Origin of the sequence: Nocardioides terrae (genome assembly GCF_900112345.1) — a bacterium.
In the GTDB taxonomy this organism is placed as follows: domain Bacteria; phylum Actinomycetota; class Actinomycetes; order Propionibacteriales; family Nocardioidaceae; genus Nocardioides; species Nocardioides terrae.
Genome location: NZ_FOLB01000001.1, coordinates 114,410 through 170,451 on the forward strand (window position 1 = coordinate 114,410; position 56,042 = coordinate 170,451).

Annotated in this window: 57 protein-coding genes and 1 pseudogene (2 of these 58 running past the window's edge); 16 read left to right on the top strand and 42 right to left on the bottom strand. The window is 71.9% G+C overall.

What is annotated here, in order from left to right; all coding sequences use genetic code 11:
• On the bottom strand, nt 1-51 hold the beginning of the coding sequence (locus BM236_RS00535) for an EamA family transporter (protein ID WP_091119012.1). It extends 867 nt beyond the left edge of the window; only the first 51 of its 918 coding nucleotides appear in the window; its start codon is at nt 49-51; its stop codon lies off the left edge, out of view.
• A gap of 72 nt (nt 52-123) precedes the next feature.
• Here BM236_RS00535 and BM236_RS00540 point away from each other — a divergent pair, with 72 nt between their 5' ends.
• The gene (locus BM236_RS00540) at nt 124-1,014 is read left to right on the top strand and encodes a LysR family transcriptional regulator (protein ID WP_091119014.1); all 891 of its coding nucleotides are present in this window, start codon (nt 124-126) and stop codon (nt 1,012-1,014) included.
• A 10-nt stretch (nt 1,015-1,024) separates the two neighbouring features.
• Here BM236_RS00540 and BM236_RS00545 read toward each other — a convergent pair whose 3' ends face one another.
• From BM236_RS00545 to BM236_RS00555, 3 genes are read right to left on the bottom strand one after another with little or no spacing between them, the layout of a single operon-like run.
• Nucleotides 1,025-1,972, bottom strand: a complete 948-nt coding sequence (locus BM236_RS00545) for a co-chaperone YbbN (protein ID WP_091119016.1) — start codon at nt 1,970-1,972, stop codon at nt 1,025-1,027.
• Nucleotides 1,969-2,958, bottom strand: coding sequence for a methylmalonyl Co-A mutase-associated GTPase MeaB (gene meaB / locus BM236_RS00550; RefSeq protein WP_091119019.1), 990 nt, complete (start codon nt 2,956-2,958; stop codon nt 1,969-1,971). Before meaB ends, BM236_RS00545 begins: the two co-directional genes overlap by 4 nt.
• Before the next feature lie 6 nt (nt 2,959-2,964).
• The gene (locus tag BM236_RS00555; protein WP_091119020.1) at nt 2,965-4,155 is read right to left on the bottom strand and encodes an acetyl-CoA C-acetyltransferase; all 1,191 of its coding nucleotides are present in this window, start codon (nt 4,153-4,155) and stop codon (nt 2,965-2,967) included.
• 142 nt (nt 4,156-4,297) lie between these two features.
• On the opposite strand from BM236_RS00555, the gene mce reads away from it, so the two are divergent.
• From mce to BM236_RS00575, 4 genes are all read left to right on the top strand, one after another.
• Nucleotides 4,298-4,747 (top strand): methylmalonyl-CoA epimerase, encoded by a 450-nt coding sequence (mce, locus tag BM236_RS00560; RefSeq protein WP_091119886.1) that lies wholly within the window; start codon nt 4,298-4,300, stop codon nt 4,745-4,747.
• A 153-nt stretch (nt 4,748-4,900) separates the two neighbouring features.
• The gene (ccrA, locus tag BM236_RS00565; protein ID WP_091119023.1) at nt 4,901-6,241 is read left to right on the top strand and encodes a crotonyl-CoA carboxylase/reductase; all 1,341 of its coding nucleotides are present in this window, start codon (nt 4,901-4,903) and stop codon (nt 6,239-6,241) included.
• 186 nt (nt 6,242-6,427) lie between these two features.
• On the top strand, nt 6,428-7,771 hold the full coding sequence (locus BM236_RS18800) for a coiled-coil domain-containing protein (protein ID WP_175507484.1): 1,344 nt from the start codon (nt 6,428-6,430) through the stop codon (nt 7,769-7,771).
• Complete coding sequence (locus tag BM236_RS00575) at nt 7,768-8,928, top strand: AI-2E family transporter (protein ID WP_091119024.1); 1,161 nt, start codon at nt 7,768-7,770, stop codon at nt 8,926-8,928. The genes BM236_RS18800 and BM236_RS00575 overlap by 4 nt, the downstream gene beginning before the upstream one ends.
• 7 nt (nt 8,929-8,935) lie before the next feature.
• Here BM236_RS00575 and BM236_RS00580 read toward each other — a convergent pair whose 3' ends face one another.
• Nucleotides 8,936-9,925 (bottom strand): EamA family transporter, encoded by a 990-nt coding sequence (locus BM236_RS00580; RefSeq protein WP_091119027.1) that lies wholly within the window; start codon nt 9,923-9,925, stop codon nt 8,936-8,938.
• Between the two features lie 38 nt (nt 9,926-9,963).
• On the opposite strand from BM236_RS00580, the gene BM236_RS00585 reads away from it, so the two are divergent.
• A complete protein-coding gene (locus BM236_RS00585) occupies nt 9,964-10,506 on the top strand; it encodes a CGNR zinc finger domain-containing protein (RefSeq protein WP_091119029.1) in 543 nt (180 codons plus the stop codon).
• Here the strand turns inward: BM236_RS00585 and BM236_RS00590 are convergent.
• The 10 genes from BM236_RS00590 to BM236_RS19275 form a co-directional block, all read right to left on the bottom strand.
• Nucleotides 10,487-11,611, bottom strand: coding sequence for a hypothetical protein (locus tag BM236_RS00590; protein WP_091119032.1), 1,125 nt, complete (start codon nt 11,609-11,611; stop codon nt 10,487-10,489). The two genes, BM236_RS00585 and BM236_RS00590, sit on opposite strands and share 20 nt — an antisense overlap.
• Entirely contained in the window at nt 11,604-12,113 is a 510-nt protein-coding gene (locus tag BM236_RS00595) for a SigE family RNA polymerase sigma factor (protein ID WP_175507485.1), read from the bottom strand. Before BM236_RS00595 ends, BM236_RS00590 begins: the two co-directional genes overlap by 8 nt.
• Nucleotides 12,114-12,180: 67 nt before the next feature.
• The gene (locus BM236_RS00600) at nt 12,181-12,975 is read right to left on the bottom strand and encodes an alpha/beta fold hydrolase (RefSeq protein WP_091119036.1); all 795 of its coding nucleotides are present in this window, start codon (nt 12,973-12,975) and stop codon (nt 12,181-12,183) included.
• Nucleotides 12,972-13,577 carry a TMEM175 family protein gene (locus BM236_RS00605; protein ID WP_091119038.1) on the bottom strand — a complete coding sequence of 202 codons (606 nt, stop codon included), beginning with the start codon at nt 13,575-13,577 and terminating at the stop codon, nt 12,972-12,974. Before BM236_RS00605 ends, BM236_RS00600 begins: the two co-directional genes overlap by 4 nt.
• Before the next feature lie 42 nt (nt 13,578-13,619).
• On the bottom strand, nt 13,620-14,429 hold the full coding sequence (locus tag BM236_RS00610; protein WP_091119039.1) for a hypothetical protein: 810 nt from the start codon (nt 14,427-14,429) through the stop codon (nt 13,620-13,622).
• A gap of 50 nt (nt 14,430-14,479) precedes the next feature.
• Entirely contained in the window at nt 14,480-15,982 is a 1,503-nt protein-coding gene (locus BM236_RS00615) for an MFS transporter (protein ID WP_091119041.1), read from the bottom strand.
• Nucleotides 15,983-16,032: 50 nt separating this feature from the next.
• The gene (locus BM236_RS00620; protein WP_091119044.1) at nt 16,033-17,259 is read right to left on the bottom strand and encodes an HNH endonuclease signature motif containing protein; all 1,227 of its coding nucleotides are present in this window, start codon (nt 17,257-17,259) and stop codon (nt 16,033-16,035) included.
• 242 nt (nt 17,260-17,501) lie between these two features.
• Nucleotides 17,502-18,671: a 3-hydroxyacyl-CoA dehydrogenase NAD-binding domain-containing protein gene (locus BM236_RS00625; RefSeq protein ID WP_091119046.1), complete on the bottom strand. Its 1,170-nt coding sequence runs from the start codon at nt 18,669-18,671 to the stop codon at nt 17,502-17,504.
• A gap of 66 nt (nt 18,672-18,737) precedes the next feature.
• Nucleotides 18,738-19,664 carry an alpha/beta fold hydrolase gene (locus tag BM236_RS00630; RefSeq protein ID WP_245750096.1) on the bottom strand — a complete coding sequence of 309 codons (927 nt, stop codon included), beginning with the start codon at nt 19,662-19,664 and terminating at the stop codon, nt 18,738-18,740.
• Complete coding sequence (locus tag BM236_RS19275) at nt 19,546-19,926, bottom strand: winged helix-turn-helix domain-containing protein (protein WP_245750047.1); 381 nt, start codon at nt 19,924-19,926, stop codon at nt 19,546-19,548. Before BM236_RS19275 ends, BM236_RS00630 begins: the two co-directional genes overlap by 119 nt.
• 115 nt (nt 19,927-20,041) lie before the next feature.
• Here BM236_RS19275 and BM236_RS00635 point away from each other — a divergent pair, with 115 nt between their 5' ends.
• Together BM236_RS00635 and nucS are read left to right on the top strand one after the other, a co-directional pair.
• Nucleotides 20,042-20,869, top strand: coding sequence for a methyltransferase domain-containing protein (locus BM236_RS00635; RefSeq protein WP_175507486.1), 828 nt, complete (start codon nt 20,042-20,044; stop codon nt 20,867-20,869).
• 17 nt (nt 20,870-20,886) lie between these two features.
• Nucleotides 20,887-21,570: an endonuclease NucS gene (nucS, locus tag BM236_RS00640; protein ID WP_175507487.1), complete on the top strand. Its 684-nt coding sequence runs from the start codon at nt 20,887-20,889 to the stop codon at nt 21,568-21,570.
• Nucleotides 21,571-21,582: 12 nt separating this feature from the next.
• Here nucS and BM236_RS00645 read toward each other — a convergent pair whose 3' ends face one another.
• A complete protein-coding gene (locus tag BM236_RS00645; RefSeq protein ID WP_245750048.1) occupies nt 21,583-22,263 on the bottom strand; it encodes a response regulator in 681 nt (226 codons plus the stop codon).
• Between the two features lie 8 nt (nt 22,264-22,271).
• Complete coding sequence (locus BM236_RS00650; protein ID WP_091119054.1) at nt 22,272-23,858, bottom strand: ATP-binding protein; 1,587 nt, start codon at nt 23,856-23,858, stop codon at nt 22,272-22,274.
• Nucleotides 23,859-24,009: 151 nt separating this feature from the next.
• On the opposite strand from BM236_RS00650, the gene BM236_RS00655 reads away from it, so the two are divergent.
• From BM236_RS00655 to BM236_RS00665, 3 genes are read left to right on the top strand one after another with little or no spacing between them, the layout of a single operon-like run.
• Nucleotides 24,010-25,011 carry a Bug family tripartite tricarboxylate transporter substrate binding protein gene (locus BM236_RS00655; protein WP_091119056.1) on the top strand — a complete coding sequence of 334 codons (1,002 nt, stop codon included), beginning with the start codon at nt 24,010-24,012 and terminating at the stop codon, nt 25,009-25,011.
• Nucleotides 25,008-25,580, top strand: coding sequence for a tripartite tricarboxylate transporter TctB family protein (locus BM236_RS00660; protein WP_245750049.1), 573 nt, complete (start codon nt 25,008-25,010; stop codon nt 25,578-25,580). Before BM236_RS00655 ends, BM236_RS00660 begins: the two co-directional genes overlap by 4 nt.
• Entirely contained in the window at nt 25,573-27,114 is a 1,542-nt protein-coding gene (locus BM236_RS00665) for a tripartite tricarboxylate transporter permease (protein ID WP_091119059.1), read from the top strand. The genes BM236_RS00660 and BM236_RS00665 overlap by 8 nt, the downstream gene beginning before the upstream one ends.
• Before the next feature lie 10 nt (nt 27,115-27,124).
• Here the strand turns inward: BM236_RS00665 and BM236_RS00670 are convergent, their stop codons facing one another.
• From BM236_RS00670 to BM236_RS00680, 3 genes and pseudogenes are all read right to left on the bottom strand, one after another.
• Complete coding sequence (locus BM236_RS00670) at nt 27,125-27,535, bottom strand: DUF6069 family protein (protein WP_091119061.1); 411 nt, start codon at nt 27,533-27,535, stop codon at nt 27,125-27,127.
• A 96-nt stretch (nt 27,536-27,631) separates the two neighbouring features.
• Nucleotides 27,632-29,674 (bottom strand): annotated as a pseudogene (locus BM236_RS00675) (protein meaA); the annotation flags it as partial.
• A 58-nt stretch (nt 29,675-29,732) separates the two neighbouring features.
• Entirely contained in the window at nt 29,733-30,038 is a 306-nt protein-coding gene (locus BM236_RS00680) for an STAS domain-containing protein (RefSeq protein WP_091119065.1), read from the bottom strand.
• 278 nt (nt 30,039-30,316) lie between these two features.
• On the opposite strand from BM236_RS00680, the gene BM236_RS00685 reads away from it, so the two are divergent.
• Nucleotides 30,317-30,895, top strand: coding sequence for a cob(I)yrinic acid a,c-diamide adenosyltransferase (locus BM236_RS00685; protein WP_091119067.1), 579 nt, complete (start codon nt 30,317-30,319; stop codon nt 30,893-30,895).
• Nucleotides 30,892-31,845: a lytic transglycosylase domain-containing protein gene (locus BM236_RS00690; RefSeq protein ID WP_245750050.1), complete on the top strand. Its 954-nt coding sequence runs from the start codon at nt 30,892-30,894 to the stop codon at nt 31,843-31,845. Before BM236_RS00685 ends, BM236_RS00690 begins: the two co-directional genes overlap by 4 nt.
• Here the strand turns inward: BM236_RS00690 and BM236_RS00695 are convergent.
• On the bottom strand, nt 31,826-33,010 hold the full coding sequence (locus BM236_RS00695) for an MFS transporter (RefSeq protein ID WP_091119069.1): 1,185 nt from the start codon (nt 33,008-33,010) through the stop codon (nt 31,826-31,828). The genes BM236_RS00690 and BM236_RS00695 overlap by 20 nt on opposite strands.
• Before the next feature lie 60 nt (nt 33,011-33,070).
• Nucleotides 33,071-36,502, bottom strand: coding sequence for an ATP-binding protein (locus BM236_RS00700; protein WP_139229985.1), 3,432 nt, complete (start codon nt 36,500-36,502; stop codon nt 33,071-33,073).
• Between the two features lie 188 nt (nt 36,503-36,690).
• Here BM236_RS00700 and BM236_RS00705 point away from each other — a divergent pair, with 188 nt between their 5' ends.
• A complete protein-coding gene (locus BM236_RS00705) occupies nt 36,691-38,148 on the top strand; it encodes an FAD-binding oxidoreductase (protein ID WP_091119073.1) in 1,458 nt (485 codons plus the stop codon).
• Between the two features lie 33 nt (nt 38,149-38,181).
• On the opposite strand, the gene BM236_RS00710 is transcribed toward BM236_RS00705, so the two are convergent.
• From BM236_RS00710 to BM236_RS00795, 18 genes are all read right to left on the bottom strand, one after another.
• Nucleotides 38,182-38,622, bottom strand: coding sequence for a DUF2550 domain-containing protein (locus tag BM236_RS00710; RefSeq protein ID WP_091119075.1), 441 nt, complete (start codon nt 38,620-38,622; stop codon nt 38,182-38,184).
• Nucleotides 38,623-38,651: 29 nt separating this feature from the next.
• Nucleotides 38,652-39,053: a F0F1 ATP synthase subunit epsilon gene (locus BM236_RS00715; RefSeq protein WP_091119077.1), complete on the bottom strand. Its 402-nt coding sequence runs from the start codon at nt 39,051-39,053 to the stop codon at nt 38,652-38,654.
• Entirely contained in the window at nt 39,053-40,498 is a 1,446-nt protein-coding gene (atpD, locus tag BM236_RS00720; RefSeq protein WP_091119079.1) for a F0F1 ATP synthase subunit beta, read from the bottom strand. The genes BM236_RS00715 and atpD overlap by 1 nt, the downstream gene beginning before the upstream one ends.
• 40 nt (nt 40,499-40,538) lie before the next feature.
• Complete coding sequence (locus BM236_RS00725; RefSeq protein ID WP_091119081.1) at nt 40,539-41,474, bottom strand: F0F1 ATP synthase subunit gamma; 936 nt, start codon at nt 41,472-41,474, stop codon at nt 40,539-40,541.
• Between the two features lie 2 nt (nt 41,475-41,476).
• Nucleotides 41,477-43,117, bottom strand: a complete 1,641-nt coding sequence (atpA, locus tag BM236_RS00730) for a F0F1 ATP synthase subunit alpha (protein WP_091119083.1) — start codon at nt 43,115-43,117, stop codon at nt 41,477-41,479.
• 58 nt (nt 43,118-43,175) lie between these two features.
• Nucleotides 43,176-43,985, bottom strand: a complete 810-nt coding sequence (locus tag BM236_RS00735) for a F0F1 ATP synthase subunit delta (protein ID WP_091119086.1) — start codon at nt 43,983-43,985, stop codon at nt 43,176-43,178.
• Nucleotides 43,985-44,536, bottom strand: coding sequence for a F0F1 ATP synthase subunit B (locus BM236_RS00740; RefSeq protein ID WP_091119087.1), 552 nt, complete (start codon nt 44,534-44,536; stop codon nt 43,985-43,987). Before BM236_RS00740 ends, BM236_RS00735 begins: the two co-directional genes overlap by 1 nt.
• A gap of 52 nt (nt 44,537-44,588) precedes the next feature.
• Nucleotides 44,589-44,807, bottom strand: a complete 219-nt coding sequence (gene atpE, locus BM236_RS00745) for an ATP synthase F0 subunit C (protein ID WP_091119089.1) — start codon at nt 44,805-44,807, stop codon at nt 44,589-44,591.
• A gap of 85 nt (nt 44,808-44,892) precedes the next feature.
• Nucleotides 44,893-45,678 (bottom strand): F0F1 ATP synthase subunit A, encoded by a 786-nt coding sequence (gene atpB / locus BM236_RS00750; protein WP_245750051.1) that lies wholly within the window; start codon nt 45,676-45,678, stop codon nt 44,893-44,895.
• A 42-nt stretch (nt 45,679-45,720) separates the two neighbouring features.
• Complete coding sequence (locus BM236_RS00755) at nt 45,721-45,951, bottom strand: hypothetical protein (protein ID WP_091119092.1); 231 nt, start codon at nt 45,949-45,951, stop codon at nt 45,721-45,723.
• A gap of 30 nt (nt 45,952-45,981) precedes the next feature.
• Nucleotides 45,982-46,536 (bottom strand): hypothetical protein, encoded by a 555-nt coding sequence (locus BM236_RS00760; protein ID WP_091119095.1) that lies wholly within the window; start codon nt 46,534-46,536, stop codon nt 45,982-45,984.
• A gap of 80 nt (nt 46,537-46,616) precedes the next feature.
• The gene (locus BM236_RS00765; protein ID WP_091119098.1) at nt 46,617-47,741 is read right to left on the bottom strand and encodes a glycosyltransferase family 4 protein; all 1,125 of its coding nucleotides are present in this window, start codon (nt 47,739-47,741) and stop codon (nt 46,617-46,619) included.
• A gap of 9 nt (nt 47,742-47,750) precedes the next feature.
• On the bottom strand, nt 47,751-48,410 hold the full coding sequence (locus BM236_RS00770) for an L-threonylcarbamoyladenylate synthase (protein WP_091119100.1): 660 nt from the start codon (nt 48,408-48,410) through the stop codon (nt 47,751-47,753).
• A gap of 33 nt (nt 48,411-48,443) precedes the next feature.
• On the bottom strand, nt 48,444-49,322 hold the full coding sequence (prmC, locus tag BM236_RS00775; RefSeq protein ID WP_091119102.1) for a peptide chain release factor N(5)-glutamine methyltransferase: 879 nt from the start codon (nt 49,320-49,322) through the stop codon (nt 48,444-48,446).
• A gap of 7 nt (nt 49,323-49,329) precedes the next feature.
• Complete coding sequence (prfA, locus tag BM236_RS00780; protein ID WP_091119103.1) at nt 49,330-50,421, bottom strand: peptide chain release factor 1; 1,092 nt, start codon at nt 50,419-50,421, stop codon at nt 49,330-49,332.
• 90 nt (nt 50,422-50,511) lie between these two features.
• Nucleotides 50,512-50,718 carry a 50S ribosomal protein L31 gene (gene rpmE / locus BM236_RS00785; RefSeq protein WP_091119106.1) on the bottom strand — a complete coding sequence of 69 codons (207 nt, stop codon included), beginning with the start codon at nt 50,716-50,718 and terminating at the stop codon, nt 50,512-50,514.
• Nucleotides 50,719-50,832: 114 nt separating this feature from the next.
• Entirely contained in the window at nt 50,833-52,227 is a 1,395-nt protein-coding gene (locus tag BM236_RS00790) for a GntP family permease (RefSeq protein WP_091119107.1), read from the bottom strand.
• Entirely contained in the window at nt 52,227-52,766 is a 540-nt protein-coding gene (locus BM236_RS00795) for a gluconokinase (protein ID WP_245750052.1), read from the bottom strand. Before BM236_RS00795 ends, BM236_RS00790 begins: the two co-directional genes overlap by 1 nt.
• 148 nt (nt 52,767-52,914) lie before the next feature.
• Between BM236_RS00795 and BM236_RS00800 the strand changes: the two genes are divergently transcribed.
• On the top strand, nt 52,915-53,640 hold the full coding sequence (locus BM236_RS00800; RefSeq protein ID WP_245750053.1) for a FadR/GntR family transcriptional regulator: 726 nt from the start codon (nt 52,915-52,917) through the stop codon (nt 53,638-53,640).
• A gap of 33 nt (nt 53,641-53,673) precedes the next feature.
• Here the strand turns inward: BM236_RS00800 and BM236_RS00805 are convergent, their stop codons facing one another.
• On the bottom strand, nt 53,674-54,363 hold the full coding sequence (locus tag BM236_RS00805) for a response regulator (protein ID WP_091119896.1): 690 nt from the start codon (nt 54,361-54,363) through the stop codon (nt 53,674-53,676).
• Nucleotides 54,360-55,517 carry a sensor histidine kinase gene (locus BM236_RS00810; protein WP_091119112.1) on the bottom strand — a complete coding sequence of 386 codons (1,158 nt, stop codon included), beginning with the start codon at nt 55,515-55,517 and terminating at the stop codon, nt 54,360-54,362. Before BM236_RS00810 ends, BM236_RS00805 begins: the two co-directional genes overlap by 4 nt.
• A gap of 155 nt (nt 55,518-55,672) precedes the next feature.
• Here BM236_RS00810 and BM236_RS00815 point away from each other — a divergent pair, with 155 nt between their 5' ends.
• A protein-coding gene (locus BM236_RS00815) for an MMPL family transporter (RefSeq protein WP_091119114.1) crosses the window boundary here: on the top strand, nt 55,673-56,042 show its start. It continues 1,844 nt past the right edge of the window; 370 of the gene's 2,214 nt are visible here — the first part of the coding sequence; its start codon is at nt 55,673-55,675; the stop codon falls past the right edge of the window.

The window sequence follows — 56,042 nt, forward strand, 5'->3', positions numbered from 1 at the left end:
GCCCCACAGCGTGGCGACGAGCACGGCGAGGAGGGCGTCACGACGGTTCACCCCTCAAGGCTCGCATCGAGAACGATGTAGGACCAGCGAATAGATCTGCAGCTAACCCGGTAGCATCGCTTCATGATCGACCTCGCCGCCCTCTCCGCCCTCCGCGCCGTGGACACCTACGGCAGCGTGAGCGCCGCGGCCGAGACCCTCGGCTTCACGCCCAGCGCCGTGTCGCAGCAGGTCAAGCGGCTCGAGCGGCAGACCGGCGTGCCGTTGCTCGAGCGGGTCGGCCGCGGCGTCCTGCTGACCCGCCACGGCCGGCACCTCGTTGACGAGGGCTCCCGGCTGCTCGCCGACCTCGAGCAGATCCAGTCCGGCCTCCACCGCCAGGTGGGCGCCGTCTCGGGACGCGTTCGCCTGACCGCCTTCTCGACCGCCATGCGCGGGCTCATCGCCCCGGTCGCGAGCCGGCTCCTCGCCGACCACCCCGACCTGGGGCTGGTGCTGGCCGAGCGCGAGCCGTGGGACACCGTCGACCTGGTCGCCTCGGGCCAGACCGACCTCGGCGTCGTGCACACCTGGGGCGACCAGCCGATCGCCGTCCCCGACCACGTCGTTCCGACGACGATCGCCCACGACCTCGCCGACGTCGTCGTGCACCGCGACCACCCGCTCGCCGCCCGGCCCTCGGTCACCCCGCACGACCTGGTCGACGAGGGCTGGATCGCGACGCCGGAAGGGACGATCTGCCGGCAGTGGCTCACCCGGATGTACGACGGCACCGGCCGCCTCCCCCGCATCGCCCACGTCTCGATGGAGTTCGACAGCCATCTGGCCCTGGTCCGGGCCGGGCTCGGCATCGCGCTCGTCCCCCGGCTCGGCCGCTCGCCGCTGGGCGACCAGCTGGTCGCCGTACCCGCCCACGACCCGGAACCGACGCGCGAGGTGATCGCCCTGCACCGGCGCTCGATGGCGGACTCCCCCGCCGTGCAGGCGGTGCTGGACGCGCTGCGGACCGCCTAGGGCACTCGGGTCAGAACAGCGCCGACGCCAGCGCCTGGCGGCCCTTGAGGACGCGCGGGTCGTCGTTGCCGACCGCGGCGAAGAGCGCGATCAGGTGCTCGCGTGCGGCGTTGCGCTCGTCGCCGGCCGTCCGGCGGACCAGCTCGACGAGCCGCGCGAAGGAGTCCTCGACGTGGCCGCCGAGCAGGTCGAGGTCGGCGACCATGATCTGGGCGGCGACGTCGTCCGGGCTCGCAGCGGCGGCCGCGCGGGCCTCGTTGAGGTCGACGCCCTGCGTGCGCTGGAGCACCTTGGCCATGGCCAGCCCAGCGGCGGCCTCGGCGTCGGCGGGGTTGGCGTCGACGAGCTTCTGGTACTCCGCGACGGCGGTGTCGATGTCGCCGGCCTCGAGCGCCTCCTGGGCCGGCGCGTAGCGCGGGTCGAGCGCGGCGCCGCCGTCCGCGTCCTCCGGCAGCCCGGCCCGACGGCGCGGCTGATGACGGCCGGTGATGCCCTGGACCGTCAGCTGCTGACCGAGCTGGTTGAAGAACGCGCGCAGCTCGTCGATCGGCGGAGCGCCGGGGATCGGCTGGGTCGCCGGACGGCCGTCGAGGATGACATACATCAGCGGCACCTGCGGGATCTGCATCGCCTGGGCGATCTGCGGGTTCGCGTCGATGTCGACCAGACCGGCGAGGAAGCGGCCGTCGTAGTCCTCGACGATGGTGCTGACATCGGCGGCCAGCGTCACGCTCTCCGGCGAGCGGCTCGCGGAGTAGAAGACGAGGATGACCGGCGCCGCCATCGACGCCTCGAGGATGCCCTGGAACGACTGCTCGTCGACCTCGACGGTGTAGGAGCCGGTCGCCGTCGGCGAGCCGGACGCTCCGGGAGCACCCGAGGCGGAGGCGGGCGCGGCGGTGCCCGTGAACCCGGACAGGTCGATCGCACCGGGACGGGAGAACGGCTGCTGCGTCATGGCGCCAATCCTAGGGGCGGCCGACCGGCCCCGAGCAGGCGGTCAGCGGCGGCGTAGGGATCGCTCTCCCCGGCCGCGACCGACGCCGCGAGCTCGTCGAGCTCGCCCACCGCCCCGACCTCCCCCCAGCGCGAGCGCAGGCCGTCGAGGGCGATCGCCTCGATCTCCTCGCGTGCCCGGCGGGTACGTCGACGGGCCAGCTCTCCGGTCTCGGTCAGCCACCGGCGGTGCGCGTCGACGGCTCCGACCACCTCGTCCAGCCCCTCACCCGACTGCGCGACCGTCTTGAGCAGCGGAGGCTTCCAGGCGCCGTCCGGCCGGTCCGCGAGGGCGAGCATCCCGCGCAGGTCGCGCCGGACGGAGTCAGCGCCGTCGCGGTCGGCCTTGTTGATCACGTAGACGTCGCCGATCTCGAGGATGCCCGCCTTGGCCGCCTGGATGCCGTCGCCCATGCCGGGCGCGACCAGCACCATCGTGGTGTCGGCCAGCGCGGCGATCTCGATCTCGGACTGCCCGACGCCGACGGTCTCGATGAGGATCACGTCGAAGCCGGCCGCGTCGAGCACGCGCAGCGCCTGCGGGGTGGTCCAGGCCAGTCCGCCCAGGTGGCCGCGGGAGGCCATCGACCTGATGAAGACGCCGTCGTCGCTCGCGTGGTCCGACATCCGCACGCGGTCGCCGAGCAGGGCCCCGCCGGAGAACGGTGACGACGGGTCGACGGCGAGCACGCCGACGCGGCGCCCGGTCGCGCGCAGCTCCTTGACGAGCGCGTTGGTGGTGGTCGACTTCCCCACGCCCGGGGAGCCGGTGATGCCGACGACCATCGCGTTGCCCGCGTACGGCGCCAGCGCGGCCATGACCTCGCGCAGGGCGGTGCCCCCGCCGGCCGGAGCCTCCTCCACGAGGCTGATGAGACGGGCGACCGCCCGGGGGGAACCCCCTCGGGCGGCCTCCACCAGGTCGGCGACCCGGTCAGTGCGTCGCAAGACTCGTCAGTTGCCCGGGACCCGGACGATGAGGGCGTCGCCCTGGCCACCGCCCCCGCACAGGGCGGCGGCGCCGACGCCGCCCCCGCGGCGCTTCAGCTCCAGGGCGAGGTGCAGGACCACGCGGGTGCCGGACATGCCGACGGGGTGGCCGAGCGCGATGGCACCGCCGTTGATGTTGACCTTCGCGTCGTCGAGGCCGAGCTCGCGCGCTGACGAGATCCCGACGGCGGCGAACGCCTCGTTGAACTCGACCAGGTCGAGGTCGGTGGGCGCGATGCCCTCCTTCTCGCAGGCCTTGCGGGTCGCCTCGGCCGGCTGCAGCTGCAGGGAGGAGTCGGGGCCGGCGACCTGGCCGTGGGCGCCGATCTCGGCGAGCCACTCGAGGCCGAGCTCCTCGGCCTTCGCCCTGCTCATCACGACGACGGCCGCGGCGCCGTCGGAGATCTGCGAGGCGGAGCCGGCGGTGATGGTGCCCTCCTTGGAGAAGGCCGGGCGCAGCTTGCCGAGCGACTCCGCGGTGGTGTCGCCGCGCACGCCCTCGTCGGTCGAGACGACGACCGGGTCGCCCTTGCGCTGCGGGATGGAGACCGGCACGACCTCGTCCTCGAAGACGCCGTTCTTCCACGCCAGCGCCGCCTTCTGGTGCGACTGGGCGGCGAACTCGTCCTGCTCGGCGCGGGTGAGGTTCTGGGCCGCCGCGTTGCGCTCCTCGGTGAGCAGGCCCATCGCCTGGGAGGTGAACTGGTCGAAGAGGGCGTCGTAGGCCATCGAGTCGACGAGCTTCACGTCGCCGAACTTGATGCCCTCACGCGACTTGGGCAGGAAGTGCGGCGCGTTGGTCATCGACTCCATGCCGCCGGCGACGACGATCTCGCACTCCCCCGCGCGGATGAGCTGGTCGGCGAGCGCGATGGCGTTGAGCCCCGAGAGGCAGACCTTGTTGATGGTGATCGAGGGGACGCTCATCGGGATGCCGGCGTTGACCCCCGCGAGGCGCGCCGGGTTCTGGCCGGCGCCCGCCTGGATGACCTGGCCCATGATCACGTAGTCGACCTGGTCGCCGCTCACGCCGGCCTTCTCCAGGGCGCCCTTGATCGCGATCCCGCCCAGGTCGGAGGCCGACAGGTCCTTGAGACCGCCGCTCAGGCGACCGATCGGGGTGCGAGCCCCGGCGACGATGACATTTCCGGACATGTGGAGCCTCCAGTTCAGTGGCGAACAGCCCCGCCAACCTACCTACGGGTAGTCGCGATGGGGAGAGGGTGGCGGCCGGGCGTCGTGTAGCGCTCGTCACACATTCTGTCCCGTTCCCGGGGCACACACCACCATGGCCACCATGACCTCTCTGCAGATCCCCGAGCACCTCTTCACCGCGATCGACCACGTCGGCATCGCGGTCGCCGACATCGACGAGGCGATCGCGTTCTACGAGACGACGTTCGGCATGCGCCTGGCGCACCGCGAGGTCAACGACGAGCAGGGCGTCGCGGAGGCGATGATGGCCGTCGGCGACTCCGGCTCGTGCATCCAGCTGCTGGCCCCGCTCTCCCACGAGTCGACGATCGCGACGTTCCTCGACCGCAACGGCCCGGGCATGCAGCAGCTCGCCTACCGCGTCGTCGACGTCGAGCAGGTCAGCGAGATCCTGCGCGAGCGCGGCGTCCGGCTCCTCTACGACGTGCCCCGACGCGGCACCTCCGACAGCCGGATCAACTTCGTCCACCCCAAGGACGCCGGCGGCGTCCTCATCGAGCTGGTCCAGCCCCCGGCCGGCCCCGAGCACTGAGCCGCACCGAGCCGCGCCCGGCCGCCGTGGCTGAGCCGTAGGTCACACCGGCTACCCAGGCCTGTTACCCACCAGTAATGTTCCGGCCACCCGTGGGAACCGGATCATCCGAGCCCCGGTCCAGCCCCGACCCTGAACCCAGCAGGAGCCGACGTGCAGCACATCCTCGACGCGATCCAGTCCGGTGAGGCCACCAGCGAGGACTTCGCCAGCCTCCAGATCCCCGACCACTACCGGGCGGCATGCGTCCACAAGGACGAGGTGGACATGTTCGAGGGGATCCCGAGCAAGGAGAAGGACCCCCGCAAGTCGCTCCACGTCGAGGACGTCGCGCTGCCCGAGCTCGGCCCGGGCGAGGCGTTCGTCGCGGTGATGGCCTCCGCCATCAACTACAACACCGTGTGGACGTCGATCTTCGAGCCGGTCTCGACGTTCGGGTTCCTCGAGCGCTACGGGCGGCTCTCCGAGCTCACCAAGCGACACGACCTGCCCTACCACGTCGTCGGCTCGGACCTGTCCGGCGTCGTGCTCAAGACCGGGCCCGGCGTCACGAAGTGGAAGCCCGGCGACCGGGTCGTGGCCCACTGCCTGAGCGTCGAGCTCGAGTCGCCCGACGGGCACAACGACACGATGCTCGACAACGAGCAGCGGATCTGGGGCTTCGAGACCAACTTCGGCGGCCTGGCCGAGGTCGCGATGGTCAAGGCCAACCAGCTCATGCCGAAGCCCGAGCACCTGACCTGGGAGGAGGCCGCCTCCCCGGGGCTGGTCAACTGCACGGCGTACCGCCAGCTGGTCTCCAAGAACGGCGGTGCGATGAAGCAGGGCGACAACGTCCTGGTCTGGGGCGCCTCGGGCGGCCTGGGCGGCTTCGCGACGCAGTACGCCCTCAACGGCGGCGCCACGCCCGTCTGCGTGGTCTCCAACGAGGAGAAGGCCAAGATCGTGCGCTCGATGGGCGCCGAGCTGGTCATCAACCGCTCCGAGATGGACTTCAGGTTCTGGAACGAGGAGGGCACCCAGCAGAACCCGAAGGAGTGGCAGCGGCTGGGCAAGGCCATCCGCGAGCTCACCGGCGGCGAGGACATCGACATCGTCTTCGAGCACCCCGGCAGGGAGACCTTCGGCGCGAGCGTCTACGTCACCCGCAAGGGCGGCACCATCACGACCTGTGCCTCCACCACCGGGTTCATGCACGAGTACGACAACCGCTACCTGTGGATGAACCTCAAGAGGATCATCTCCAGCCACTTCGCCAACTACCGCGAGTCGTGGGAGGCCAACCGCCTCATCGCGAAGGGGAAGATCCACCCGACGCTGTCGCGGACCTACACCCTCGACCAGGTCGGCCAGGCCTCACTCGACGTGCACCAGAACAAGCACCAGGGCAAGGTCGGCGTCCTCGCGCTGGCGCCCGAGGAGGGGCTGGGCGTCCTCGACGAGGAGATGCGCAGCAAGCACCTCGACGCGATCAACCGGTTCCGTGGCGTCTGAGCCGCGGCGACACGGCCTGCGGTGAGGGACCCGAACAGCTGACCCGAGGGGTCGCGGCGATTGCGCTGCGACCCCTCGCGGTTTCGTGGGACCCTTCCATCCGCAAAGATGGGGGGCATCCGCGCGCACCGGTTGGGAGCACCGGCGCCTGAGGCACGAGACGCAACGGAAGAGGAAGCCGCCATCATGAGCGAACAGGGCCTGTCGATCTTCGACGACGAGCCGGAGCAGCCCGCCAAGCGGGAGGCCCGGGCCGATCAGGGCGACGACGCGACCCAGGTCCTTCCACGGGTCCCCGCGACGCCTGCCCCGCCAGCACCGCCGGCACCGCCGACCGCGCGGCCGGGCGCCGACGCGCCCCGGACGGCACCGGGCGCCGCACCCCTGCCGGTCGTGCGCCGTGGCGGCTACGACCCGGCAGCGGTCGACGCGCGCCTCAAGCAGCACGCGCAGGAGAACGCCGGCCTGACCAGCAGCCTCGCCGCCGCGCAGCAGCGGATCGCCGACCTCGAGGCCCGGCTGCAGGCGGCCGAGGCGCAGCTCGCCGAGAGCCAGACGCCGTCGTACGCCGGGCTGGGTGGCCGCGCCAGCGCGATGCTGCGCCTGGCCGAGGAGGAGGCCGGCGAGATCCGGTCCAGCGCCTGGGAGGACGCCGCCGGCATCCGGGAGCAGGCCCAGCGCGACGCCAAGACGATCCGGCTCGAGGCCCAGCGCGACACCGACCAGCTCCGCGCCGAGCAGAGCAAGGAGCTCGAGGAGCACCGCGCTCGGGTGACGACCGACGCCGAGCAGCAGCGCAGCCAGGCCAAGGCCGAGGCCGACGACCTGCTCGCCGCCGCGCGTCGCGCCGCAGAGCAGCTGCGCCTGGCCGCCGAGCAGGAGACCACCGAGATGCGCACCCAGGCGCAGCGCGAGGTCGAGCAGGCCCGCGCCGGCGCCGACCGCGAGGTGCAGGAGGCCCGCCGGATGCTGGCGGTCGAGAAGGAGCGGCTGGCCCGCGAGGCGACCGACTTCCACGCCAGCAAGCTGGCCGAGACCCGCCGCCTGGTGGAGGAGGCGGAGGCTCGCGCGGCATCGGCCGAGGATCGTGCCCGCACCGCCACCGCCTCGATCGCCGACGTCCGCCAGCGCGCCGAGGCAGACTCCGAGTCGCTGCTGACCCGGGCCCGTCGCGAGGCCGAGCAACTGCTCTCCGCTGCCCGTACGCAGGCCGAGCACATCGCCTCCGAGGGCACCAACGAGGCGGAGCGGTCTCTCGCCCGGATCAAGGCCGAGGTCGAGCGGATGAGCAAGCGGCGCGACGCCATCACCGCCCAGCTGTCCTCCCTCAACGACCTGGTCTCGCGGTTCACCCGCGACGACAGCGATGACACCGACGAGGACACCAACGAGGCCACCGACGAGGCCACCGACGAGGCCACCGACCAGGCCACCGACCAGGCCACCGACGACACCGCCGCCGGCTCGAGCGACACGCCCTCCGAGGACAACGTTTCGGCGTCGGGCGGCAAGGGCAAGGGCAAGGCGTGACGCAAGCCGGCGAGGACGAGCCCCCCGCGAGCGCGGAGGCCGTCCAGGCCGACCGGGCCACCGATGACCGGGAGCCGCTCAGCGCGGAGCACGAGACCGGTGACGACCTCGGCACTCCGGGGCCGCGGCTGTCGCGGCGGGCGCCGTACCTCGTCGGCTTCCTCGGCGGCCTCGGCCTGCTGAGCGCCATCGCCCTCGGGAACGCCGTCTGGTCGATCCGCGGCGTCCTGGTCCAGATCCTTGTCGCGTTCTTCATCGCCGCCGGGCTCAACCCGTCGGTGAAGTTCTTCGAGCGACGCGGCATGCGCCGATCCTGGGCCGTCCTGACGGTGATCGTGACCGTGCTGGTCGCGCTGGCGCTCTTCCTCGTCGCCTTCGTGCCGGTGATGACCGACCAGGTGCGGGCGATCAGCCAGAGCGCGCCGGACTGGCTCGACTCGCTGCAGCGCAGCCGGCGGATCCAGAAGCTCAACGACGACTACCAGATCATCGACAAGATCCGGGAGTACGTCACCGGAGGCGACTTCGTCAGCAGCATCTTCGGCGGGGCCCTCGGCGTCGGGCTGGCGGTGCTCGGCGCGCTGGCCAACACCTTCGTCATCACCGTGATGACGCTCTACTTCCTCGCGGGGCTCGACCCGGCGAAGGGCGCGCTCTACCGGCTCGCCCCAGCGTCCCGCCGCGAGCGGGTGAGCAAGCTCGGCGACCGGGTCATCGAGGGGATCGGCGGCTACGTCTCCGGCGCGTTCATCGTCGCGCTCTGCGCCGGGCTCTCCTCGCTCGTCTTCCTGTTCATCGTCGGTATGGGCGACTACGCGGTCGCTCTGGCGTTCGTGGTCGCGCTGCTCGACGTCATCCCGATGATCGGTGCGACCCTCGGCGCGGTCATCGTCTGTGCGATCGCGTTCGCCACCGACGTGCAGACGGGCGTCATCGCGGTGATCTTCTACGTCGTCTACCAGCAGGTCGAGAACTACCTGATCTACCCGCGGGTGATGAGCAAGTCGGTCGACGTGCCGGGCGTGGTCACGGTCATCGCCGCCCTCGTCGGCGCCGGCCTGATGGGCGTGGTCGGGGCGCTGTTGGCCATCCCTACGGCCGCGGCGCTGTTGATGCTGATGCGCGAGGTCTTCGTGCGTCAGCAGGACCAGAGTTGACGCAGGCTCAGTCTTCGACGGCGTCCGTCGGCTCGCCGCTCGCCACCACCCGCTCCTCGCCGAGCCGCACGGCGACGACTCCGGCGAGGATCAGCAGGCCGCCGAGGAGCTGCACGCCGGTCGGGAGCTCGTCGACGAAGACCCAGGCGAAGCCGACGCCGGCGACCACCTCGAAGAGCGCGATGAAGGCGCCCAGCCGTGCGCCGAGGAGGCGGCCGGCAGCGACTCCGGTCAGGTAGGCCACACCGCACGTCACCACCCCGAGCAGCACGACCGGCACCCACCATGCGGTGCGGTGACCGGCCAGCACGACGTCGGCCGTGCTCGCGCCCATCGGCAGCACGTGGACGAGGGCCAGGCCGCCCATGAGCACCGTGCCGAAGAGCAGTCCACCGGCCGCGAGGGTCACCGGCGGGAGTCCGCTGGAGTGGTCGGCGTTGACCAGGAAGTACGTCGCCGCGCCGGTCATCGCCAAGAGCGCCCAGGCGACGCCGCCGGCGTCGAGGCTGGCGCCGCCGGCCAGGTCGAGGACCAGGACGAGCCCGGAGGCGGCCAGCAGCGCGCCCAGCACGGTGACCGGCCCGGGCCGCTGCCCGTACCGGGCCCACAGCCAGCCGACGACGGCCGCCGGAGCGGTGTACTCGATGAGCAGCGCGGGCCCGACCTCCATCCGCTCGACGGCCATGAAGTAGCAGAACTGCGCGCCGGTGACGGCCAGCAGCCCGTAGGCGGTCAGCAGGCCGAGGTTGGCGCGCAGCACGCCCCAGCGGCCGCGGAGCGCCGCCAGCCCGAACGGCACCGCGACCGCGGCTCCGATCGCGGAGCGGACCAGCGCCGTCGTACCCGGCGTCCAGCCGGTGTCGAACAGCGAGCTCGCGAACGATCCGGAGAGGCCGAAGGTGAGGGCCGAGGCGAGCGCCAGCAGGATCCCTGCCGCCGTCCGCTGGCCGGCCGCGCCCTGCCCGGACACTGCCTCATCATGGGTCAAAGCGCTCATGGGTCATGACGCTACGAGCGGTTGTGTAACCTGTCAAAGTGGTTTTCGCCCATGACACGGAGATGTCCCTGCAGTCGGCCGTCGCGCTCGTGAACACGCTCGGAGAACCCACGTTGGACGAGGTCTCCGACCTCACCGACTTCTTCGCGACCCACGACTACACGGGTCGGCACGACCGCACCCGGTCCGAGCTGGACGACGTACGCGCGCTGCGACCGCGGCTGCGCGAGCTGCTGACCGCCGACCGTGACGCCGCCGTCGCCATCGTGAACGCGATGCTCGCGGAGCACCGCGCGGTCCCCCGCCTGGTCCGGCACCCACCGCTCGACTGGCACATCCACGCCGTCCCGGACGACGCGCCGCTGGCGACCCGGATCGCGGTGGAGACGGCGATGGCGATGATCGACGTCATCCGTGACGACGAGCTCTCGCGGCTCGGTGTGTGTGCCGACCACGACTGCGACGACGTCGTCCTCGACCTCTCCCGCAACCGCTCGAAGCGGTTCTGCTCGGTGGCCTGCGGCAACCGCAACGCCGTCGCGGCCTACCGCGCCCGCCAGGTCAGGGCAGCGGAGGGATGAACCGGTCGGGGGTCTCGATGAGCGCGCTCCCGGTGAGGACCGCGTTGACCCCGCCGACCGCCCACGACGTGACCGTCTCCCGGTCCAGCACGTGCTGCGTGCCGGTGGGGTCGGCGATGCTCGGGCAGGACATGTCGACGACGTAGTCGCGGAACGCTCCGCCGGTCCCCCTCAGCCGTAGCAGCGCCCACTCGCCGCCGCCCGGCGAGTAGCAGCTCGACGAGCCGAGCGGTGCGGCCGCGTCGACCGCTGCGACGAGGTACTTCGCGGCCCCCATCGACAGCTCCTGCTCGTAGACGAGGTCGTAGTCAAGGTGGGTGCTGGTCGCCCGGTAGGCGCAGACCGTCATCGAGACCGGCACGAAGTCGGGCGCCGTCGTGCCCGCGGGCGCGGGCGGGCTCTCGAGGAGCGGGTCGCACTCGCCGGTGACCTGGTGGGCCGAGGTCACGATCGACCGGCGCAGCGCGGCATCGTCGCTCGCGACCGAGACGGTCACGTCGCCGACCTCGACCGTCTGCCGAACCCAGCCGTCGCCGAGGTCGACGGTGCCCACCGGCACGTCACCGCCGAGCCAGACGTAGGGCGCCGCGGGCCGCCGTTGGAGGGCGGCGTCGTCGCAGGCCTGCGAGAGCTGCACCGGCCGGCCGACGTACGGCTGTCCCTCGTCCTCGAGCCGGCTGCCGTCGGCCTGGACCACTTGGCCGCCGCCGCACAGCGTCGGGTGGCCGCCCCGCGTGATCGGCGCCGAGCCCCAGCCCCACGTCACCGGGACGTAGACGGCGACGTCGTGCCAGACCTCGAGGCGGTAGCCGCCGGGCACCTGTGGGGCGACGTCCGACGGGCTCGGGCTGTGGCTGGCGCGCGGGCTGGGTGACGCGGCCTGGTCGACACCGTTCGAGCCGCTCAGGGCGACGCTCAGTCCGGTCCCGACCGCTACCACCGCCGCTGCCGCCGCCGCGACGGCCCAGCCGGACCGGCGGCGTCGCACGACCCCGCTGCGTGCTCGTTCCCGGACGCGGCGCACGGCCTCGGGTGACACCTCGGCCTCCCCGGCGAGGGTGGCCAGTCCGTCTCGGAACGCCTCCTCGAGCTCCCGCTCACGCATCGCGCTCCTCCTCTCCCAGCTCGCGGCGCAGCGCCTGCAGCGCCCGGTGCACGTAGGACCGCGCCGTCGCCTCGGAGCAGCCCAGGACCACGGCGATCTCCGAGTAGTCGCGGTCCTCGTAGAACCGCAGCGCCACGGCCGCGCGCTGACGGCGCGGCAGCGCCGCGCAGACCCGGCGCACCGCGTCGACGGTCGTCACCTGCTCGGCCGGGTCCGACCCCTCGGTGAGCGAGACGACGGCGACCGGCGACTCGCGCCGGCCCGACCGCCGCCACAGCGACACGTGGGCGTTGACGACCATCCGCCGCACGTAGGCGTCGGGGTCCTCTGCCCGCGAGATGCGGTCCCACCGGGGCAGCGCCCGCTCCAGGGCCGCCTGCACGGCGTCCTCGGCCTCGACCTGGCTGCCGGTCACGACGTAGGCGAAGCGCAGCAGGGACGGCACCCGGGCGCTCGCCCAGGCGTCGAAGCCGCCGGCCGTCGCCGGTCTCGCGTCGCCCACTGTCACATCCACGCACGACAGACGCCCCGGGGCGAGGTTTCGCGGCAGGGCGGCGCGGAATTTTCTGCTAGTCGCCGAGGAAGCGCTGCACCGTGGCGAGGAAGACGTCCGGCTTCTCCGAGTGCAGCCAGTGGCCGGCGCCCTTGATCGTCACCTTGCGGTAGTGCGGGAACCAGTGGCGCATCGTCTCGTCGTACGCCGGCTGGACGTAGCCGGAGGTCTCCCCCGCGAGCCAGAGCACCCGACCGGCGTACGGCTGGTGCCCGGCGAGCGCCTCGGCCGGCCAGCCCGACAGGACCGTCCCGTCGCGCACGATCGCCTCGAGGTTGGCCGCCCAGCGCCAGCCGTCCTGACCCTCCCGGCGCAGGTTCTGCAGCAGGAACGCGCGGATGGTCGGGTCGGACACCTGCTCGGCGAGGAGGTTGTCGGCGTCCTCGCGGCGCGCGAGCCGGGACAGGTCGAGGTCGAGGAGGATCCGGGCGTAGCCGAGCACGCCGTCGGTCGCGTCGGGGTCGTCGCCGTAGTCGACCGGCGACATGTCGGCGACGACGAGCCGCTCGACCAGGTCGGGGCGGGTCAGCGCGAGGACCATCGCCACCTTGCCGCCCATCGAGTGGCCCACCACCGTCGCGGGGCCCTCGGTCTTCAGCAGGGCCGCCACCTGGGCGGCCATGTCGAGGTAGTCGACGTGCTCGGTCCAGGCCGAGCGACCGTGGTTCGGCAGGTCGACGAGCGCGACGCGGTGCCGGTCCGACAGGCCCTTCGCGATCGTCATCCAGTTGCGACCCTGGCCGAAGAGCCCGTGCAGGAAGACGACCCGCGAGCCGGTCTCGCCGAGCCGCAGGACGTGGAGGTCACTCACGCCGTCTCACCGTCGTGCATCTTCCCCTCCTCCTCCAGCCACCGCTCCACCCGACGGTCGGGGACGAGCCACATCAGGGCCACGGCGACGAACGGGATGACGCCGAGCCACGGCTCGATGAAGGCCAGCCCGATGCCGCACAGGTAGAGGATCGGCGAGACCTTGCCCTTGTAGTCGGACCCGAAGACCTCGTCGAGGTGGCCGCTGGTCGGCAGGCGGCGGATCGTCTGGACGAGGAGGAAGTAGGCGATCGCGGCGCCGATGAGGTTCGCGCCGTAGACGACCGTCGGCGTCCGGGCGAGCTCGGTCTCGTCCATCCACCGCGTGGTGAACGGGTAGAGCGAGATCCAGAAGAGCAGGTGCAGGTTGGCCCAGAGCACCACGCCGTCGACGTGCCGGACGACCTGGAAGAGGTGGTGGTGGTTGTTCCAGTAGATGCCGACGTAGACGAAGCTGAGCAGGTAGGTGAGCAGGCTGATGCCGGTGGTGTCCCACAGGGCGTGCAACGTCGGATGGTGCGGGGTCCTCAGCTCCAGGACCATGATCGTGATGATGATGGCCAGGACGCCGTCGCTGAACGCCTCGAGCCGGCTGCTCTTCATGACGGCATCATCCCAGCCGACGTACGCCGGCCGGCGGAGGCGTCAGAAGTCGAACCCGTCGAAGACGTCGCCGATGCCGTCGCCGATCCCGCCGAACACGTCGCCGACCCCGTCGCCGATTCCCCCGACCATGTCGCCGACCCCGCTGCCGATCGCGCCGATCCCGTCGCCGAGACCCTCGGCCAGACCGCCGAGCCCCCAGAGGATGTCGTCGGCGAACATGCCGACGAACAGCCAGTCGAGCGGACCGAAGCCGGCGAAGTAGCCGCGGGCGTAGGGCTGGTACTGCCGGCCGCCCTGCCAGTAGGGCACCCGCTGGGGGCCGACCATGACCTGGCGGATGTCCGGCGCGGCGCCGACGCGCAGCCGGTCGGCGTCCAGCGCACAGGCAGGCACCTGCTTGACCGAGCCGTCGGGGAACGTCCACGGGACGTCGGTCTTGGAGATGCCGTGGCGGGGGTCGAAGAAGCACGGCGGGCGCCGCGTCGGCAGCTGTTCGCCCTTCACTCGCGCGCGGACGCAGTCGATGGCGTAGCGGCCGTCCTCGACGATGCTCGTCGCGTGGGAGACGTCCTCGGGCCGCGCCATCGCGTCCGCGGACTGCTTGGCCGACTCATAGGCGTCCAGCGCGCGCTGGTAGTCCGCCCGGGTGCCCTCGTCGAGCTCGACGCCGCCCAGCTCGAGATCGAGGGCCCGCAGCTGGTCCCCCAGGGCGGTGACGTCCTCGTAGGCCAGCTTCTTGACCGGCTCGAGCTCGCGGCGCTTGCGCTCGAGCTCACGCTTCTTGCTCGACCTCGACGCCACGACGGCGACGACGACGATGAGTGCTACGAGGATGAGGAACCCGGCCATGACGCCCAGCGTACGGCCGCCGCCCCAAGCCCGAGCTCCGAGTGAGGGCGTCAGGCGGGCGTCGGGGCGGGGCTGAGCGGACGCTTGCCCGGTCCGTCGTCCTCGCCCTGATCCTTGTCCTCCGCAGTGAGCGGCTGGGCGATGCTCTCCAGCGACTTGCCCTCCGCCTTGACGCCCAGGAAGGCCTCGACGATGCCACCGGCGACCATGAGCGCGGCGCCGACGAAGTAGCCGATCGCGATGGCGGTGATGTCCTTGTCGGCCGAGGCCCGGTCGATCAGCCAGCCGAAGAACAGCGGGCCGCTGATGCCGCCGGCCGCGGTGCCGACCGCGTAGAAGAACGCGATGCACAGTGCCCGGGTCTCCATCGGGAAGACCTCGCTGGCGGTGAGGTAGGCCGCGCTCGCTCCGGCGGAGGCGAAGAAGAAGATGATCGACCCCATCAGGGTGAGGGTCACGGCGCTGAAGTCGCCGAGGAAGATGCCGGCGCCGGCCAGCAGCACGCCGGAGAGGATGTAGGTCCCCGAGATCATCTTGACCCGGCCGAGCCGGTCGAACAGCGGGCTGAGCAGCAGCGCGCCGACGAAGTTGCTGGCGGCGAAGACCGCGAGGTACCACCCGGTCTGCTTCACGCCGAGGAACGTCGAGAGGGTGTCGCCGTAGGTGAAGAAGAAGGCGTTGTAGAGGAACGCCTGCCCGATGAAGAGCGAGAGGCAGAGGATCGTCCGCTTGGGGTAGAGCGTGGTGACCGTGCGGGCGATCATCAGGAAGCCGATCGTGCGGCGCTGGCGGATCGTGATCGTGTCGTCCACGTCGTCCAGCTGCTTGCCGGACTCCTCCTCGACGGTGCGCTCGATGTCGCTGACGATCTCCTCCGCCTCGTCGCCGCGCCCGTGGATGAAGAGCCAGCGGGGACTCTCGGGAACGTGGCGGCGCACGATGAGGATGCCGACGGCGAGGACGGCGCCGAGGCCGAAGGCGAGCCGCCAGCCCCACGAGGCGTCGACGACGTTGGGGTCGAGCAGCGGGATGGTGAGCAGCGAGCCGCCCGCGGCCCCCACCCAGAACGAGCCGTTGATGGCGACGTCCACCCGCCCGCGGTAGGGCGCAGGGATCAGCTCGTCGATCGCGGAGTTGATGGCGGCGTACTCGCCCCCGATGCCGGTCCCGGTGAGGAACCGGGCGGCGAAGTACCACGCGGGGTTGGGCGAGAAGGCGGTGAGCACGGTCGCCACCGCGTAGACGCCCAGCGTCACCAGGAAGAGCTTCTTCCGGCCGAACCGGTCGGTGAGGTGTCCGAAGAACAGCGCCCCCAGGCAGGCACCGGCGACGTACGCCGACCCGGCGAAGCCGACGTCGAAGCTGCTCATGCCCAGACCGGTGTCATGGGGCTTGAGGGCGTCGGACATCGACCCGACGATCGTGACCTCGAGCCCGTCGAGGATCCAGACGGTGCCTAGCCCGATCACCACGAGCCAGTGCCAGCGTGCCCACGGCAACCGGTCCAGCCGGGCCGGGATGTCGGTGGTGATCCGACCGGTCTCGACGCTCATGGAGCGCCGGTAACCAGAAGTGACTCTCGTCTAGCGCACGGGTCCTGCCTCTATCTGCGTCGGGCGAATCGCACGTCGCCGTTGGCGAGCCGGTCGGCGGTGTAGCGGGGGTCGTGGACGCGATGGTGGTGGTGGCTGCAGAGGCTGACGCCGTCATTGAGGTCGGTGCGGCCGCCCTTGCTCCACTCCCGCCAGTGGTGGGTCTCGCACATCGAGGCGGGCATGTCGCAGCCTTCGGCGCGGCAGGTCTTGTCGCGGAAGGCGATGGCCTTGTTCTGGGCGTTGCTGAACAGGCGCCGTTCACGTCCGAGGTCGAGGACCTCGCCCTTGCCGCCGAGCACGACCGGGGCGATGCCGGCGGTGCAGGCCAGCCGTCGGATCTCGGTGGCCGAGAGTGCCTCGCCACCGACGACCTCCCCGACGCCGAGGTCGTTGCGGAGCGACTCAAGGCTGATGGTGACCAGCACGGTGGTGGCCCGCCCCCCGTGCTGCGGGAGGATCGCGGGGTCGAGGCGCTCCAGCAGCGAGCAGAACGCCTGGCCGAGGATCTGCGGGTAGGTCCCCTCGCCCCGCCGCTCACTGCGCCGGGGGGAGGTGAAGGCGTCGAGATAGGTCTGGAGCCGGTGCGCGACCGCATCGGGCAGCACGGCGGTGATCCGGGTGGTGCCGTCACCGTCGGGCCGGAGGCTGAGGCTGGTCTTCTTGAAGGCTGAGGCTTCTTCGGCCTCGAGGCGGCGGGCCAGGGCGGCCTCGGCGTCGTCGAGGTCGAGGGCCTGGAGGATCCGCTTGCCCAGCCGGCGCAGCTCCGAGGGAGTGTGCTGGGCAGCCAGCCCGACCAGCACGGTCTCGGCCTTGGCGCGGGTCTCGATCGCGACCTCGGCGGGCAGGTCATCCAGCGCACGGGCGATGACGTGGGCCTGGTCGACATGCACCGTGCCGTCGGCCAGGCCGGCGCGAAGCACCTCGTAGCGCCGATCGAGTGCCTCGGCCAGGCGCTGGTCGGCACGCGCCGCCTTCCGGTCGCGCCGGTTGTGCGCGACCTGCCAGGCCGCCACGTCACGACCGGCGTCGGTCTGGGCCACATCGGCCGAGCAGGCGATCAGCCGCAGCTCCAGCTCGTCGAGCTGCGCCCTGGCCGCGACGACGCCGCGCATCGCCACCTCGCGGGCGGAGGACTCCATGAACACCGGGCTCACGCTCGACACGTCCTTGAGCGCGCTCGACACCGAGTCGAGAGCACCGAGCACAGGATGTGCGGGAGTGTGAGGAGCGGACATGTCGAGCGGCTTCCGAGAGGGCTGGTGTAACACCCTTATCGTACACCTGTTCGAGCACCGAAGGAAAGCCCGATGACATCATTTCCCCAGGTCAGGCCGAACTTCCGTCCACCGGCACCACTGAGATCTGTGCACCAGAACTGGCCCGCTGCGGGACACGAGTGGCATCTGTGACTGGTGGGCGTCATCAGCGGTCACGCTCTGCCTGGGCCGGCGCTGGCACATGCGCGCAACTCGGACCACTAGGCCGAGTAGTCGTGGAAGCCCTTCTTGGTCTTCCGGCCGAGCTCGCCCGCCTCCACCTTGGCGACGAGGGTCTTGGCAGGTGCCAGGCCGGGCTCGTCGAACTCGCGGTGGAGCTCCTCCTGGATCGCCAGCGAGACGTCGTTGCCGACGACGTCGAGCAGCTCGAAGGGTCCCATCGGGAACCCGGCGGTGTCCTTGACCGCCGTGTCGATGACGGCGAGCTCCTCACCGTTCTCCGCGAGCTTCACCGCATCGTTGAGGTAGGGGAAGAGCAGGGCGTTGACGATGAAGCCCGCCCGGTCGCCGGCGGACACCGGGACCTTGCCGACCTTCCTCGACAGGGCGATCGCCGTCTCGGCGACCTCGGGCGAGGTCTGCTCGGTGCTGATCACCTCGACCAGCTTCATGACCGGCGCGGGGTTGAAGAAGTGCAGGCCCACCACGTCGCCGGGGCGCTGCGTGGCCGCAGCCAGCCGGGTGATCGGCAGGCTCGAGGTGGTGGTCGCGAGGATGGCGCCCGGCTTGACGATGCGGTCGAGGTCGGCGAACAGCTCGAGCTTGACGTCGAGGTCCTCGGCGATCGCCTCCACGACCAGGTCGACGTCGGCGAGCGCCTCGCGCGACGTGGCGCCGGTGAGCCGGCCGAGGACGGCCTCCTTCTCCTCGGGAGTCGTCTTGCCCCGCTCGACGGCGCGGTCGAGGTTCTTCGCGACGTAGCCGGTGACGCACGCCAGCTTGTCCTCGGAGCGACCGACGAACACCACGTCGTAGCCACCCTGCGCGAAGACCTGAGCGATGCCGCTGGCCATCGTTCCCGTGCCGACCACGCCCACCCGCGCGATGTCGTGGCGCAGTCGCGGCTCGGCCACCGCGTCGTCGGTGCCGGCGGTGAACCTGCCGCCCTCGTCCGCGACCTTCACGAGCAGGTCGGCGGGCCGGTGCAGGTGGTCGCCCGTGTCGGCGAAGCGGGCAGCCAGCGCGTCGCGTACGACGGCCGGGCCGATCTCGTCCAGGACGGTCAGCGGGCCCTTCGGATAACCGCAGCCGAACCGCATCCCGTTGTCGATGTCGACGGCGGTGGCGTAGCCGGCCTCGCACATCCGGACCGCGTGGTTGAGGTACGGGTAGATGAGAGTCTCGAAGATCTGCTGCTCCGGAGCGGTCATGTGCGGCAGTGTGGCACCGGTTGCTACCGACCGGTAACCCCATCGTGACCGAGGTCACCCTCGTGCTCAGCCGTCCAGGAAGGCGGTCGCCTCGGCGAGGAACGTGGACCAGGCCGGCTCGTCGGCCGTGAGGATGTGGTTGCGGCTCGCCAGCAGGAGGAGACGGGCGTCCGGGATCCGCGCGGCCAGCTCGCGCGCCTGGGTGCCGGGCACTCGGAGGTCGTCGCGCGAGTGCACGACGAGCGTCGGGCAGCGCACCTCCTCGAGCAGGTCGCGCACGTCGATGCGGGCGAAGACGTCGAGGAAGCGCACGACGTTGTCCGTGGACGTGGTCGTGCGCTGCAGCCGGTTGAACGCGTCCCACAGCTCGCGGCTGGCGTCGGGCAGGAACTGGCTGGCGAAGACTTGGCGGTAGCTGTCGTCCTCGTGCCGCCAGGCGACCCTGCCGACCTCGAGGTCGAGCAGCGCCTCGGCCCGCGCCTCCGGCGTCTCGGCGCGCACCAGTCGGCCGGCGGCGTACGCGCCGACGAGGACCAGTCGCGACACGCGCTCGGGGTGGCGGACGGCGTAGGCGATGGCGACGGCGCCGCCCTGGGAGAGGCCGAGCACCGGGAACGGCGGCTCCGTGCCGGACGCCTCCACGACCAGCTCGAGGTCGTCGACCCACGCGTCGAGCCCGAAGTCGGGGACGTCCCAGTCGGAGAGTCCGCAGCCCCGCTCGTCGTAGCGCACCAGTCGCCGGCCCCGCGAGAGCTCGTGCAGCCAGTGCCCCCAGATCGGGCTGTCCCAGTCGTGCTCGAGGTGGGTCAGCCAGTGCGCCGCCTGGACGAGCGGCGGCCCCTCGCCGGCGACGGCGTAGGCGACGGCGGTTCCGTCACCGGCCATGCAGTAGCGCACCTGCGGTCGCGCGGTGTTGTCGTACGCCGGCGTCGGCCGGTGCCCCGCCTCGACCGGAGCGACGAACCGGTAGCCGCGGCCGTGCACCGTCGCGATCACCTGCTGTCGGTCGCCGGTGTCCCCCCACCGCCTTGCGGGCCTGCATCAGCCGGCTGGCGAGCGCGGAGGCGCTGACGAACCGGTCGCCCCAGACCGCGTCGAGCAGCTCCTCGCGGGTGACGAGACGCTGCGGATGGCTGATCAGGTAGGACAGCACCTCGATGACCTGCGGCTCGACATGGACCACGCAGCCGTCGCGGCGCAGCTCGAACTGGTCCAGGTCGAGCTCGCAGTCGGCGAAGCGGTAGACGGTCGTCATGGCGTCCCTCGGCTTCGATGATCCACCGCGGAGCCGCTCCGGTCGAACGAAATCTCCACGCCGTCTCGACGATCCCGCCAAGCGCCGGGACGCGGTGGGGCGGACCCTCGCGGACATGACCACGACACCACCGACCACCAGATACGTCCTCGGGCACAGCGACACCGAGCTCGCCCGGCTCCACGCCCAGGCCCGGATGCTCGCCGGGGCGACGGGCGCCTTCTTCACCCTCAGCGGGATCGCGCCCGGCATGCGCGTCCTCGACCTCGGCAGCGGCGCCGGCGACGTCGCGTTCCTGCTCGCCGGCCGGGTGGGCCCGAGCGGCTCGGTCCTCGGCGTGGACAGCTCGGAGACCGCCGTGGCGTTCGCCCGCGACCGGGCCCGGCGCGAGGGGATCGGCGACGTCGAGTTCGTGGTCGGGGACGTGCGCAGCCTCGACGTGGGCGACGGCTTCGACGCGGTGGTCGGTCGCCTGATCCTGCTCTACGTCGACGATCCGGCTGACGTCGTACGCAGCGCCGCCGAGCTGCTGCGACCCGGCGGCGTGCTGCTGATGATGGAGTACGAGATGGAGGCGATCGCGTCGCTGCCGCCGCACCCCCTCGTCACGCAGATCGGCCGGTGGCTCACCGGGGCGTTCCGGCACGTCGGGCGCGACCCGGTGCTCGGCGCGCGACTCCACGACGTCCTGCTGCGCGCGGGCCTCGACGAGCCGATCGCGCTCGGCCTCCAGGCCTACTTCGGTCACGAGGACCGACGCGGCGCACGGCTCGGCGCCGAGACGGTGCGCTCGATGCTTCCGGTGATCGTCTCCTCCGGCCTGGCGACCGAGCAGGAGATCGGCATCGAGACCCTGGAGCAGCGGCTCTTCGACGCGCTCGCCTCGGTCGAGGGCATCCTGCGCATCCCGACCCTGGTCGGCGCATGGGGCCGGGTGGCCTGAGGGTAGATTCCTCGCTCGTGAGACTCGTCGTCGCGACCTGCCAGGTGGACTACGCCGGGCGGCTGACCGCCCACCTGCCGATGGCCACCCGAGTGCTCATGATCAAGGCCGACGGGTCCGTGCTGGTGCACTCCGACGGCGGCTCCTACAAGCCGCTGAACTGGATGTCGCCGCCGTGCACGCTGCGCGAGGGGGAGGCCGACGACGGCCGGGTGGAGTGGACGGTGACGTCGAAGACCGCCGACACGCTCCGCATCACCATCGAGGAGATCCACCACGACACCTCCCACGAACTCGGCGTCGACCCCGGTCTGCAGAAGGACGGCGTCGAGAAGCACCTCCAGGAGCTGCTCGCCGACAACCCTGAGATGGTCGCGCCCGGCCTCCGGCTCGTTCGCCGCGAGTTCCCCACCGCGATCGGCCCGGTCGACCTGATGTGCCGCGACGCGGCCGGGGTCGCCGTCGCCGTCGAGATCAAGCGGCGCGGTGAGATCGACGGCGTGGAGCAGCTGACCCGCTACCTCGAGCTGCTCAACCGCGACCCACTGCTGACCGCCAACGGCCCGGTGCAGGGCGTCTTCGCCGCCCAGGAGATCAAGCCGCAGGCCCGCGTGCTCGCGACGGATCGCGGCATCACCTGCGCCGTCGTCGACTACGACGCCCTGCGCGGCATCGACGACTCCGAGCACCGGCTCTTCTAGGCTCGGGGGCCTTCAGTACGACGGCCCGCTCCGCGACCGGTAGCGGTTCTCCGGCCTCCCGGCGCCGCCGTAGCGCGGCACCACGTCGGCCTGGCCGCGGGCGACGAGGTGCTCCAGGTAGCGCCGGGCGCTGACCCGGGAGACGCCGACCAGCCCGGCGACCTCGGCCGCCGAGGCATCGCCCTGGATCCCGTCCAGTGCGCCGGCGACGAGGTCGAGGGTGTGCCGGGAGAGACCCTTCGGCAGCGGACCGGAGGTGCGGGGTTGGGCCAGCAGCCGGTCGACGGCGTCCTGGTCGAGCGTGGCGGCCGAGGCCCGACGTACCTCGGCATGGTGGCGCAGGTAGTCACCGAGCCGCTCGTGCAGCGTCGCCACGGTGAACGGCTTGACGAGGTAGTGCAGGACCCCGCCGGCCATGGCGGCGCGGACCGTCTCGAGCTCACGGGCGGCGGTGATCGCGATGACGTCGACGTGGGCGGCGCCCTCCATCGCCCGGATCTGGCGCAGCACCTCGATCCCGGACAGGTCGGGCAGGAAGACGTCGAGCAGCACCAGGTCCGGCGCCGCGGTCGCGACCAGGTGCAGCGCGTCCTCCCCGGAGTGCGCCACGCCGACGACCTCGAAGCCGCCGTGCTCCTCGACGAACCGGCGGTGCAGCATCGCGACCGAGAAGTCGTCGTCGACCACGAGCACGCGCGGCCTCACCGCACGCCGCCCGAGCCCTCGAGGAGCGGAGCGGGCAGGCGGACCTCGAAGCGCGCCCCGCCCGAGGCGGCCGAGCCGACGCTGACCCGGCCACCGCGCCGGCGTGCGATGCGGTCGACCAGCGCCAGCCCGATCCCCCGCGCGGCGCCGTCGGACGTCGTATAGCCGGAGGTGAAGATGCGTTCGCGGTCCGACTCGGCGACCCCGGGCCCGTCGTCCTCCACGACGATCGTGGTCACCGGCCCGTCGGCCTCAGCACCCGCGCGCAGCGCGACCGAGACCGTGCCGCCCAGCCCCGCGGCCGCGACGGCGTTGTCGATCAGGTTCCCGAGCACCGTGACGACGTCGGAGGAGCCGTCGGCGCCGCAGACGGACCCCGGGTCGACGACCAGCGCGACGCCGCACTCGCGGGCGGTGGACCGCTTCGCCATCAGCAGCGCGGTCACGGCCGGGTCGGTGACGCCCGGCACCAGCGTGTTGTCCGTGAGAGCGCCTCCGTAACCCGAGCGCGAGATGAAGTCGACCGCCTCGCCGGGGTGACCGAGCTCGATCAGCCCGGAGACGGTGTGCATGACGTTGGCGAACTCGTGCGCCTGCGCCCGCAGCGCCGAGGTGAGGTCGCGCACGCCGTCGAGGTCGCGCAGCACCGTGTGCAGCTCGGTGCGGTCGCGGCAGATGAGCACAGTGCCGACGCGCGCGCCGTCGACGATGGCGTCGCTGCGCTGGGCGACCAGGATCCGCTCGCCCACGAGCACCAGACGACTCTCGCCCGGCGCCGCGGCGAGGACCTCCAGGATGCCTGCGTCGAGCACCTCGGCCGCCGGTCGCCCCTCGCTGCCCGGAGGTACGCCGAGCAGGCGGACCGCCTCGTCGTTGACCAGCGCCAGGCGGCCGTGGTCGTCGACGGCGACGAAGCCCTCGCCGATGCTGTGCAGCATGGCGTCCCGGGTCTCCAGCAGGGCGGCGATCTCCTCCGGCTCGAGCCGGTGGATCCGCCGCCAGACCAGCCGCGAGACCCAGTAGGCGCCGAGCAGGCCGAGCAGCGCGGCGCCCACGACCCAGGGCACCAGGCGCGGCAGCTGGGCCAGCAGGTCGGCACGCAGCTGGGACTCGAGGATCCCGACGGAGACCGAGCCGATCACCGCACCGTCGTCGCCGAACACCGGCACCTTCACCCGCCACGACTCCCCCAGCGTGCCGGTCTGCGTGCCGACGTACGTCCTGCCGGAGAGTGGGACGGACGGGTCGGTCGAGACCATCTTGCCGATCCGCTCCGGGTCGGGGTGGGAGTAGCGGATGCCCTTGCTGTCGGTGACCACCACGTAGGTGACGCCGGATGCCTTGCGGATCAGCTCGGCGATGGGCTGGATCTCGTCGGACGGTTTCGGGTGGGCGAAGGCCTGCTTGACCGACGGCAGCCGCGCGACGCTCTCGGCGACGCCGACCATCTGCTGCTCGTAGGACGCTCTGATCTGCCGCGCCTGGATCAGCGTGGCGGCCACGCCCACCGCGGCGACCGCCGTCAGGACGATCACGACCTGCAGCAGGAGGAGCTGCACGCGCAGGGAGATCCGACGGCGCATGGCCCCGATTGTGCCCGACGTCGTGGCGCCGGCCGTGCGTGACCGAAATGACCAATACGACCAATACCTCCACATGGTTCCGCGGTCCCCGCAGCGACTCCTACGTTCCGACGGCATCGGGTGACGTCCGTCACCCCAGAAGGAGAAGACCATGTCTCGCACGTTCCGGGTCGCCGCCGTGGCCGCCGCCCTCACGCTCAGCGCCTCGCTCGCCGCCTGCGGCGACAGCGGTGGCTCGTCGGCGTCCGACGCAGCGGTCGACAAGCTCAACATCGTCGTGCCGGCCGACGCCGGCGGCGGTTGGGACCAGACCGGCCGCGCCTTCCAGGCCGCCGCGCAGGACGCGAAGGCCCTCAAGAGCGCCTCGGTGGTCAACGTGCCGGGCGCGGGCGGCACCGTCGGCCTGGCCAAGCTCGCCAACGAGCGCGACCCCAACACGCTCCTGGTGATGGGCCTGGTGATGGCCGGTGCGATCGAGACCAACCACGCGACGACGAAGCTCGACGACACGACGCCCATCGCCGAGCTCACCGAGGAGCAGGAGGTCATCGTGGTGCCGGCCGACTCGCCCTACCAGACCGTGCAGGACCTCGTCGACGACATCAAGGCGAACGGCCAGAAGGTGTCGATCGCGGGCGGCTCCGCGGGCGGCACCGACCAGATCCTCGCGGGCATGCTCCTCAAGACCGCCGGCATCGCCCCGGAGGAGATCGCCAAGAGCCTCAACTACGTCCCGTTCTCGGGCGGTGGCGAGTCCCTCGCCGCGCTTCTCGGCGGCAAGGTCAGCGCCGGCATCTCCGGTGTCGGCGAGTACGCCGAGCAGGTGAAGGCCGGCAAGCTACGCGCCCTCGCCGTCTCCGGCGAGGAGCCGGCCGCCCTGCTGCCCGACGCGCCCACGCTGAAGGCGTCGGGCATCGACCTGGTGCTGACGAACTGGCGCGGTGTCGTCGCGCCCGGCAAGATCGACGACGCCAAGAAGCAGGCCCTCATCGACATGGTGACCAAGGTCCACGACTCCGCGGCCTGGAAGAAGGTCCTGACGGACAACGACTGGGCCGACGCCTTCAAGACCGGTGACGAGTACTCCTCCTTCCTCGACTCCGAGGTCACGAAGGTCCAGGGCACGCTCAAGGACATCGGTCTGGTCCAGTGAGCACTCCCGCCCATCTCCACGGCCAGCCGGGCGACCAACCCGGCGACCGGCCCGACGACGCGCGTCCTGGCCGGCTCCCCGCCGGGGAGCTGGCCATGGCCGGCGGCGTCCTCGCCCTCGGCGTCTACGCCCTCGTCCGGGCCGGCAGCATCGTCGAGCCGACCACCGCCGCCGGTGCGGTCGGCCCGCGCACGATGCCCTACCTCGTCGGCGCCCTGCTCGTGGTCACCGGCGGCACCACGCTCGTCCAGATCCTCCGCGGGCGTCGCGGTGAGGCCGAAGGTGGCGAGGACGTCGACCTCGCCGGCGGGACCGACTGGCTGACGGCCGGCCTGCTCGCCGTGTGCGTCGCCGTGCACGCGTTCCTGATCGACCCGCTCGGCTGGCCGGTCGCCGCCGCCGTCCTCTTCGGCGGCGCCGCCATCGTGCTCGGAGCCCGACCGGTCTGGCGGGCCGTCGTGATCGGCATCGCCCTCGCCCTGCTCGTCCAGGCGATCTTCGCCGGTGTCCTCGACGTCTCGCTGCCGCCCGGCCCGATCTTCGAAGGAGTGTCGATCCTCGGTGGATAACCTCGGCTACCTGATGGACGGGTTCGCGACCGCCGCGCACCCGCAGTACCTCGCCTTCGCCTTCCTCGGTGTCCTCCTCGGCACCGCCGTCGGGGTCCTGCCGGGCATCGGCCCGGCCATGACCGTGGCGCTCCTGCTGCCGATCACCTACTCGTTGAACCCGACCGCGGCGCTGATCACGTTCGCCGGGATCTACTACGGCGGGATGTACGGCGGCTCGACGACCTCGATCCTGCTCAACACCCCCGGCGAGTCCTCCTCGATGATCACCGCCCTCGAGGGCAACAAGATGGCGAAGCGGGGCAAGGGCGCGGCAGCGCTGGCGACCGCCGCGATCGGATCCTTCGTGGCCGGCACGATCGCGACCGCTCTGCTGACCTTCCTCGCCCCCATCTCGGCCGACCTGGCCGTGAAGATGGGCGCGGTCGAGAAGGTCTCGCTCATGGTGCTCGCCTTCATGACGGTCGGCGCCCTGCTGGGCAGCTCGGTCTCGCGCGGGCTCTCGGCGCTCGCCGTCGGCATGTTCATCGGCCTGATGGGCGTCGACGACCTCTCCGGGCAGATGCGCTTCACCTTCGGCCTGCCGGTGCTCACCGACGGCGTCGACGTCGTGGTCGTGGCGGTCGCGCTGTTCGCCGTCGGCGAGGCGCTGTACGTCGGCGCCCTGATGCGGCGCGGCCCGCAGGAGGTCATCCCCGTGCCCGAGGGCTGGCGGACCTGGATGACCAAGGACGACTTCCGGCGGTCCTGGCGGCCTTGGCTGCGCGGGACCATCATCGGCTTCCCGTTCGGTACGATCCCCGCCGGTGGTGCGGAGATCCCGACCTTCCTCTCCTATGCCACCGAGCAACGGCTGGCGAAGGGCACCGCGAAGGCGGAGTTCGGCCACGGCGCCATCGAGGGCGTCGCCGGCCCGGAGGCGGCCAACAACGCCTCTGCGGCCGGTGTGCTGGTCCCGCTGCTCACGCTCGGTATCCCGACCTCGGCGACCGCCGCGATGATGCTCGTCGCGCTCAACCGCTACAACATCAGCCCGGGACCGCTGCTCTTCGACGACCACCCCGACCTCGTCTGGGCGCTGCTGGCCAGCCTCTACATCGGCAACTTCCTGCTGCTGGTGCTCAACCTGCCGCTCGTCGGCCTGTGGGTGAAGGTGCTCCAGATCCCGCGGCCCTACCTCTACTCCGGCATCCTGGTCTTCGCCGGGCTCGGGTCGTTCGCCGTCCACTTCTCCCGTGACGACGTCCTACTGCTGCTCGTGCTCGGGATCATCGGGTTCTTCATGAGGCGCTACGGCTACCCGGTCGCACCGCTCGTCGTCGGGCTCATCCTGGGACCGGTCTTCGAGAACCAGGCGCGCACCGCGCTGACGATCTCGCAGGGCGACTTCACCACGTTCGTCAGGTCGCCCTTCGCAGTCGTCGTCTACGCACTGCTGCTGCTGATGCTGGTCGGCTCGGTCGTGCTCAAGCGGCGCGAGCGCGCGCTGGAGGCCCGGGTCGCCGCCGACCGGCCGCTCGAGCCGACCGGCTGAGCGGCCGCCGTCAGGCGAGCCTGCGTGCCAGCGTCGGGATGACGATGGCCGCAGCCAGCACGTGCAGCGACATGAGCGTGGCCGCGGAGGCCCCGTCGAACCCGAAGGTCGCGTCCGGGACGAGGGAGAGGACGGTCAGCGCGACGGTCGTGCGGACGAAGGTCGGGCGCGGTCGGCGAGCCTTGCGGGCGAGCACCGCGGCCAGGGCGACGCCGACGAGCGAGAAGATCAGCGTGAGCTGGGTGAACGCCGCGACCGGGATCGACGCTCCGCTGCGGTCGGCGAAGGAGACCCCGGCGGAGGAGGCGACCGCAGCGACGGTGGTCGTGGCGGCCGCCGCGGCGGCCGCCGCGGCCACGCCGTGCTTCCACACCGACGAGCGGGTGGTCGAGGTCTGCTGGGGAACGGTGATGACGGACATGAGGTGCTCCTGACGGATCCGAGACGCCCTGTGCGTCTCTCTGTCAGGACCACGAACGGGACAGCCCGGATCCGACAGCCCCGTTCGCGGAAGGCGTCAGGACAGCCCGTTGGCCGCCCGGATCACGTCCACGAACCCGCCCATGATCTCGGTCAGCCCGAAGTCCTTCGGCGTGTAGACGGCGGCCACCCCGAGCTCCTTGAGTCGACGGGCGTCCGAGTCGGGGATGATCCCGCCGACGATGACGGGGACGTCATCGAGGCCGGCCGCCGCCAGCCCGTCCAGCACGTCCGGCACCAGCTCCATGTGGGAGCCGGACAGGATCGACAGACCGACCAGGTGGACGTCCTCCGCGACGGCGGCGGAGACGATCTGGTCCGGGGTGAGGCGGATGCCCTGGTAGATCACCTCGAACCCGGCGTCGCGGGCGCGTACGGCGATCTGCTCGGCGCCGTTGGAGTGGCCGTCGAGGCCGGGCTTGCCGATGAGCACCCGCAGCCGACCGCCCAGCTCGTCACCGGTCGCCTTGACCCGGTCGCGCACGGCCGAGAGCTCCGAGCCGGCCGAGCCGGCCTGTGACACGGCGCCCACCGCGCCGGAGACGCCGGTCGGCGCCCGGAACTCGCCGAACACGTCGCGGAGGGTCTGCGCCCACTCCCCCGTGGTCGCGCCGGCCCGGGCGGCGGCCAGGGTGAACGGCACGAGGTTGTCGTCGGTCTTGGCCGCGGCCGCGAGCGCCGCGAGCGCCTCGGCGACCTCCGCCTCGCTGCGCTGCGCCTTCCAGTCCGCCACCGACGCGAGGGCCGCCTCCTCCGCCCGGGGGTCGGCGACCATGATGGCGGCGTCGAGGTCCGCGGTCAGGGGCGACGGCTCGGTGGTGTCGAACCGGTTGACGCCGACGACGACCTCCTCGCCGGACTCGATCCGCGCGCGGCGCAGCGCGTGGCTGGAGACCAGCTCGGACTTCATGTAGCCGGACTCGACGGCCGCGATCGCGCCGCCCATGGCCTGGACGCGGTCGATCTCCGCCTTCGCGCCCTCGACCAGCTCGCGGACCTTCGCCCCGACGACGGGCGAGCCGTCGAAGAGGTCGTCGTACTCGAGCAGGTCGGACTCGAAGGCGAGCACCTGCTGCAGCCGCAGCGACCACTGCTGGTCCCACGGCCGCGGGAGGCCGAGCGCCTCGTTCCACGCCGGGAGCTGGACCGCACGGGCGCGCGCGTTCTTCGACAGCGTGACCGCGAGCATCTCCAGGACGATCCGCTGGACGTTGTTCTCCGGCTGCGCCTCGGTCAGGCCCAGGCTGTTGACCTGGACGCCGTAGCGGAAGCGCCGCATCTTCTCGTCGGTGACGCCGTAGCGCTCGCGGGTGATCTCGTCCCACAGCTCGACGAAGGCGCGCATCTTGCACATCTCCTCGACGAACCGCACGCCCGCGTTGACGAAGAAGGAGATCCGGCCGACGACCTTGCCGAAGTCCTCCTCGTCGACCTGCCCCGATGCCTTGACCTGGTCCAGCACGGCGATCGCGGTGCACAGCGCGTAGGCGATCTCCTGCACCGGCGTCGCACCGGCCTCCTGCAGGTGGTAGCTGCAGATGTTGATCGGGTTCCACTTGGGGATCTGGTGGACCGTGTAGGCGATCATGTCGCTGATCAGCCGCAGCGAGTGCTCCGGCGGGAAGACGTAGGTCCCGCGCGAGAGGTACTCCTTGATGATGTCGTTCTGCGTGGTGCCGGCCAGCTGGGCGGCGACCGCCTCCGGCGCGAGGTCGCCCCCGTTCTGCGCAGCCTGCTCCTCGGCGACGACCTGGTACAAAGCGAGCAGCCACATCGCGGTCGCGTTGATGGTCATCGAGGTGTTCATTCCGGTGAGCGGGATCTGGTCGAAGAGCTTCCGCATCTCGCCCAGGTGCGGCACGGGGACGCCCACCTTGCCGACCTCGCCCCTGGCCAGCGGGCTGTCGGGGTCGTAGCCCGTCTGCGTCGGCAGGTCGAAGGCGACGCTCAGCCCCGTCTGTCCCTTCGCGAGGTTGTTGCGGTAGAGCGCGTTCGACGCCTCGGCGGTGGAGTGCCCGGCGTAGGTGCGCATGACCCAGGGGCCATCTTTCTTGACCCTGTCCTTCTCAGCCATGCTCCGAGCGTAGGGCTGAAGTTACGCGTTGGTAACCGCCGTCGCTGTGGAAGATGTCACGCCGTCAGGCGCTGGCGCGGACCCGCTCGAGCTCGACGACGCGGGCGAGCCGGCTCAGGTGCAGCATCCGGCGGACGATCGGCGAGCAGTCGCGCAGGGTCAGGTGGTGCCCGTCGTGGGCCGTACGCCGACTGGCGGCCGCGAGCAGTCGCAGCGCCGTCATGTCGACGACCGTGACGCCGCTCAGGTCGACGACGACGTCGCCGTAGGCGGCGAGCTGGCCGTAGAGCACGTCGCGGACCTGGAAGGTGCTGCGTGCGTCGAAGTCGCCCTGCAGGACCATGACCGCACCGTCGGTGATGATGTCCATCGCGTGCTCCTCGCCTCCACCGACTCTGACTTCCTGCCGGAAGCCGTCGGTACCCCAGAACTCCGGCTCCTCTTTGATCTGACGCAATCCGATGCCATTTCGTTGCATCCGTCATCCGGTTCTCGGACCGGCAGCACCGCCCCGAGCGACGTTGCAGCGCGTCAACGAAGGTCCAGGAGCCGCCGGTGCGCGCCCAGATACATCGGGAGGACAGGTCTTTCTATCGGGGCCTCGGCGGGGTGACGCGATCCGGCGGTACACGGCCTAGGCTCGTCGCCATGGTCAACCTCACCCGGATCTACACCCGCACTGGAGACGCCGGCACCACGCGCCTGGGCGACATGAGCGAGACGGTCAAGACCGACCTCCGCCTCGCCGCCTATGCCGACGTCGACGAGACCAACGCGCACATCGGGGTGGCGCTGGCCGCCTCGGAGCTCTCCCCGGACGTCGTGGGAGTGCTGACCCGGATCCAGAACGACCTGTTCGACGTGGGCGCGGACTTCGCGACGCCCGTCGTGCCGGACCCGGACTTCCCGCCGCTGCGGGTCGAGCAGTCCTACGTCGACCGGCTCGAGGGTTGGTGCGACACGTTCAACGAGCCGCTGACCAACCTGCGCTCGTTCATCCTCTCGGGCGGCACCCTCGCCTCCGCGCACCTCCATGTCGCGCGGACGGTCGCGCGCCGTGCCGAGCGATCGGCCTGGGCGGCGTGGGAGGTGCACAGCGAGACGATGAACAAGCTCGCCATCACCTACCTCAACCGGCTCTCCGACCTGCTCTTCATCCTGGCCCGCTACGAGAACCGTGAGCAGGGCGACGTGCTCTGGGTGCCCGGGGGCGAGCGCGCGCAGTGAGGAACGGCCTGGTCGCGGTGGTCGCGCTCGTCGCCCTGTCGGCGACGGCCTGCGGGCAGACCGGTGACGAGGGTGACTGGCGGAGACCCGCCCACGCCGGAAGAACGGCGACGGCCGCCGTGTCCCACCCGGGGGCTCCGGCCTCGGCGCTGTCCGCGCCGCGCGAGGCACGCTCCCCCGCCGAGCTGGCCGCCCGCCTGACCACGGCCGAACGGGTGAGCCGCGACCCCTCGTCGGCCCGGCCCGTCGCCGCCCAGGCGGGCTTCGAGGCGCAGGTGCTCTACCGCCAGCTCGCCGGCCGGCCGAGGTGGATGCGCCCCGTCGTGGGCGCTGTCCCGGTCGCCCTGCGCGCGACGGTGCGGCTCCACATCAGGGCGCGACGCGCCTTCCGCACCATGCACCACACGCTCTCCCGGACGCTGCCGTCGTGGCGGATCGTGGCACCGGCGTCCGAGCCGGCACTGCTCGCGTTCTACCGCGAGGGCGAGCGACGCTTCGGAGTGCCGTGGCAGGTGCTCGCCGCGGTCAACCTGGTCGAGACCGGCATGGGCCGGATCCGGGGGACGTCCGTCGCGGGTGCCCGGGGGCCGATGCAGTTCATGCCCGGCACCTGGGCGGCGTACGGCAGGGGCGACATCGACGACCCGCACGACGCGATCCTCGCGGCCGCGCGCTACCTCGCCCACAACGGCGGCGGGCGCGGGAAGATCGACCAGGCGCTCTTCGCCTACAACCGGTCACGGCTCTACGTCCGCGGCGTCGAGGCGTACGCCGCCATCCTGCATGCCTCGCCGGCCGCGTTGCGCGGCCTCTACGACTGGCAGGTCGTCTACCTGTCGCGGCGCGGCGACGTGTGGCTGCCCGTGGGCTACGCCCGCACCTCGCCGGCCGGGACCTCGGCCTACCTGCGCCGCCACCCCGAGCGGTTGCTCAGTCGGTCGACCCGCTGACCGCCGGCGGGCGCGCCGCGAAGACGGTGAGGGACGCCGGGACCATCAGCACCGCGACCACCACGAGGGCGCGCAGGGTGCCGACCGCGTCGCCGAGCATGCCGAGCAGCGGCGGGCCGGCGAGGAAGGCGGCATAGCCGATCGTGGCGACGGCCGAGACCCGGGCGGCAGCGCGGACCGGGTCGTCGGCCGCGGCGCTCATCCCGACCGGGAAGCCGAGGGAGGCGCCGACCCCCCAGATGACGATGCCGACGAACATCACGGGCAGCGAGCCGCCGTACACGGCGATGAGCACGCCCACCGCCGCCAGGCCGGAGCAGGCCCACAGGACCGGGGCGCGGCCGAGCCGGTCGAGCACCAGCGGGCCGGTGAGGCGCCCGGCCGTCATCGCGACGACGAAGACCGAGAAGCCGGCGACGCCGACCCAGTGCGGGGTGTCGTAGCCGTCGATGACCGCGAGGGAGAGCCAGTCGTTGGCGGTGCCCTCCACGGTCGCGTAGCACAGCACCATCAGGCCGATCACCAGCGTGCGCGGCTCGCGCCAGGCGGAGACGCGCGGCCTCTCCTGGTGTTCGTGCCTCTCCTCGACGGGGAGGAACGTGCCGGCCGAGCGGAGGGTGAGCACGAGGGCGACGGCGCCGATCACCAGGTAGTGCAGGCTCACCGGGACGCCGAGGGCCGCCATCACGACGCCGATCCCGCTGCCGACGATCGAGCCGATGCTCCACGCGGCGTGGAAGCGCGGCATGATCGTGCGCCCGAGCCGGCGCTCGACCTCGGCGCCCTCCACGTTCATGGCGACGTCCCACGTCGACGTGCCGATCCCGTAGGCGAACAGCCCGACGGCCGCCAGCGGCGGCCACTCGACGACCGTCGCCCCGATGCCGCAGACGAGCAGGCCGGCGCCGACGGCGACCGAGCCGCCGCGGACGGTGCCGGCCGGCGTGAACCGCTCGATGATCCGGCCGGCGAGCGGCAGGCTGAGGACCGAGCCGACCGACGCCGAGATCAGCAGCAGCCCGAGGGCGGAGTTGCTGAGGTCGAGCTCGCTGCGCACGTCCGGGAGCCGCGACACGAGCGTTGCGAAGAGCAGGCCGTTGAGCGCGAACGTCAGGGCGACCGAGGTCCGGGTGGTCAGGAGGCTCGGAGCGGTCGTCACGGTCACGCTCCCATTCGACCGTGTCCGGGTGGTCGGCGTCGAATCGGTTGTGCCGGCGGCACCCGGTCAGAAGCCGTACGTCGACCGCACGCCCTCGAACCATGCGATGAGCGCGTCCAGGCCCCACTCGCGCGCCCGGTCGAGCGCCGCGTCAGCGTCGCGGTGGGCGGCCTCGGCGTCGCCGGCCGCGGCGGCCGCGCAGGCGAGGTAGAGGTCGACCGGCCCCAGTGCCATCGAGGAACCGAGGCTGACGGCCATCCCGGAGTAGTTCGTGAGCCGCCGCGCGCACCGCTGCGCCAGGTCGGCGTCAGCGAGGTAGAGGCTGAGCTCGGCCGCGTGGGCGACGGTGTGCAGGGGCACCTCGGTGTCCTCGGTGATAGGCGCACCGGCCTGCCGGTGGTGCCACCGCGCCTCGTCGTACAGGCCTGCGCGCCAGTGGTAGACCGCGATGGTGGGCGCCCACTCCCCCCTGTCGGTGTCGAGACCTCGCAGCACGGGGATCACCTCCGCGGCGCGGCCCTGCCACAGCCGCAGGGCGAGCAGGCACGCGGCGACGTTCTCGTCCATGTCGGTGTGGGCGAGCCGGCGGCGCAGCGTCCGGAGGTCCGCGAGCCTGCGCTCGCACTCCTCGAACTCCCCCCGCATGGCCAGCCAGGGCACCTCCAGGCCGTGCAGCACGCCCTCGGCGTAGCCGATCCGCAGGCGACGCGCCTCGGACCGGGCGACCTCGGCCGCCTCGAACATCTCCGTCGGCCGTCCCAGCTCGCCGAGCACGGCCGCACGCAGGGTCGCGGCGACCAGGAACTCCCGCTCGTCACCGATGTGGCGGGCCAGCTCCATCGCCCGAGTGACGCGATCGAGCCGGTCCCCGGCGGTCCAGGCCGTCCACAGCGCCACGAATCCGACGAGGCAGGTGTCGATGACCAGCCGCGGGTCGCCGAGGCGGCGCGCCATGGCGGTCGCCTCGTCGACCAGCGCGGCGCGCTCGGCGAAGGTGGTCTGCTCGGCGAGCTCGTTGGCCAGCGCCAGCAGGGTGCGGCAGCGGAGCTCGCCGTCCCCCTCCGGCAGCCGTTCGAGCGACCCCCGCAGGGCGGCGACCACCGTGCCGTTGACCTCGCCGGGTGGTGCGGAGCGCCACAGCGACGACTGGGTCGCCGAGGTCGCGGCGCGCGCGACGGCCTCCGGGTCGCGCATCCGCCTCGCGACGTCGATCGCCTCCTCGGCGCACCCGACGAGCGACGGCAGCAGGGCCGCCCAGCGGTAGGCCTCGACCAGGTCCATCAGCGTGTCGTAGCGGTCGCGCAGCGTGGCCTCCGGGTCGCCCGGCATCACGTCGAGGGCGACGCGGAGCAGGTCGGCCGCCTCGTCGTAGGCGTGCAGGCGGCGAGCACCCGCGGCCGCGGCCACCGCGGCCCGCCACGCCCGGGACGCGTGGCTCGGGCCGGCCGCGAGCCAGTGCCGGGCGACCTCCGTCTCCCGCTCCGGCCGGCCCTCCAGCGCCCGCGCCACCGCAGCGTGCGCCCGGGCGAGCCGGCTGGCGGCGACGTTGCTGCGCAGGGTGTCGCGGACGAGCGCGTGCCCGAAGGCGAACCTGTCGATGCCGTCCTCGCGCACCAGTCCCGCGACGACGGCCGGCTCGACGAGGTCGAGGATGTCGTCCTCGTCGCGGCCCGACGCGGCGGCGAGGGTGGGTACGTCGAACCGCCGGCCGATCAGCGCGGCGAACCGGAGCGTCGACACCGTCTCGGCGGGGAGCCGCTCGATGCGGCGGCGCAGCACCTCGGCGACGGCCGTCGGAGGGCGCTCGGGCACGTTGGCGTCGTGGCGCGAGGCGGCCAGCCGGGCGTACTCGACGAGGAAGAACGGGTTGCCGTCGGTGCGCTCCTGCAGGACCTCGGCGGAGTCGTCGGCGAGCTCGCGCTCGGAGACCGCGGCGAAGAGCTCCCCGACCGCGCCGGGCTCCAGCCCGGTGAGCTCCAGCCGCAGCGGGTGCTGACGGGCGAGCGCCTCGGCGACGTCGGCGAGCAACCCGTCGGGGGCCGGATGCGACCGCCAGGTGGCGATCACCAGGAGCGGGGTCGCGGCGGGGGCGGTCTCGGCGAGCAGGCGCAGCACCCGGAGGCTCGACGCGTCGGCCCAGTGCAGGTCGTCGAGCACCAGCAGGACCGGTCCCTCCTCGGTGGCCCGGAGCACCTCGGCACAGATCCGGTCCCAGACGCGGAACGCCGCGCCCACGTCCTCGCCGTCCGCCTCGGACAGCTCGGTGCCGAGGCGCTCGAGGACGGCGCGCCACGGCCACAGCGGAGGCGCGCCGTCGTCCTGGGAGCAGCGTCCGCGCAGCACCCGCACCCCGCGTGCCCGGGCGCGGGCCGCCAGCTCCGCGGCCAGTCGTGACTTGCCGATCCCCGGCTCCCCCGTCAGCACCGCACAGGACGCCCGCCCGGACACCGACCGGTCCAGCAACGCCACGAGCGCCTCGAGCTCGGCCTCCCGACCGCACAGCGGCCAGGGGGCGACGGCCGCCGGCCCGGTCGGAAGGTCGACCGGCGGCTCTGCGCGCGGCGCAGGCACGGCCAGGGACGCGGGGGCTGTCGCGGGGGCTGGTGCGGGGACTGTCGCGGGGGCTGGTGCGGGGACTGCTGCCGGCTGTGCTGCGGGAGGGGTCCACTCCAGTGCGGGGTCCTGCCGCAGCACGGCGGTCTGCAGGTCGCGCAGGTCGGCCGACGGCTCAAGGCCGAGCTCCTCGTCGAGCAGCTCGCGGACCCGGCGCAGCGCGTCGAGCGCCTCGGCCTGCCGTCCGGCCCGGGTGAGCGCGAGCGTCCGCAGCGCCCACAGCCGCTCCCGCAGCGGATGGGCCGAGGTGAGCGCCTCGAGCTCGGCCGCGACCGTCGCGTGCTGGCCGAGCGCCAGCCGCGCCACCGCCCGGTCTTCGAGGGCGACCAGGCGGAGCTCCTCGAGCCGGGCCCGCTCGGCGACGGCGGCCGCCGCATCGCCGAGGTCGGCGTACGGCTCGCCGCGCCAGAGGGCGAGTGCTCCGTCGAGCGTGCCGACCACCCCGGTCAGCTCGGCCGACGTCAGCCTCGGCGGACCGGTCAGGTCCAGGCCCTGGAGCACGCCGTGCGTCTGCATGACGGCCGCCTCGAAGCGGGCGGCGTCCAGCCCGCCCGGAGCCACCTGCAGCGCGTAGCCGGGCGCCACGGTGACCAGCACCGTGGCCGGCGTCCGCCGCTGCCGCGCGGGCTCGAGCACGCGGCGCAGCTGGGACACATAGGCCTGCAGGGTGGCGCTGACGCCGTTCGGGGGCGTGTCACCCCACAGCAGGTCGACGATCCCGTCGACCGACACGGCCCGGCCGCGCGAGAGAGCGAGGGCGGCGACCAGTGCCCGCTGCTTCGGCGTGCCGAGGTCGACCGGCACGCCGTCGAGCGCCACCTCCATCTGGCCCAGGACCGACGCCGAGACCGTCTGCGTCACCGTGCCCGGGGTCGTCGTCGTCACGGGAGAACTCTAAGGACGCCTGCTGGTGGAGGGCGCTGCATTTCGCCTCTCCTCCCTCGTCATGGGGAGGGGCGGAGAGGCGTCCCAAGTCGTTCCCCAGCGGACGACCAGTCCTTTCCCAGCGCACCTCGGCACGGTGGGGCCACCGAGATCGGAGACCGCCGACTCAGCAACCGAGGGAGACCACCATGACCGACCCCCAGACCGGCGCCCGGCCCGGAACGACCGCACCCGTCGCAGACCCCTTCACGACCTCCGCGCTGCGCGGCCTCTTCGGCGGCCGCGCGGCCGACCGCGTCCACCTGCCCGGCGACCCCGGCTACGACGGCGCCCGCGTCGCCTGGAACCTGGCCGTCGACCAGCGCCCCGCCGGCGTGGTCTCCGTGGCCAGCCCCGAGGAGGTGGGCGAGGTCGTCCGGACCGCCGCCCTGGCCGGACTTCGCGTCGCACCCCAGTCCACCGGCCACAACGCCGGCCCGCTGGCCGCCCGCGGCCTGGACGACGTCGTGCTCCTGCGGACCGGCCGGCTCGACACCGTCACCTACGAGGAGACGACCCACGTCGTGCGCGTCGAGGGCGGCTGCGTCTGGGAGCCGGTCGTCGACGTGGCCGCCAAGTACGGCCGTGCGGTCCTGCACGGCTCCTCCCCTGACGTCGGCGTCGCCGGCTACACGCTCGGTGGCGGCATGGGGTGGTACGCCCGCAAGCTCGGCCTGGCCACCAACAGCCTGGTCGCCGTCGAGATCGTCGTCGGCGACGGCACCCTCGTCCGCGCCGACGCGGAGACCAACCGCGAGCTGTTCTGGGCCGTCCGCGGCGGCGGCGGCAGCTTCGGCGTGGTCACCGCGATGGAGTTCCGCACCTTCGACATCGAGACGGCGTACGCCGGCATGCTGATGTGGGACCTCGCGGACATGGAGCCGGTCCTCCGCGAGTGGACGGCGTGGGCACCCGGGGCGCCGGACGAGATCACGACGTCGTTCCGGGCGATGCGGTTCCCGCCCCTCCCCGAGATCCCCGAGCTCCTCCGCGGTCGCTCGGTCGCCATCGTCGACGGCGCCGTGCTCGGCAGCGACGAGCGCGCCGCCGAGCTGCTCGGCGGGCTGCGCGCCCTGCGCCCGCAGGTCGACACGTTCGCCCGCGTCCCGGCCCCCGCCCTCACCCGCATCCACATGGACCCCGAGGGGGGTGCCCCGGCGGTGGGCCGGACGGCGACGCTGCGATCCATGCCCGACGCGGCCGTCGACGCGTTCCTCGGTGCCGCCGGACCCGACGCGGACACCCACCTGCTGATCGCGGAGCTGCGCCAGCTCGGCGGCGCTCTCGGCCGCCCCGCCGAGGGCGGCGGCGTCCTGTCCCACCTCGACGGCGACTTCGTCGCGTTCGGCCTCGGCATGGCGCCGACGCCGGAGCTCGCGGCGCTGGCCGAGGTGGAGACCAGCGCCTTCGTCGAGACGCTGGAGCCGTTCGCGACCGGTCGCACCTACCTCAACTTCGCGGAGACGGCGGGTGAGACGCGCGCGGCGTACACCGAGCAGGCCTGGCTCCAGCTGAAGGGGATCCGCTCCGCCGTGGACCCCTACGGCGTGTTCGCGGCGAACCACCCGGTCCCGCGGCTCTACGAGGCGGGTCGTCCGACCGCCTGAGCGGGCAAGTGGACCGGGCCGGCTCGGGCCGGCTCAGCGCGACCAGTCGGTGCCGGGCGGACTCGACTCGAGCCACGCCTGGAACCCGGTCAGGGAGGCCGGCGCCATCGCCAGCTCGACCAGCTCACCGCCGTAGCGGCAGGCGACGATCACGTGGTCGGGGTAGAGGGCCATCGACTCGGCCCCCTCGGGGCCGCGACTGGAGTCGTAGGCCATGGCGACCCGTTCCCACCGCCGCTTGGGGCGCGGGGACAGCGAGAACACGCGGAACCACTCCAGGGTCTCGCCGGAGTAGCGGCCGATCCCGAGCAGCCAACCGCGTCCGGGCCGTGTGGCCCGGACGCGGTGGCTCAGCTCGAAGGTGCCGCCGTGACGCCCGAGGGCGCGGCGACGCACCAGCAGCGCGACGAAGTAGCAGACGACGAGGATCAGGAGCACGCCGACGGCGTCAACAACCCACTCCCACGTCGGCATACCCCCTCGTCCTCGGCCTCAGCCGTTCCTCAGGACGCCTTCTCGACGGCGCGGATGCGCGCCTCGGCCCGGCGGATGCGACGCTCGGCCTCGTCGTCGGCCCCGATCAGTGTCCGGGCCGTCTCGAGCTCGGTGCGGGCCTCGTCGACGTCGATCTCCTCGGCGAGCAGCGCGTGCTCGGAGAGGATCGACACCCGGTCGTCGGCCACCGAGAGGAACCCACCGTCGACGGTCGCGACGACGACGGGGCCCTCCTCGGGGTTGATCTCGACGACCGCGTCGGTGAGCACCGAGAGCGTGGGCTGGTGCCCGCGCAGGACACCGATGTCACCCTCGGTGGTCCGGGCGATGACCATGGTGGCCTCGCCGGACCACACCGTCCGGTCGGCCGCGACGAGCTCGACCGTGAGGTAGGCGCTGGACTCGGCCATCAGAGGTTCTTCTGGATCTCGGCCCACTTCTGCTCGACGTCGTCCAGACCGCCGCACATGAAGAACGCCTGCTCGGCCACGTGGTCGTACTCGCCGTCGCAGATCTTGTTGAACGCCTCGATCGTGTCCGCGACCGGGACCGTGGAGCCCTCGATGCCGGTGAACTGCTTGGCGACGTAGGTGTTCTGCGAGAGGAACCGCTGGATGCGGCGGGCCCGCGAGACGATGATCTTGTCCTCCTCGGACAGCTCGTCGACACCGAGGATCGCGATGATGTCCTGCAGCTCCTTGTTGCGCTGGAGGATCTGCTTGACGCGGATCGCGGCGTCGTAGTGAGCCTGGCCGATGTACTGCGGGTCGAGGATCCGCGAGGTCGACGTCAGCGGGTCGACGGCCGGGTAGATGCCGAGCGAGGCGATCTCGCGGGACAGCTCCGTGGTCGCGTCGAGGTGCGCGAACGTGGTCGCCGGCACCGGGTCGGTGTAGTCGTCGGCCGGCACGTAGATCGCCTGCATCGAGGTGATCGAGCGGCCGCGCGTCGAGGTGATGCGCTCCTGCAGGAGGCCCATCTCGTCGGCGAGGTTCGGCTGGTAGCCGACCGCCGACGGCATCCGGCCCAGCAGGGTGGAGACCTCGGAGCCGGCCTGGGTGAACCGGAAGATGTTGTCGATGAAGAGGAGCACGTCCTGGTTCTGCACGTCGCGGAAGTACTCCGCCATCGTCAGCGCGGAGAGCGCCACCCGCAGACGCGTGCCCGGCGGCTCGTCCATCTGGCCGAAGACGAGGGCGACCTTGTCGAAGACGCCGGCCTCCTTCATCTCGACGATGAGGTCGTTGCCCTCACGGGTCCGCTCACCGACGCCGGCGAAGACCGACACACCGCCGTGGTTCTTCGCGACGCGGGCGATCATCTCCTGGATGAGGACGGTCTTGCCGACGCCCGCACCACCGAAGAGGCCGATCTTCCCACCGGTGACGTAGGGCGTGAGCAGGTCGATGACCTTGATGCCGGTCTCGAACATCTGCGTCTTCGACTCGAGCTGGTCGAAGGCCGGGGCCTTGCGGTGGATCCCCCAGCGCTCGCTGACCTCGTACTTCTCCCCCTCCTCGAGGTTGAGCACGTCGCCGGTGGCGTTGTAGACGTGGCCGAGGGTCACGTCGCCGACGGGCACGCTGATCGGGCCCCCGGTGTTGGTCACCGTCGCGCCACGGACCAGGCCGTCGGTCGGCTTCAGCGAGATGGCACGGACGACGCCGTCGCCGATGTGCTGGGCGACCTCGAGCGGGAGCACGGAGGTGTCCTCGCCGACGGTCACCTCGACCTCCAGCTTGTTGTAGATCTCCGGCATGGCGTCGACGGGGAACTCCACGTCGACGACCGGGCCGATGACACGGGCCACGCGGCCGGTGCTCGTAGTGGTGGTCTCGTCAACCGTTGCAGTCATTGTCTCGGTTTCCTTGTTTCGTGGGTTCTCAGTCGAACTGTCAGTCGTTCTGGGCGTTGGCGTCGGCCAGCGCGTTGACGCCACCGACGATCTCGCTGATCTCCTGCGTGATGCCGGCCTGGCGAGCCTGGTTGGCGATCCGCGTGTACTTCTTGATGAGCTCCTGGGCGTTGTCCGTCGCCGACTTCATCGCCTTCTGACGGGCGGCGAGCTCGGAGGCGGCCGCCTGGAGCAGCGCGTACCAGATGCGGCTCTGGACGTACTGCGGGAGCAGCGCGTCGAGCACGGCCTCGCCCGAGGGCTCGAAGTCGTAGAGCGGGAGCACCTCGTCGGGGTCGGGCGCCTCGACGCCCTCGACGACCTCCAGGGGCAGCAGACGCACCGCAGTGGGCTGCTGGACCAGCATCGAGCGGAACCGGGTGTAGACCAGGTGGACCTCGTCGACCGCCGGGAACTCGTCAGCGCCGTCCTCGGCCGCGCCCTCACCGGACAGGAACGCCGAGATCAGGACCTGTCCGATCTCACGCGCGATGTCGTAGGACGGCTGGTCGGAGTGACCGGTCCAGGCCTTGACGACGTCGCGGCCGCGGAACCGGTAGAACGCCTCGCCCTTGCGTCCGGAGACGTAGACGTCGACCTGCTTGCCCTCGGCCCGGAGCTTCTCGACCAGGCCCTCGGCCTCACGCAGCACGCTCGAGGAGTAGGCGCCGGCCAGGCCGCGGTCACTGGTGATCACCAGGACCGCGGCTCGCTCGGCGTGCTCCGGCTCGGTGGTCAGGGCGTGGTCGACGTTGGAGTACGTCGCCACGGCCGAGACCGCCCGGGTCAGCTCCCGTGCGTACGGCGCGGCGGCGTTGGCCCGCTGCTGCGCCTTGATGATCCGGGACGCAGCGATGAGCTCCATGGCGCGCGTGATCTTCTTCATCGACTCCGTCGACTTGATCCGCGCGCGGTACTCACGCAGCGATACGGCCACCGTCAGCCCCGCTTCTGCTTGACGATCTGCTCCTGCTCGACGTCCGCGTCCTCGAGAGCGTCGGTCTTCTCGGAGCCGGCCTTGATCGAGCCGCCGTCGGAGGTCTCGAACTGGCCCAGGAAGTCGTCGTACGCCGACGAGAGCTCGCTCTCGGTGGAGTCCTCGAACTTCAGCGTCTCACGGATGCCGTCCAGGATGCCCGCCTTGGAACGCTTGACGTAGTCGATGAACTCCTGCTCGAACCGGATGACGTCGGCGACGGGCAGCTTGTCGAGACGGCCGCTGGTGCCCAGCCACAGCGAGACGGTCATGTCCTCGACCGGGTAGGGCGAGTAGGCCGGCTGCTTGAGCAGCGCCATCAGCCGCTGGCCGCGGGCCAGCTGCTGCTTGGAGGCCGCGTCGAGGTCGGAGGCGAACATCGCGAAGGCCTCCATGGCGCGGAACTGCGCGAGGTCGACCTTCAGCGAACCGGTCACGGCCTTCATCGCCTTGGTCATCGCCGCACCGCCGACCCGCGACACCGAGACACCCACGTCGATGGCGGGGCGCTGGTTGGCCGCGAACAGGTCGGACTGCAGGAAGATCTGGCCGTCGGTGATCGAGATGACGTTGGTCGGGATGAACGCCGAGACGTCGTTGGCCTTCGTCTCGATGATCGGCAGACCCGTCATCGAGCCGGCGCCCAGCTCGTCGGAGAGCTTCGCGCAGCGCTCGAGGAGGCGGCTGTGCAGGTAGAAGACGTCACCCGGGTAGGCCTCGCGGCCCGGCGGACGGCGCAGCAGCAGCGACACCGCGCGGTAGGCCTCGGCCTGCTTGGTCAGGTCGTCGAAGACGATCAGGACGTGCTTGCCGTCGTACATCCAGTGCTGACCGATGGCCGAGCCGGTGTAGGGCGCGAGGTACTTGAAGCCGGCGCTGTCCGACGCGGGGGCCGCCACGATGGTGGTGTACTCCAGCGCGCCGGCCGCCTCGAGGGCACCGCGCACGGAGGCGATGGTGGAGCCCTTCTGGCCGATGGCGACGTAGATGCAGCGGACCTGCTTCGCCGGGTCGCCGGTCTCCCAGTTCTGCTTCTGGTTGATGATCGTGTCGATCGCGACGGTGGTCTTGCCCGTGGCACGGTCGCCGATGATCAGCTGACGCTGGCCACGGCCGATCGGGGTCATCGCGTCGATCGCCTTGATGCCGGTGGCGAGCGGCTCGTGGACCGACTTGCGGGCCATGACGCCGGGTGCCTGCAGCTCGAGGGCGCGGCGGCCGGTGCTGACGACCTCGCCGAGGCCGTCGATCGGGGTTCCGAGCGGGTCCACGACGCGGCCGAGGTAGCCGTCGCCGACCGGGACCGAGAGGACCTCGCCCGTGCGGCGGACCGTCTGGCCCTCCTCGATCTTGTCGAAGTCACCGAGGACGACGACGCCGATCTCGCGGGTGTCGAGGTTCAGGGCGAGACCGAGGGTGCCGTCCTCGAACTCGAGCAGCTCGTTCGCCATGGCCGAGGGCAGACCACTGACGCGCGCGATGCCGTCAGCGGTCTGAGCGACGGTGCCGACCTCCTCGCGGGCGGCGGCGTCCGGCTTGTACTCGGCAACGTACTTGCTGAGCGCGTCGCGGATCTCCTCCGGACGGATGGAAAGCTCCGTCATCTCCTGATGCCTTCTCTCTCGAATCTTCGTTGTACGTCGTGGGGTCGGCCGCGCCGGCTCAGCCGGCGAGGGTCCGACGGGCGTCGTCCAGCCGGCTGGCGATGGTGCCGTCGATGACATCGTCGCCGATCTCGACCTTGATGCCACCCAGCACGTCGGGATCGACCAGCTGGTTGAGGTGGATCGCGCGCCCGTAGGCGCGCTGCAGGGCAGCGCCGAGGCGGGTGATCTCGGCGTCGGTGAGCGGCTTCGCGACGCGCACCGTGGCGACGCCCTCGCTGACCACCTCGGCCGCCACCTTCTGGTACTCGGCCAGGGCGGCCGAGACGGTCCGGTAGGTGCCGGCCAGCGACTGCTTGACCAGGGTCACCGTCGCCGGGAGTGCCTTGCCGGCCAGCAGCGAGTCGACCAGGGCCGCCTTGTCGTCGACCGACCGGGCGGGGTCGGACAGGGCGTCGCGCAGCGTGGGGTTCTCCTGCACGGTCTGGCCGAACGAGAACAGCTCGTCGGAGAGCCGCTCGACGTCCTGCCCGGTCGAGCGCACCGTCGCCACCTCGCTGAGGTGCTCGAGCGCGTCGGGCAGGTCGCGGCTCGACGTCCAGCGCCGGCCGACGGCAGACGCGATCACCGTGAGCGCGCCGTCGTCGACCTTGCCGGAGAAGACCTCGCGCACGATCCCCTGCTTGGCCTCCGTCGGCACCGACACGTCGGTGACGAACCGACGCAGCGCCGGCTCCGAACGCAGCGACCGCGAGACCGTGAACAGGCTGTCCGCGAGGGCGCTCGCCGCCTCACCCGAACCGGTCTGGCCGACCAGCTCGTCGGTGAGGGCGGCGACCGCCTCTGCCGAACCACCACGGAAGTCCATCAGTTGGCACCTGCCCCGGAACCGGTCTCGAGGTCGGCGAGGAAGCGCTCCACGACACGGCTCTGACGAGCGTCGTCGTCGAGGCTCTCGCCCACGATCCGACCGGCCAGGCTGGTGGCCAGGCCACCGACCTCGGCTCGCAGCGAGGTGACCGCCTGCTGGCGCTCGGCCTCGATCTGCGCCTTGCCGTGCTCGACGATGCGAGAGGCCTCGGACTGGGCCTGCTCCCGCATCTCGGCGACGATCTGGGCGCCCTGCTCGCGCGCCTCCTCGCGGATGCGCGCCGCCTCGTGACGCGCGTCGGCGAGCTGGGCCTCCAGCTCGGCGAGCTTCGCGTCGGCCTCGGCCTGCTTGCTCTCGGCAGCGGCGAGGCCGCCCTCGATCGCCGTGGTGCGCTCGTGGTAGGTCTGCTCGAACCGCGGCGTGACGAACTTCCCGATGAGGAAGAGCAGGATGCCGAAGACCACGAGGGCAAGGACGAACTCCACCCACACGAAGCCGAGGGGGTTCTCCTCGTGCTCCGCTGCGGCGACGATCAACATTGACTTCATCTACCTGACCTTGTCTTCAAGTGATGGACCGAGGGCTGGTGCCCGAGGCGGATCAGGTGTTGGACGCCTTGAGGACGAACGCCAGGGCGATGCCGATGATGGCGAGCGCCTCGGCGAGGGCGAAGCCGAGGATCGCGATCGACTGGAGTCGGCTCTGCGCCTCCGGCTGACGGGCCACGCCGGAGATGTAGGCCGCGAAGATCAGGCCGATGCCGATGCCCGGGCCGATAGCAGCCAGGCCGTAGCCGACCATGTTCAGGGAGCCACCCATGACTCTTCCTTTCGGTTGTTTTCACTTCAGGTGATGCGGTTGGTGTACAGCTGTGCTGGATCCCCGGGGCGTCCCCGGCGACCACTCAGTGCTCGTCGGCGAGCGCACCCTGGAGGTACATCGCGTTGAGCAGGGTGAAGACGTAGGCCTGCAGGAACTGGACCAGGATCTCGAGGAAGCCGATCGCGATCGAGAGCACCCACGCGACCGGGCCCGCGGCGTACCCGATGCCGCCCACGTGCTGGATGAGGTAGAGCCCACCCGTCGCGAAGAGCAGCAGCAGGATGTGGCCGGCGAACATGTTCGCGAACAGACGCAGGGCCAGCGTGACCGGGCGGACGAGGATGTTGGAGAAGAACTCCAGCGGGACCAGCAGCGGCAGCATGAACGCCTGCACACCCGACGGGACCGTCTGCAGCTTGAGGTAGCCCACGAGGCCGTGCCGCTTGATGCCGACCGCGTTGTAGAGGACCCACGACATGGCCGCCAGCGCGTAGGCCATCGAGGCCCGCGCGAAGGTCGGGAACTGGAGGAACGGGATGGACCCGAAGAGGTTGTTGACCAGGACGAAGAAGAACAGCGTCACCAGGTAGGGGACGAACTTCCTGAAGTCGTGGCCGCCGATGATGTCGCGGGCGATGCTGTTGCGCACCATGCCGTAGGCACTCTCGCCGGCGTACTGCAGCCGGCCCGGGACGATCGTCGCCCGGCGGATGGCGAGGTAGAAGAAGGCGAAGACGAGGGCCGCCGCGAGGACGAGCAGGACCATCGGCTTCGTGACACCGCTGTCGAAGAAGCCGGGCAGGTCGAAGTTCGACGGGCCGGGAGCCTCGAACTCATCGGCCTTGACCACCATCGCGAGGGGGTTCACTCTGCCTCCTGCACTCTCTTCTTCAGGTACAACTCGTCACGCTTACGTCTTCGGGTCGCGATCGCTGTCCGGGTCATCGTCGGCGTCGCGCAGCGCCGACCAGGTCATGTAGATCCCGAGCGCCGCCCCGACGATGATCCCGACCGCGACCAGGAAGTCCGTCCCCAGCCAGCGGTCCAGTCCCCAGCCGACCGCACCGTAGAACGCCACGCCTGCCACGAGGTAGCCGAAGGAGCGCCATGGGTCCCTGCGCGGGGAGTCGTCGGGTGCCATCGCGCCCCGGACAATAGCAGCCGTGGAGGGTCATCGCGCACTCGGCCTGACCGCGCCGGAAAGCGCATCGGGACCCGATGTTCCCTCCCCCGGAAGAGCCACGTCGTAGGCGGCGATCCGGCGGCGCGTGGAGAGCAGCAGATGGGCGAGCGACCAGGTCAGCGTCACCGCGATCAGGGCCACCGCGGCCCAGAGCGTGACGGTGTCGTCGGCACTCTCGGAGACCACCGCCATCACCATGGTGAGGACCACGACCTGGAGGGCGTAGGTCAGCAGCGCGATCATGAGCGAGACCGACGGCATCACCCGTGCGATGACGTTGATGCAGAGCGCTCCACCGGCGAGCACGACGGCCGTGGTCACGGCGCCGGTCAGGCCGCCGGCCAGCGCCGGGCGGCCGTCGACGACGAGCCCCACCAGGGCCACCGCCGCGCCGATCGCCAGGGCCCACGAGGCCGCACCGAGAAGCGTGCCGGCGCCGGTGGCGACCCGGACCTGCTTCGACTCGGTCGTCATCTCGGCGGCCGTTCTGTGGAGGGGACTGACGGTGGCGATCCAGCTGGCTCCCGGGAACGCCCGGGGCATCCCGAAACCCTATCCGGATCGCTCGTGAAAGTTATCACAAGCGTTCGAGGCGATGGAAATTGAACGATCCAGCCGCTTGCTCAGACCGGGTCGACCTGGCGCAGCTTCGGCAGCAGGAAGGTCAGCCCGAGCGTGATGAGGAGGCCGGCGCCCAGCGTCCCCCACATCCACGGCCCGGAGTAGAGGCTGGCGAAGGACGAGCCGAACGCGATCAGCCCGGCCCACAGCCACATGATGAGGACGGCGCGCCGTTGGGAGTGGCCGATCTCGAGCAGCCGGTGGTGCAGGTGCTGCTTGTCCGGCGCGAACGGGGAGCGACCGGCCCTGGTCCGGCGTACGACGGCCATGACCAGGTCGGCGATCGGCACCAGCAGCAGGGTGAGCGGCAGCAGGATCGGGAGGAACGTCGGCAGCAGGCTCGAGGCCGTGCCGCGCACGCCCTGGCTGAGCTGGCCGGGCTGGAACTGTCCCGAGAGGCTCACCGCACTGGCCGACAGGACGAGCCCGAGGAGCATCGACCCGCTGTCGCCCATGAAGAGGCGGGCCGGGTTCCAGTTGTGCACCAGGAAGCCGACGCAGGCGCCGGCCAGCGCGACGCTGAGCAGCGCGGCGGTGGTGGCGCGATCGACCTGGTTGATGCGGGTGATGCCGTAGCAGAACGCGAAGAAGGCGAGGGCGCCGATCCCGACCACCCCGGCGGCGAGGCCGTCGAGGCCGTCGATGAAGTTCACCGCGTTGACGGTCGCGACGACCATGATCCCGGTGAGCAGGGCGCCCTGGCTCGGGTCGAGCAGGAAGTAGGTGTTGCCGCCGGTCGGGATGAACCAGTACTGGATGCTGAACGCGATCAGGAATCCGGTGGCGAGGACCTGGCCGCCGAACTTGGTCAGGGCGTCGAGCTCGAAGATGTCGTCGAGCACGCCGACCATGCAGATGATCGCCCCGGCGATGAGGACGACGCCGGCGTCACGCAGCACGAAGGGCGAGGCGTCGGCGAGGAACGGCATCTGTCGGGCGACGAGGTAGGCGGCGCCGAGGCCGCCGAGCATGGCGAGCCCGCCCATGTAGGGGATCGGCTCGTCGTGCACGTCCCGGTCGCGCACCCGCGCCACGGCTCCGGTGCGCAGCGCGATCTCGCGCGCCACCACCGTCAGCAGGTAGGTGACGGCCGCCGCGACGAGGAAGAGCAGGAGGTAGGCGCGCAACGCTCGTCCTCAGTCGCCCGGGGGAAGGCTGACGCCGAACGGCGCGAGCACCTCGTCGAGGCGCTCCACACCGATCGCGCCGAGGCGCAGCAACCGCGGCGTCTCGCCGGTGGCGTCGACGATGGTCGAGGGGTCTGCGGCAGGGGTCGGGCCCGCGTCGACGACGACCGACACGGCGTGGCCGAGCATCGCCTCGGCGGTGGCCGCATCCGTCGCCGCGGGCAGGCCGGTCCGGTTGGCCGAGCTGACGGCCAGCGGGCCGGTGCGCTCGAGGACGGCGATCGCGACGGCGTGGTCGGGCACCCGCACCGCGACGGTCCCGCGGGTCTCGCCGAGGTCCCAGCGCAGCGAGGTCTGCTGGTGGCAGACGAGCGTGAGCGCACCCGGCCAGAACGCCTCGGTCAGCGCCCGGGCCCAGTCGGGCACCTTGACGGCGAGGGCGTCGAGCGTCGCCGCGGACGCGACGAGCACCGGGGGCGGCATCTCGCGACCGCGGCCCTTGGCCTCGAGGAGCGCCTTGACCGCCGCCGGGTCGAACGCGTCGGCGCCGATGCCGTAGACCGTGTCGGTGGGCAGCACGACCAGCTCACCGCGGGTGATGGCGCGCGCCGCCGCGTCGACGGCGGCGTCCAGGTCCTGCTGGAAGACGGCGGGATAGCGCTCAGCCATCGGCACGGCTCGCTTCGCTGACGGTCATGGACCTCATCGTGCCAGCCTCGCGGTCGTGAAGCGGGCCCGGCCCGCCAGGTCGACATGGTCGCGTACGTCGGCCCAGCGGCCGGTCGCCGCGAAGACCGCCGGCGCCCCACCGCCGAGGCCGTCCGGGCCCTGCTCGTCGGCATGCTCCGCGCCGACCACTCCCCCGGGCCGCAGCAGGAGCGCGGCCCGTTCCTCGAGCACCCGCATCGCGTCGAGCCCGTCCTGCCCGGAGAACAGCGCCAGGTGCGGGTCGTGGTCGCGGGCCTCGGCCGCGACCGACTCCCACGCCTCGAGCGGGATGTAGGGCGGGTTGCACACGACGACGTCGACGCCGGCGGCCAGGTCGTCGAAGGCGGTGGCCATGTCGCCGTGCCGCAGGTCGACGCCCAGGCCCGCGAGGTTGCGGGTCGCCCAGGCGTGGGCGGCCTCGTCGAGCTCGACCGCGTGCACCAGGGCGCCCGGGACCTCGTCGACGATGCTCCGGGCGATCGCACCCGAGCCGGTGCACAGGTCGACCACGACCGGCTCACGGCCCTCCTCGCCGGCCACCCGGACGGCCTGCTCGATCGCCCAGCCGGCCAGCAGCTCGGTCTCCGGCCGAGGCACGAAGACCCCCGGGCCGACGCCGAGCTCGACGTGGCGGAAGTGGGCGACGCCGGTGAGGTGCTGGAGCGGCTCGCGGGCGGCGCGGCGGCCGACGAGCGCGAGGTAGGCGTCGGCCTGCTCGTCGGTGATGTGGTCGACGAGCACGAGTGCACCGCGGGAGACGCCGAGCACGTGGGCGAGCAGCTCCGCGGCGTCGTACTCGGGGCTGGCGACGCCGCCCTCGCGCAGCAGCACCGTTCCGGTGGCGAGCAGGCCGCGGCGGGTGACGTCGCTCATCGGGCCCTCAGGACTCGAGCGCGGCGAGCCGCGCGGCCAGGTCGGCGTCGACCGCCGACGCCAGCACCGGGCCGAGGTCGCCGTCGAGCACCTGGTCGAGGTTGTAGGCCTTGTAGCCGGTGCGGTGGTCGGAGATCCGGTTCTCCGGGAAGTTGTAGGTGCGGATCCGCTCCGAGCGGTCCACGGTGCGGACCTGGCTGCGCCGCGCGTCGCTGGCCTCGGCGTCGGCCGCCTCCTGGGCGGCCGCCAGCAGGCGGGCGCGCAGGATGCGCAGCGCCTGCTCCTTGTTCTGGAGCTGGCTCTTCTCGTTCTGGCAGCTGACAACGATGCCGGTCGGCAGGTGCGTGATGCGCACCGCCGAGTCGGTCGTGTTGACGCTCTGGCCGCCCGGGCCCGAGCTGCGGAAGACGTCGATGCGCAGGTCGTTCTCGTCGATCGTGACGTCGACCTGCTCCGCCTCCGGCATGACGAGGACGCCCGCGGCGCTGGTGTGGACGCGGCCCTGGCTCTCGGTCACGGGGACGCGCTGGACGCGGTGCACCCCGCCCTCGAACTTGAGCAGCGCGTACGGCGCTTGCCCCGGCTCGGACGTGCTCCCCCCTGACCGGGCCTTCACGGCGACCGTCACGGACTTGTAGCCACCGAGGTCGGACTCGGCGGCGTCGAGGATCTCGGTCCTCCACCCGCGCTGCTCGGCGAAGCGGGTGTACATCCGCAGCAGGTCGCCGGCGAACAGCGCCGACTCCTCGCCGCCCTCGCCGGACTTCACCTCGAGGATGACGTCCTTGTCGTCGGCGGCGTCGCGGGGGACCAGCAGGCGGCGCAGCCGCTCCTCGGCCTCCGCGAGCTGCTCGGCGAGCTGGTCGGCCTCCTCGGCGAAGCCTGGGTCTCCCCCGTCCTCGGTGGCGAGCGAGCGGGCGGCCTCGACGTCGTCGCCCAGCTGCCGCCAGTGCCGGTAGGCGCCGATCACGGCGCTCAGCTCGGCGTACCGCTGGTTGAGCCTCTTGGCCAGGCGGGCGTCGGCGTGCGTCTCCGGCGCCGCGAGCCGGCCCTCGAGCTCCTGGTGCTCCTCGACGAGCCCTTCGACAGCCTCGAACATGCCTCTCCCCTGGTCAGTCACCGACGTTCAGCCCGGAAATGACGAGCGCCGGCCACCCGCACGGATGCGGGGGCCGGCGCTCGGAAGCAGCTACTTCTTGCCGTAGCGCGCCTCGAACCGGGCGACGCGGCCGCCGGTGTCGAGGATCTTCTGCTTGCCGGTGTAGAACGGGTGGCACTGCGAGCAGACGTCGGCGCGGATGATGCCGTCGGTCTTGGTCGAGCGCGTGGTGAACGTCGCGCCGCAGGTGCAGGTGACCTCGGTCGCGACGTAGGTCGGGTGGATGTCAGTCTTCATGGATGTCCTCATCACTAGAGGCCCGGGTCCTCACGCGACACGTGGGGTGAACCGGAGCCGGAACGGATCAATGCTAGACAACGCCGGCCTGCGCCGACGAATTCCCACCGCCGCTCAGACCACCAGGCCGAGCAGCAGGACGAACACCAGCCCGGAGACCGAGAGCACCGTCTCCATCAGCGACCACGTCTTGATCGTCTGGCCGACGCTCATGCCGAAGAACTCCTTGACGAGCCAGAAGCCGGCGTCGTTGACGTGCGAGAAGAACACCGAGCCCGCGCCCACGGCGAGCACGACGAGCGACGTCTCGGCGGTCGACTGTCCCGCGACCAGGCCGACCATGAGCGAGCTGGCGGTGATGGTCGCGACGGTCGCCGAGCCCGTCGCGAGCCGGATCAGGACCGCGAGGATCCACGCGAGGAGCAGGATCGAGATGTCGGCGTCCTTGGCCCAGTCGGCCAGCACGGTGCCGATGCCGCTGTCGACGAGGACCTGCTTGAAGCCGCCGCCGGCGGCCACGATGAGCAGGATGCCCGCGATGGGCGGCAGCGAGGTCTCCAGCGTCTTGGAGAGCCGCGCCCGGTCGAACCCGGCGTTGCGGCCGAGCGTGAACAGCGCGACGAGCACGGCGATCAGCAGGGCGACCAGCGGGGTGCCGAGGACGTCCAGCACCTTCTGCAGGCCCTGCTCCGGGTCGTCGATGACGATGTCGGCCAGCGCCTTCGCGAGCATGAGGACGACGGGGAGCAGGACGCTCGCCAGGGTGATGCCGAAGCCCGGGCGACGCTCGTCGTCGGTCCGGTCGGTCGGGTCGAACGTCGCCGGCGCGACCACGTCGACCCAGGTGCCGGCGAGGCGGCCGAAGAGCGGGCCGGCGACGATGACGGTCGGGACCGCCACCAGGACGCCGAGCGCGAGGGTGACGCCGAGGTCGGCGTGGAGCGAGTCGATCGCGACGAGTGGGCCGGGGTGCGGCGGCACGAGTCCGTGCATGGCGGACAGGCCGGCCAGAGCGGGGATGCCGACAGTGACCACCGAGAGCTGGGAGCGCCGGGAGACCAGGTAGATGACCGGCATCAGCAGCACCAGGCCGATCTCGAAGAACATCGGCAGGCCGATGATCGCGCCGACGAGGGCCATCGCCCACGGCAGCACCCGCGGCGAGGCGTGCCCGACGATGGTGTCGACGATCTGGTCGGCGCCGCCGGAGTCGGCCAGCAGCTTGGCGAACATCGCGCCCAGGGCGATGAGGATGCCGACGCCGGCAGCGGTCGAGCCGAACCCGTTGCTGAAGCTCGTGATCACGTCGGCGACGTTCTGCCCGTCCACGATGCCGACGACGAGGCCGCCCAGGATCAGGGCGAGGAACGGGTGGACCTTGCCGAAGACGATCAGCACGACGATCAGCGCGATGCCGACGAGCGCGCCGACGACGAGTTGCCAGCCGGCCGCGACCGGCTCGACGAGGTCGGTGCCCGCGGCGGAGACCGCGAAGGGCAGAACGGACATCAGGACTCCTCTGGGATGGGATGGGGTCGGGACGCGACCGCTCGGTCGACGTACTCCTGGACGATCTCGTCGACCGACTGGTCGACGTCCACCACGACGCCACGCTCGTCGGCGGCCAGCGGCTCGAGGGTCGCGAACTGGGATGCGAGCAGCGACGGCGGCATGAAGTGCCCGTGTCGCGCGGCCTGGCGAGCGGCGATGACCTCCTGGCTGCCACTGAGGTGGAGGAACTCCACGTCCGGGGCGTGCCGGCGCAGCTGGTCGCGGTAGATCCGCTTCAGCGCCGAGCAGGCGATCGCTCCGCCGGTCGACTCGTGCGCAGCGAGCCACTCCCCGATGGCCTCGAGCCAGGGGAAGCGGTCGTCGTCGTCGAGCGCGATGCCGGCCGCCATCTTGGCGACGTTGGCCTCGGGATGGAGGTCGTCGCCGTCGACGAAGTCGACGTCCAGTCGATCGGCCACGGCGCGGCCGACGGTGGACTTGCCCGATCCGGACACGCCCATCACGACGACCAGCGGGGTCGTGCGGGTCATCGGCATGGTCGGCTCCTTCGCGGACGCCCGGTACCCAACGGGCCGGGACTGTGGTGGCCGCCACAGACAATCATCAATAGTCAGATCATTGCAAGAACCCAAGAGTTATTCGTCTGCCCTTTTCACCGGGCCTGTGGAGTGGGAGCATTCCGGCGTGACCGATCCAGCGCCGCAGCCCGAGCCCTCCGGCGAGCTCCACGGTTCCGTGCTGTCGGCCCTCGGCACGGCCGTCGTCTCGGGCGCCCTGGCGCCCGGGACCGTGCTCACGCTCGAGTGGGTGAGCACGGAGTACGCCGTCTCGCGCAGTGTCGCCCGTGAGGCGGTGCGCGTGCTCGAGTCCATGGGGCTGCTCGCCTCGCGCCGCAGGGTCGGGGTCACCGTGCTGCCCCGGTCGTCCTGGAACGTGTTCGATCCGCGCGTGATCCGCTGGCGGCTGGACAGCACCGACCGCGTCGATCAGCTGCTCTCGCTCTCGGAGCTGCGGCACGGGGTCGAGCCGGTCGCCGCCGCGCTCGCCGCGGCGCGTGCCACGCCCGAGCAGAGCAGGGAGCTGACCATCGCGGTGGCCGACATGGAGGTGCACGGGAGGACGGGCGACCTCGGCCGCTACCTGGTGGCCGATCAGGCCTTCCACCGCACGCTGCTCGAGGCGAGCGGCAACGAGATGCTCGCCTCGCTGGGGAACGTCGTGGCGGAGGTGCTGGGCGGCCGCACCCACCACCGGATGATGCCCGCCCGGCCGAACCCGGAGGCGATCGAGCTCCACGACGCGGTCGCCCGCGCCGTACGCGCCCGCGATGCGGCTGCGGCGGAGCAGGCCATGCGGTCGATCATCGACGAGGCCTCGGCCGCCATGTCGCAGCTGCACTCCTCCCCGTGACGGCCTGACCCGGCCGACCGGGGACCGGGCGGGTCAGCCGGGGCCGGTGCCGTCCGTGCCGTCGTCGGCCGGCCGACCCGGGACGACCAGGCCGGTCTCGTAGGCGAAGATGACCGCCTGGACCCGGCTGGCCAGGCCCAGCTTCGCCAGGAGCCGCCTGACGTGCCCCTTGACGGTGCTCTCCTCGAGGAAGAGCCGAGTCGCGATGCGGGCGTTGCTGTGGCCCGCGGCGATCTCGAGCAGGACGTCGCGCTCGCGCGGGGTGAGCTCGGCGAGCCGGGGGTCGCCGGCGCGGGACGGCGTCCCGGCGACGAACCGGCCCAGCAGCCGCCGGGTGACCTCCGGCGCGATGAGGGCGTCACCGCGGGCCACCGCCTGGACCGCCTCGATGATCCGCTCGGGCGCCGAGTCCTTGACCAGGAACCCGACGGCGCCGCCGCGGAGCGCCTCGACGACGTACTCGTCGAGGTCGAAGGTGGTGACCACGATGACCTCGACGTCGGGGAGGTCGGCCAGCCGGCGGGTCGCCTCGAGCCCGTCCATCCGCGGCATCCGGACGTCCATCAGGACGATGTCGGGGCGGTAGCGCTGCGCCTGGGCCACCGCGTCCAGACCGTCCACCGCCTCGCCGACCACCTCGATGTCCGGCGCGCTCTGCAGGATCAGCCGCAGGCCCTGCCGGGAGATGGCCTGGTCGTCAGCGATGAGGACCCGGACGGTCATCGCGGCTGCTCGGTCGGGAGGGCCGCGGCGACCGACCACCCGCCGCCGGGACGCGGGCCGGCGACGAGCTCGCCTCCGACGAGCGCGAGCCGGGCACGCATGCCCTCGATCCCCCGGCCGGGGACGGCCGCTCCCCCGCGGCCGTCGTCGTCGACGGTGATCTCCAGGACCTCCGCCCGGTAGCCGAGGGTCACGCTGACGGAGCGGGCCCCGGCGTGGCGCACGACGTTGGTGAGGGACTCCTGGAGCACGCGGTAGGCGCACAGCTCGACCGTGTCGGACAGGTCGCGGCGGTCGCCGTCGACGCTCAGCTCGACGGTGATCCCGGCCAGCCGGGTGTTCTCGACCAGCCGCTCCACGTCGGCCAGCCGCGGCAGGGGGCTCAGGCTCGCGGGCTCGGCGGACTCGCTCAGTACGCCGACCGCGCGTCGGGTCTGCCCGAGGGCATCGTGGGCGAGGTCGTGGATGTGGCGCAGGGCGTCGCTCGCGTCGCGGTCGTCGGTCGACCGGCTCGCTCCACCCGCCAGCAGCGAGATCGCGCTGAGGTGGTGGCCGGTGATGTCGTGGACGTCGCGGGCGATCCGGAGCCGCTCCTCGGCGACGGCGCGCGCGACGTCACGGTCGCGCAGCTCCTCGACACGCAGGGCGAGCTCCTGCGCGTCTCGTGCCCGCGCCCGCTCCGACCGCAGCCGCTCGCCGGCCAGCGCCGGCAGGATGCCGACGGCGAAGCCGCCGATCGCGGCGACCGACCACCGGTCCTGGTCGGCGTTCGCGACGGTGAAGGTGCCGAGCACAACGCCGCAGATCACGCCGAGCGTCCCCGTCAGGCGTACGTCGGCCCGGCTGGCCGTGACGCCGATGAGTGCGAGCGCGACCACGAGCGCCGCGGCCATCGGGTAGCCGGCCGCAGCGCCGGCGAGGGTGAGCACCAGTGCCGAGACCGCGGCGAAACGCGGTGCCGTGCGGATCAGCACGGTCGGCAGGCAGGCGACGAAGAGGGCGAGCACCCACGGGGCGTCGACGTCTCGCGGGGTCTCCGGAACCTGGGCGTTGACGAACAGCGTGAGAACCACGCAGGCGACGGCGACGCCCAGTCCCCGCGCGAGGTCGCCGGTCGCCGGCCGGAGCACGGCGGGCGGCCGGAGGGCTGACATGCCTCGAGCCTAGGTGGCCGAGCGGCGGCGCACCTGCTCCGAAAGGAGCACATCGATCGCGCCCTGGGGCGCTCGTGCGGTGCGGTCGGTCCGGGCGACCGTTGACAAACGGCCGCGAACGACGCGTGCCGCTCCCAACCCGTGAGGACCTACCCATGGCCTACCTACTGTCCCGCATCGGCCGCGCCGCGTTCCGCCACCGGCGCCTGGTCGCGCTGATCTGGCTGGTGATCTTCGCCGGCTTCGGCGTCGGCGCGGCGACCATGAGCGGCTCCACCTCCGGGGCCTTCACCATGCCCGGCACCGAGTCGCAGCGAGCCATCGACCTGCTCTCCGACCGTCTTCCGGCCGCCAACGGCGCGTCGGGCCGGATCGTCTTCGCCGCTCCTGAGGGCGAGACGCTGTCCGGCGCGAGCAGAGCCGCCGTCCAGGACGCGGTTGCCCAGATCGCCGCCGTCCCCGGCGTCCAGGAGGCGGGTGACCCGTTCGCTGACGGCCTGGTCTCCCCCGACGGGCGGATCGCCC

Excerpts from the sequence above, each read along its gene's own strand:
- atpD (WP_091119079.1), bottom strand. The coding sequence starts at position 40,498 with ATGACTGCAACGGTTGACGAGACCACCACTACGAGCACCGGCCGCGTG.
- BM236_RS00650 (WP_091119054.1), bottom strand. The coding sequence starts at position 23,858 with ATGCGCCGTCGGATCTCCCTGCGCGTGCAGCTCCTCCTGCTGCAGGTC.
- atpE (WP_091119089.1), bottom strand. The coding sequence starts at position 44,807 with ATGGGTGGCTCCCTGAACATGGTCGGCTACGGCCTGGCTGCTATCGGC.
- BM236_RS00790 (WP_091119107.1), bottom strand. The coding sequence starts at position 52,227 with ATGTCCGTTCTGCCCTTCGCGGTCTCCGCCGCGGGCACCGACCTCGTC.
- BM236_RS18800 (WP_175507484.1), top strand. The coding sequence starts at position 6,428 with ATGAGCGAACAGGGCCTGTCGATCTTCGACGACGAGCCGGAGCAGCCC.
- BM236_RS00705 (WP_091119073.1), top strand. The coding sequence starts at position 36,691 with ATGACCGACCCCCAGACCGGCGCCCGGCCCGGAACGACCGCACCCGTC.
- BM236_RS00710 (WP_091119075.1), bottom strand. The coding sequence starts at position 38,622 with ATGCCGACGTGGGAGTGGGTTGTTGACGCCGTCGGCGTGCTCCTGATC.
- BM236_RS00760 (WP_091119095.1), bottom strand. The coding sequence starts at position 46,536 with ATGCCCCGGGCGTTCCCGGGAGCCAGCTGGATCGCCACCGTCAGTCCC.
- BM236_RS00755 (WP_091119092.1), bottom strand. The coding sequence starts at position 45,951 with ATGGCACCCGACGACTCCCCGCGCAGGGACCCATGGCGCTCCTTCGGC.
- BM236_RS00715 (WP_091119077.1), bottom strand. The coding sequence starts at position 39,053 with ATGGCCGAGTCCAGCGCCTACCTCACGGTCGAGCTCGTCGCGGCCGAC.
- rpmE (WP_091119106.1), bottom strand. The coding sequence starts at position 50,718 with ATGAAGACTGACATCCACCCGACCTACGTCGCGACCGAGGTCACCTGC.
- BM236_RS00605 (WP_091119038.1), bottom strand. The coding sequence starts at position 13,577 with ATGAAGAGCAGCCGGCTCGAGGCGTTCAGCGACGGCGTCCTGGCCATC.
- BM236_RS00770 (WP_091119100.1), bottom strand. The coding sequence starts at position 48,410 with ATGGCTGAGCGCTATCCCGCCGTCTTCCAGCAGGACCTGGACGCCGCC.
- BM236_RS00670 (WP_091119061.1), bottom strand. The coding sequence starts at position 27,535 with ATGTCCGTCATCACCGTTCCCCAGCAGACCTCGACCACCCGCTCGTCG.
- BM236_RS00810 (WP_091119112.1), bottom strand. The coding sequence starts at position 55,517 with ATGTCAGCCCTCCGGCCGCCCGCCGTGCTCCGGCCGGCGACCGGCGAC.
- BM236_RS00620 (WP_091119044.1), bottom strand. The coding sequence starts at position 17,259 with ATGTCCGCTCCTCACACTCCCGCACATCCTGTGCTCGGTGCTCTCGAC.
- BM236_RS00795 (WP_245750052.1), bottom strand. The coding sequence starts at position 52,766 with ATGCCGATGACCCGCACGACCCCGCTGGTCGTCGTGATGGGCGTGTCC.
- BM236_RS00615 (WP_091119041.1), bottom strand. The coding sequence starts at position 15,982 with ATGAGCGTCGAGACCGGTCGGATCACCACCGACATCCCGGCCCGGCTG.
- BM236_RS00635 (WP_175507486.1), top strand. The coding sequence starts at position 20,042 with ATGACCACGACACCACCGACCACCAGATACGTCCTCGGGCACAGCGAC.
- BM236_RS00590 (WP_091119032.1), bottom strand. The coding sequence starts at position 11,611 with ATGCGTGAGCGGGAGCTCGAGGAGGCGTTCCGAGACGGACTGGCCACC.
- BM236_RS00580 (WP_091119027.1), bottom strand. The coding sequence starts at position 9,925 with ATGAGCGCTTTGACCCATGATGAGGCAGTGTCCGGGCAGGGCGCGGCC.
- BM236_RS00540 (WP_091119014.1), top strand. The coding sequence starts at position 124 with ATGATCGACCTCGCCGCCCTCTCCGCCCTCCGCGCCGTGGACACCTAC.
- BM236_RS00680 (WP_091119065.1), bottom strand. The coding sequence starts at position 30,038 with ATGGACATCATCACCGACGGTGCGGTCATGGTCCTGCAGGGCGACTTC.
- atpA (WP_091119083.1), bottom strand. The coding sequence starts at position 43,117 with ATGACGGAGCTTTCCATCCGTCCGGAGGAGATCCGCGACGCGCTCAGC.
- mce (WP_091119886.1), top strand. The coding sequence starts at position 4,298 with ATGACCTCTCTGCAGATCCCCGAGCACCTCTTCACCGCGATCGACCAC.
- prfA (WP_091119103.1), bottom strand. The coding sequence starts at position 50,421 with ATGTTCGAGGCTGTCGAAGGGCTCGTCGAGGAGCACCAGGAGCTCGAG.
- BM236_RS00625 (WP_091119046.1), bottom strand. The coding sequence starts at position 18,671 with ATGACCGCTCCGGAGCAGCAGATCTTCGAGACTCTCATCTACCCGTAC.
- BM236_RS00805 (WP_091119896.1), bottom strand. The coding sequence starts at position 54,363 with ATGACCGTCCGGGTCCTCATCGCTGACGACCAGGCCATCTCCCGGCAG.
- BM236_RS00655 (WP_091119056.1), top strand. The coding sequence starts at position 24,010 with ATGTCTCGCACGTTCCGGGTCGCCGCCGTGGCCGCCGCCCTCACGCTC.
- BM236_RS00545 (WP_091119016.1), bottom strand. The coding sequence starts at position 1,972 with ATGACGCAGCAGCCGTTCTCCCGTCCCGGTGCGATCGACCTGTCCGGG.
- prmC (WP_091119102.1), bottom strand. The coding sequence starts at position 49,322 with ATGAGCGACGTCACCCGCCGCGGCCTGCTCGCCACCGGAACGGTGCTG.
- BM236_RS00735 (WP_091119086.1), bottom strand. The coding sequence starts at position 43,985 with ATGGACTTCCGTGGTGGTTCGGCAGAGGCGGTCGCCGCCCTCACCGAC.
- BM236_RS00740 (WP_091119087.1), bottom strand. The coding sequence starts at position 44,536 with ATGAAGTCAATGTTGATCGTCGCCGCAGCGGAGCACGAGGAGAACCCC.
- BM236_RS19275 (WP_245750047.1), bottom strand. The coding sequence starts at position 19,926 with ATGACGACCGTCTACCGCTTCGCCGACTGCGAGCTCGACCTGGACCAG.
- BM236_RS00685 (WP_091119067.1), top strand. The coding sequence starts at position 30,317 with ATGGTCAACCTCACCCGGATCTACACCCGCACTGGAGACGCCGGCACC.
- BM236_RS00610 (WP_091119039.1), bottom strand. The coding sequence starts at position 14,429 with ATGGCCGGGTTCCTCATCCTCGTAGCACTCATCGTCGTCGTCGCCGTC.
- BM236_RS00555 (WP_091119020.1), bottom strand. The coding sequence starts at position 4,155 with ATGTCCGGAAATGTCATCGTCGCCGGGGCTCGCACCCCGATCGGTCGC.